53 protein-coding genes (1 of these 53 only partly in view) are annotated in these 56,556 nt (G+C 65.5%); 28 read left to right on the plus strand and 25 right to left on the minus strand.

The features are described from left to right. Positions 1 to 422: 422 nt before the first annotated feature. A complete protein-coding gene (locus tag B447_RS08780; protein WP_037982605.1) occupies positions 423 to 1,832 on the minus strand; it encodes a hypothetical protein in 1,410 nt (469 codons plus the stop codon). 283 nt (positions 1,833 to 2,115) lie between these two features. On the opposite strand from B447_RS08780, the gene B447_RS08785 reads away from it, so the two are divergent. Beyond that, positions 2,116 to 2,910: a thymidylate synthase gene (locus tag B447_RS08785; protein WP_002938856.1), complete on the plus strand. Its 795-nt coding sequence runs from the start codon at positions 2,116 to 2,118 to the stop codon at positions 2,908 to 2,910. Beyond that, positions 2,907 to 3,407, plus strand: a complete 501-nt coding sequence (locus B447_RS08790) for a dihydrofolate reductase (protein WP_002931755.1) — start codon at positions 2,907 to 2,909, stop codon at positions 3,405 to 3,407. Before B447_RS08785 ends, B447_RS08790 begins: the two co-directional genes overlap by 4 nt. A 68-nt stretch (positions 3,408 to 3,475) precedes the next feature. On the opposite strand, the gene B447_RS08795 is transcribed toward B447_RS08790, so the two are convergent. The 3 genes from B447_RS08795 to apbC form a co-directional block, all read right to left on the minus strand. After that, positions 3,476 to 5,719: an arginine/lysine/ornithine decarboxylase gene (locus B447_RS08795; protein WP_002938858.1), complete on the minus strand. Its 2,244-nt coding sequence runs from the start codon at positions 5,717 to 5,719 to the stop codon at positions 3,476 to 3,478. A 149-nt stretch (positions 5,720 to 5,868) separates the two neighbouring features. Then, a complete protein-coding gene (gene dcd, locus B447_RS08800) occupies positions 5,869 to 6,435 on the minus strand; it encodes a dCTP deaminase (RefSeq protein WP_002931753.1) in 567 nt (188 codons plus the stop codon). Between the two features lie 130 nt (positions 6,436 to 6,565). Further along, positions 6,566 to 7,657 carry an iron-sulfur cluster carrier protein ApbC gene (gene apbC, locus B447_RS08805; protein ID WP_002938859.1) on the minus strand — a complete coding sequence of 364 codons (1,092 nt, stop codon included), beginning with the start codon at positions 7,655 to 7,657 and terminating at the stop codon, positions 6,566 to 6,568. Positions 7,658 to 7,804: 147 nt separating this feature from the next. Here apbC and B447_RS08810 point away from each other — a divergent pair, with 147 nt between their 5' ends. The 3 genes from B447_RS08810 (at position 7,805) to B447_RS08820 (ending at position 12,478) form a co-directional block, all read left to right on the plus strand. Further along, positions 7,805 to 8,392: an OmpA family protein gene (locus B447_RS08810; RefSeq protein ID WP_002938860.1), complete on the plus strand. Its 588-nt coding sequence runs from the start codon at positions 7,805 to 7,807 to the stop codon at positions 8,390 to 8,392. Between the two features lie 81 nt (positions 8,393 to 8,473). After that, on the plus strand, positions 8,474 to 10,651 hold the full coding sequence (gene metG, locus B447_RS08815) for a methionine--tRNA ligase (RefSeq protein ID WP_002938861.1): 2,178 nt from the start codon (positions 8,474 to 8,476) through the stop codon (positions 10,649 to 10,651). A gap of 135 nt (positions 10,652 to 10,786) precedes the next feature. Then, positions 10,787 to 12,478: a SulP family inorganic anion transporter gene (locus tag B447_RS08820; protein ID WP_002938863.1), complete on the plus strand. Its 1,692-nt coding sequence runs from the start codon at positions 10,787 to 10,789 to the stop codon at positions 12,476 to 12,478. 18 nt (positions 12,479 to 12,496) lie between these two features. Here the strand turns inward: B447_RS08820 and dnaE are convergent, their stop codons facing one another. The 4 genes from dnaE to B447_RS08840 all read right to left on the minus strand — a co-directional run bounded on the left by dnaE (position 12,497) and on the right by B447_RS08840 (position 20,673). Then, positions 12,497 to 16,024 (minus strand): DNA polymerase III subunit alpha, encoded by a 3,528-nt coding sequence (dnaE, locus tag B447_RS08825; protein WP_002938865.1) that lies wholly within the window; start codon positions 16,022 to 16,024, stop codon positions 12,497 to 12,499. Between the two features lie 37 nt (positions 16,025 to 16,061). Then, complete coding sequence (locus tag B447_RS08830) at positions 16,062 to 17,036, minus strand: quinone oxidoreductase family protein (protein WP_002931739.1); 975 nt, start codon at positions 17,034 to 17,036, stop codon at positions 16,062 to 16,064. A 56-nt stretch (positions 17,037 to 17,092) separates the two neighbouring features. Continuing rightward, positions 17,093 to 18,280: a phospholipase A gene (locus tag B447_RS08835; RefSeq protein WP_232431596.1), complete on the minus strand. Its 1,188-nt coding sequence runs from the start codon at positions 18,278 to 18,280 to the stop codon at positions 17,093 to 17,095. A 98-nt stretch (positions 18,281 to 18,378) separates the two neighbouring features. Next, positions 18,379 to 20,673 carry an NADP-dependent malic enzyme gene (locus B447_RS08840; protein ID WP_002931737.1) on the minus strand — a complete coding sequence of 765 codons (2,295 nt, stop codon included), beginning with the start codon at positions 20,671 to 20,673 and terminating at the stop codon, positions 18,379 to 18,381. A gap of 353 nt (positions 20,674 to 21,026) precedes the next feature. Between B447_RS08840 and B447_RS08845 the strand changes: the two genes are divergently transcribed. Further along, positions 21,027 to 21,806, plus strand: coding sequence for a ParA family protein (locus tag B447_RS08845; protein ID WP_002938869.1), 780 nt, complete (start codon positions 21,027 to 21,029; stop codon positions 21,804 to 21,806). Positions 21,807 to 21,858: 52 nt separating this feature from the next. On the opposite strand, the gene alaS is transcribed toward B447_RS08845, so the two are convergent. From alaS to B447_RS08860, 3 genes are all read right to left on the minus strand, one after another. Further along, positions 21,859 to 24,480, minus strand: coding sequence for an alanine--tRNA ligase (gene alaS / locus B447_RS08850; protein ID WP_002938873.1), 2,622 nt, complete (start codon positions 24,478 to 24,480; stop codon positions 21,859 to 21,861). Positions 24,481 to 24,543: 63 nt separating this feature from the next. Then, positions 24,544 to 24,957, minus strand: coding sequence for a type II toxin-antitoxin system VapC family toxin (locus B447_RS08855; protein ID WP_002938874.1), 414 nt, complete (start codon positions 24,955 to 24,957; stop codon positions 24,544 to 24,546). Continuing rightward, positions 24,947 to 25,198: a ribbon-helix-helix protein, CopG family gene (locus tag B447_RS08860; RefSeq protein WP_002931721.1), complete on the minus strand. Its 252-nt coding sequence runs from the start codon at positions 25,196 to 25,198 to the stop codon at positions 24,947 to 24,949. The genes B447_RS08855 and B447_RS08860 overlap by 11 nt, the downstream gene beginning before the upstream one ends. 151 nt (positions 25,199 to 25,349) lie before the next feature. On the opposite strand from B447_RS08860, the gene B447_RS08865 reads away from it, so the two are divergent. Next, positions 25,350 to 25,901 (plus strand): cob(I)yrinic acid a,c-diamide adenosyltransferase, encoded by a 552-nt coding sequence (locus B447_RS08865; protein ID WP_002938875.1) that lies wholly within the window; start codon positions 25,350 to 25,352, stop codon positions 25,899 to 25,901. Between the two features lie 3 nt (positions 25,902 to 25,904). Here B447_RS08865 and dinB read toward each other — a convergent pair whose 3' ends face one another. Further along, entirely contained in the window at positions 25,905 to 26,999 is a 1,095-nt protein-coding gene (gene dinB / locus B447_RS08870; RefSeq protein WP_002938876.1) for a DNA polymerase IV, read from the minus strand. 79 nt (positions 27,000 to 27,078) lie between these two features. Continuing rightward, positions 27,079 to 28,164, minus strand: coding sequence for a 3-deoxy-7-phosphoheptulonate synthase AroG (gene aroG, locus B447_RS08875; protein ID WP_002931714.1), 1,086 nt, complete (start codon positions 28,162 to 28,164; stop codon positions 27,079 to 27,081). Positions 28,165 to 28,327: 163 nt separating this feature from the next. Between aroG and msrP the strand changes: the two genes are divergently transcribed. Both msrP and B447_RS08885 read left to right on the plus strand, forming a co-directional pair. Continuing rightward, complete coding sequence (gene msrP / locus B447_RS08880; protein ID WP_002938877.1) at positions 28,328 to 29,281, plus strand: protein-methionine-sulfoxide reductase catalytic subunit MsrP; 954 nt, start codon at positions 28,328 to 28,330, stop codon at positions 29,279 to 29,281. Beyond that, complete coding sequence (locus B447_RS08885; protein WP_002938878.1) at positions 29,281 to 29,952, plus strand: sulfite oxidase heme-binding subunit YedZ; 672 nt, start codon at positions 29,281 to 29,283, stop codon at positions 29,950 to 29,952. The genes msrP and B447_RS08885 overlap by 1 nt, the downstream gene beginning before the upstream one ends. Here B447_RS08885 and B447_RS08890 read toward each other — a convergent pair. Genes B447_RS08890 through yjgA form a run of 3 tightly spaced genes read right to left on the minus strand, consistent with a single transcriptional unit; the run spans position 29,939 to position 32,376 of the window. Beyond that, positions 29,939 to 31,117, minus strand: a complete 1,179-nt coding sequence (locus B447_RS08890) for a methyltransferase (RefSeq protein ID WP_002938879.1) — start codon at positions 31,115 to 31,117, stop codon at positions 29,939 to 29,941. The genes B447_RS08885 and B447_RS08890 overlap by 14 nt on opposite strands. 13 nt (positions 31,118 to 31,130) lie before the next feature. Next, positions 31,131 to 31,721, minus strand: a complete 591-nt coding sequence (mog, locus tag B447_RS08895; protein ID WP_002938880.1) for a molybdopterin adenylyltransferase — start codon at positions 31,719 to 31,721, stop codon at positions 31,131 to 31,133. A gap of 31 nt (positions 31,722 to 31,752) precedes the next feature. Beyond that, complete coding sequence (gene yjgA, locus B447_RS08900) at positions 31,753 to 32,376, minus strand: ribosome biogenesis factor YjgA (protein WP_002938881.1); 624 nt, start codon at positions 32,374 to 32,376, stop codon at positions 31,753 to 31,755. 56 nt (positions 32,377 to 32,432) lie between these two features. Here yjgA and pmbA point away from each other — a divergent pair, with 56 nt between their 5' ends. The 8 genes from pmbA to ribD all read left to right on the plus strand — a co-directional run bounded on the left by pmbA (position 32,433) and on the right by ribD (position 41,020). Continuing rightward, entirely contained in the window at positions 32,433 to 33,779 is a 1,347-nt protein-coding gene (gene pmbA / locus B447_RS08905) for a metalloprotease PmbA (RefSeq protein ID WP_002938883.1), read from the plus strand. 124 nt (positions 33,780 to 33,903) lie between these two features. Continuing rightward, the gene (locus B447_RS08910) at positions 33,904 to 34,986 is read left to right on the plus strand and encodes a TRAP transporter substrate-binding protein (RefSeq protein ID WP_002938884.1); all 1,083 of its coding nucleotides are present in this window, start codon (positions 33,904 to 33,906) and stop codon (positions 34,984 to 34,986) included. A 131-nt stretch (positions 34,987 to 35,117) separates the two neighbouring features. After that, a complete protein-coding gene (locus B447_RS08915; RefSeq protein WP_002938886.1) occupies positions 35,118 to 35,705 on the plus strand; it encodes a TRAP transporter small permease subunit in 588 nt (195 codons plus the stop codon). Next, positions 35,702 to 37,375 (plus strand): TRAP transporter large permease, encoded by a 1,674-nt coding sequence (locus B447_RS08920; protein ID WP_002938888.1) that lies wholly within the window; start codon positions 35,702 to 35,704, stop codon positions 37,373 to 37,375. Before B447_RS08915 ends, B447_RS08920 begins: the two co-directional genes overlap by 4 nt. 4 nt (positions 37,376 to 37,379) lie before the next feature. Further along, positions 37,380 to 38,018, plus strand: a complete 639-nt coding sequence (locus tag B447_RS08925) for a histidine phosphatase family protein (RefSeq protein WP_002931691.1) — start codon at positions 37,380 to 37,382, stop codon at positions 38,016 to 38,018. 104 nt (positions 38,019 to 38,122) lie between these two features. After that, positions 38,123 to 39,373, plus strand: a complete 1,251-nt coding sequence (glyA, locus tag B447_RS08930; protein ID WP_002938893.1) for a serine hydroxymethyltransferase — start codon at positions 38,123 to 38,125, stop codon at positions 39,371 to 39,373. A gap of 59 nt (positions 39,374 to 39,432) precedes the next feature. Further along, complete coding sequence (gene nrdR / locus B447_RS08935) at positions 39,433 to 39,948, plus strand: transcriptional regulator NrdR (protein WP_002931684.1); 516 nt, start codon at positions 39,433 to 39,435, stop codon at positions 39,946 to 39,948. Beyond that, on the plus strand, positions 39,929 to 41,020 hold the full coding sequence (gene ribD, locus B447_RS08940; RefSeq protein ID WP_002938896.1) for a bifunctional diaminohydroxyphosphoribosylaminopyrimidine deaminase/5-amino-6-(5-phosphoribosylamino)uracil reductase RibD: 1,092 nt from the start codon (positions 39,929 to 39,931) through the stop codon (positions 41,018 to 41,020). Before nrdR ends, ribD begins: the two co-directional genes overlap by 20 nt. A 27-nt stretch (positions 41,021 to 41,047) precedes the next feature. On the opposite strand, the gene B447_RS08945 is transcribed toward ribD, so the two are convergent. From B447_RS08945 to B447_RS08960, 4 genes are read right to left on the minus strand one after another with little or no spacing between them, the layout of a single operon-like run. Beyond that, the gene (locus tag B447_RS08945) at positions 41,048 to 41,803 is read right to left on the minus strand and encodes a HesA/MoeB/ThiF family protein (protein WP_002938897.1); all 756 of its coding nucleotides are present in this window, start codon (positions 41,801 to 41,803) and stop codon (positions 41,048 to 41,050) included. Between the two features lie 8 nt (positions 41,804 to 41,811). Beyond that, positions 41,812 to 42,261: a hypothetical protein gene (locus B447_RS08950; protein ID WP_198291765.1), complete on the minus strand. Its 450-nt coding sequence runs from the start codon at positions 42,259 to 42,261 to the stop codon at positions 41,812 to 41,814. 23 nt (positions 42,262 to 42,284) lie between these two features. Further along, the gene (locus B447_RS08955; RefSeq protein WP_002938898.1) at positions 42,285 to 43,658 is read right to left on the minus strand and encodes a S41 family peptidase; all 1,374 of its coding nucleotides are present in this window, start codon (positions 43,656 to 43,658) and stop codon (positions 42,285 to 42,287) included. A gap of 49 nt (positions 43,659 to 43,707) precedes the next feature. Then, a complete protein-coding gene (locus tag B447_RS08960) occupies positions 43,708 to 45,048 on the minus strand; it encodes a murein hydrolase activator EnvC family protein (protein WP_037982611.1) in 1,341 nt (446 codons plus the stop codon). Positions 45,049 to 45,220: 172 nt separating this feature from the next. On the opposite strand from B447_RS08960, the gene B447_RS08965 reads away from it, so the two are divergent. From B447_RS08965 to B447_RS08990, 6 genes are read left to right on the plus strand one after another with little or no spacing between them, the layout of a single operon-like run. Next, complete coding sequence (locus tag B447_RS08965; RefSeq protein WP_002929327.1) at positions 45,221 to 45,550, plus strand: ArsR/SmtB family transcription factor; 330 nt, start codon at positions 45,221 to 45,223, stop codon at positions 45,548 to 45,550. A gap of 36 nt (positions 45,551 to 45,586) precedes the next feature. Then, on the plus strand, positions 45,587 to 46,003 hold the full coding sequence (locus B447_RS08970) for a rhodanese-like domain-containing protein (RefSeq protein WP_002938900.1): 417 nt from the start codon (positions 45,587 to 45,589) through the stop codon (positions 46,001 to 46,003). Next, positions 46,000 to 46,275, plus strand: a complete 276-nt coding sequence (grxC, locus tag B447_RS08975; protein WP_232431598.1) for a glutaredoxin 3 — start codon at positions 46,000 to 46,002, stop codon at positions 46,273 to 46,275. The genes B447_RS08970 and grxC overlap by 4 nt, the downstream gene beginning before the upstream one ends. 56 nt (positions 46,276 to 46,331) lie before the next feature. Next, positions 46,332 to 46,796, plus strand: coding sequence for a protein-export chaperone SecB (gene secB / locus B447_RS08980; RefSeq protein WP_002929331.1), 465 nt, complete (start codon positions 46,332 to 46,334; stop codon positions 46,794 to 46,796). A 10-nt stretch (positions 46,797 to 46,806) separates the two neighbouring features. Next, positions 46,807 to 47,286 (plus strand): SH3 domain-containing protein, encoded by a 480-nt coding sequence (locus B447_RS08985; protein ID WP_002938908.1) that lies wholly within the window; start codon positions 46,807 to 46,809, stop codon positions 47,284 to 47,286. After that, positions 47,283 to 48,275, plus strand: coding sequence for an NAD(P)H-dependent glycerol-3-phosphate dehydrogenase (locus B447_RS08990; RefSeq protein WP_002938912.1), 993 nt, complete (start codon positions 47,283 to 47,285; stop codon positions 48,273 to 48,275). Before B447_RS08985 ends, B447_RS08990 begins: the two co-directional genes overlap by 4 nt. A gap of 79 nt (positions 48,276 to 48,354) precedes the next feature. On the opposite strand, the gene B447_RS08995 is transcribed toward B447_RS08990, so the two are convergent. Beyond that, positions 48,355 to 48,825 carry a tRNA (cytidine(34)-2'-O)-methyltransferase gene (locus tag B447_RS08995; protein WP_002938915.1) on the minus strand — a complete coding sequence of 157 codons (471 nt, stop codon included), beginning with the start codon at positions 48,823 to 48,825 and terminating at the stop codon, positions 48,355 to 48,357. A gap of 60 nt (positions 48,826 to 48,885) precedes the next feature. Then, positions 48,886 to 49,605 carry a ComF family protein gene (locus B447_RS09000; protein ID WP_051018794.1) on the minus strand — a complete coding sequence of 240 codons (720 nt, stop codon included), beginning with the start codon at positions 49,603 to 49,605 and terminating at the stop codon, positions 48,886 to 48,888. A gap of 98 nt (positions 49,606 to 49,703) precedes the next feature. On the opposite strand from B447_RS09000, the gene B447_RS09005 reads away from it, so the two are divergent. Both B447_RS09005 and B447_RS09010 read left to right on the plus strand, forming a co-directional pair. After that, a complete protein-coding gene (locus B447_RS09005; protein WP_002938918.1) occupies positions 49,704 to 50,624 on the plus strand; it encodes a methyltransferase domain-containing protein in 921 nt (306 codons plus the stop codon). A 23-nt stretch (positions 50,625 to 50,647) separates the two neighbouring features. Beyond that, entirely contained in the window at positions 50,648 to 51,295 is a 648-nt protein-coding gene (locus B447_RS09010; RefSeq protein WP_002938919.1) for a pyrimidine 5'-nucleotidase, read from the plus strand. A gap of 5 nt (positions 51,296 to 51,300) precedes the next feature. Here B447_RS09010 and B447_RS09015 read toward each other — a convergent pair whose 3' ends face one another. From B447_RS09015 to yihA, 3 genes are all read right to left on the minus strand, one after another. Further along, positions 51,301 to 51,807, minus strand: a complete 507-nt coding sequence (locus B447_RS09015) for a GNAT family N-acetyltransferase (RefSeq protein ID WP_002938920.1) — start codon at positions 51,805 to 51,807, stop codon at positions 51,301 to 51,303. 8 nt (positions 51,808 to 51,815) lie between these two features. Then, positions 51,816 to 52,832 (minus strand): porphobilinogen synthase, encoded by a 1,017-nt coding sequence (gene hemB / locus B447_RS09020; protein ID WP_002929357.1) that lies wholly within the window; start codon positions 52,830 to 52,832, stop codon positions 51,816 to 51,818. Between the two features lie 177 nt (positions 52,833 to 53,009). Further along, positions 53,010 to 53,660, minus strand: a complete 651-nt coding sequence (gene yihA, locus B447_RS09025; RefSeq protein ID WP_002929358.1) for a ribosome biogenesis GTP-binding protein YihA/YsxC — start codon at positions 53,658 to 53,660, stop codon at positions 53,010 to 53,012. 122 nt (positions 53,661 to 53,782) lie between these two features. Between yihA and B447_RS09030 the strand changes: the two genes are divergently transcribed. The 3 genes from B447_RS09030 to rpiA form a co-directional block, all read left to right on the plus strand. Continuing rightward, entirely contained in the window at positions 53,783 to 54,412 is a 630-nt protein-coding gene (locus B447_RS09030) for a c-type cytochrome (RefSeq protein ID WP_002929361.1), read from the plus strand. 363 nt (positions 54,413 to 54,775) lie between these two features. Next, positions 54,776 to 56,026, plus strand: a complete 1,251-nt coding sequence (gene moeA / locus B447_RS09035) for a molybdopterin molybdotransferase MoeA (protein ID WP_002938921.1) — start codon at positions 54,776 to 54,778, stop codon at positions 56,024 to 56,026. A 26-nt stretch (positions 56,027 to 56,052) separates the two neighbouring features. Then, on the plus strand, positions 56,053 to 56,556 hold the 5' portion of the coding sequence (gene rpiA / locus B447_RS09040; protein ID WP_002929366.1) for a ribose-5-phosphate isomerase RpiA. 156 nt of this gene lie beyond the right edge of the window; only the first 504 of its 660 coding nucleotides appear in the window; it begins with the start codon at positions 56,053 to 56,055; its stop codon lies off the right edge, out of view.

Raw genomic sequence — 56,556 nt, forward strand, 5'->3', positions numbered from 1 at the left:
ACCAAAACGACCGAAGCCGCTTTCGACCACAACCACCAAGCACCCACACTTATCGGTTGTTCAATTTTTTAAAGAGCGCTGCATTCGCTGCAGCAGAGAAATGAGATTATGATCAGCTTCAAACTCACTGTCAAGCATTTCGTGAATCTTTTTTTACCGCCGCCCGGCTGCGCCGAACAAAGATCCACCAAACACCCACCTCACCTCCCAACTCCACCGCCGCCTGCACTTCCGAAGAAACTGCTGCAGCGCTGAAGAGGTGCGCATTATAGACACCCAATCCAGACCGTCAAGAAAAATAACGATCAAGGTTTTAAATGGATGCATGAACCCGAACTTCAGCAAGGTAGCGAGCCTGGGCATCCAATCACGACCGGCGCCGCTCAGTCGATGCCTGCTCGAACACCAAGGGCGGATGACTATCAGCCAACCTGAAACACTTGCAGCCGGTAACCTCGAGCGTCACCAAACGGCGAGGGCTGCTCCCCAAGCAAGCGTAGTTTGAGCACCCCCCCACCGTGCTTCATGAACACGGTCTCCGTGCCCACTACTTCTTCCGGGCCCAGCAGCAGGCGCACAGCCTCCCCGCGCGCAGGTTGATCGCACAGCAGCGCCTCAATTGAGAGCCGACCATCATCCAGTACAACCAGCACTGGATGACGTGACACCAGCTCAAGTCCGAGGCGGGCATGATCGGGCCACATCTGAAGGCGCCTGACGACGGCGAGTTGCCAGCCCTCGCCATCGGTGAAGCGGACTCCAAGCAACTCACCGACGTCGGGCCAAGCACCAGAGGGGTCGCTTGCGGCCCTTATCTGCAGGCCGCTGCGACTGAGGTCGCAGACCCGCCAGACTCTCGCGAGCTGCCGCACCTCACCAGCAAGCACCTGACGCAACTCCATCAGTCCGCGTGTGATCTCTACCGTAGCATCCTGCGCATAACGCTTGCGCAAGCGAACCGGGGGCGTCCTGGACCACTGATTGCGCAGCCTCCTTACGGTCTCCAGCATCAGCTCACGGGGAAGCTTGCCAAAAACGAGCGGCACGTTACCTTCAGCGAGCTGCCGCTCGAAACCGACCAGCAGCTCGTCGGCCCCCCAGGGAGCAAAACACAGCTGACTGACAGCGCCAGTCGAATACCGCCGCTGCGGTGCGCCCCCGGCACCGAGGTCTATCACGTACTGGGGCGCCCCCGATACGGCAGAGCCAAGAGACAGGAAAGGTACGCAGGTATCGACGAGATGGACCATGGCGAGCGCTCGATCCAGCTCCAGCTGATCAAGACCAACGCTGTGGTAGGCAACAGCACGCAGAAACTCTCGCGCCACCCCGGGCACGTCGCCCACGATCAGGCCTGCGTCCGCGCTGACGGTTTCAACGAGCAAGCCTGACAGGCGCTGCCAGAGCACCTCGTCCGGACTGAAGCGATCGCAGGCCGACCACTTGATGGCCTCTACGAGACTGCCGGCAAGACGCAGACGAACGGTTCCGTTCCCCGCCGCTGCCAACGCCTCCGGTGATATGCACCAGTAGGCATCGCAGACAGCCATTGATGCGTCACGAACACCGGCAAGCCACCGCCCCCACCAATTTGCACCGCGACTCGGGTCGCGCTCGACACCACGCGCCACCGAGAGCGGCGCTGCGCGCTCGATAGCCGTACGCAACGCATCGTCAAAGGCGGATGCCACCGAGAAGCCGGCGGCCTCGGCTCGCGGACTACCAGGCTTGTAGAGGGCACGCAGGGTGGCTGTGGCTGCCTCCAGCCCAGCGACAGGATTACCTCCACCCGCCAACACCCCGGCAGGCGTGAAATCGAGCGTCGCTGCCATATTATCCACCCCTGCCCCCCAGATCGCGGCGGCTCGTACGCGGACAGCCTCCGGCTTCGCGCAAGTCGGACCTGCGCATATTTCATATCGTCGAGCTTAGCACAATGTTCGCCCTGCACGCCGCTCGGCGCCTGGACTTGCGCCCCGTCGCCAGGGCATCCGCACGCCGCGCGCGGGAGGCCCTATCATCACTCCGCCGCAGGCCCACCGGGACACACCGACACGGATCGCTGGCGACGTTTTCATTGCGGGCTAAAATCACGCTTTTACACGAGATGAAGCGATGCAACAGTACCTGGATCTGATGCGGCATGTGCTCGAGCACGGTGATGCAAAAACTGACCGCACTGGGACAGGCACCCTGTCCGTGTTCGGTTGGCAGATGCGATTTGATCTGCGCGCCGGCTTTCCATTGGTCACGACCAAGAAGCTCCATACGCGCTCGATCATTCACGAACTGCTGTGGTTCCTGCAAGGCGATACCAACATTCGCTACCTGAAGGAGAATGGGGTGTCGATCTGGGACGAGTGGGCAGCGCCCGATGGTGAGCTTGGCCCGGTGTACGGCAAGCAATGGCGCCGGTGGGAGACAGCAGACGGTCGCAGCATCGACCAGATCGCCCGCCTGGTGGAGGGCATCCGGCGCAACCCCGACTCCCGCCGCCACATCGTGTCCGCGTGGAACCCAGGCGAGGTCGACAACATGGCACTGCCGCCCTGCCACGCCCTTTTTCAGTTCTACGTCGCGAACGGCAAACTGTCTTGCCAGTTGTATCAGCGCAGTGCGGACATCTTCCTCGGCGTGCCCTTCAATATTGCTTCCTACGCCTTGCTGACCCACATGGTTGCACAGGCGTGCGAACTCGAAGTCGCCGATTTTGTCTGGACGGGTGGAGATTGCCATCTCTACATGAATCACCTCGAACAGGCTCGCGAGCAGCTCAGCCGCACGCCGCGTGCCTTGCCGCGGCTCGTACTCAACCCGCAGGTGAAAGACATCCTGGCGTTCCGCTTCGAGGACTTCGCCCTCGATGGTTACGACCCCCACCCGCACATCAAGGCCCCTGTTGCCGTATGAATGACAATACCCCCGAGATCGTGATCGTCGCAGCAGTCGCCCGCAACGGGGTGATCGGGCGCGACAACGGACTGCCCTGGCGCCTCAAGGCTGACCTGCAGCATTTCCGCACCCTGACCATGGGACACCCCATCCTGATGGGCCGCAACACGTGGACGTCCCTGGGACGCCCGCTGCCCGGACGGCGCAACATGGTGGTCACCCGCGACCCCGCGTTTACCGCGGACGGCGCCGAAGTCTTCCATGACCCTCAAGCCGCCATTGCAGCCGCAGCCGGCGCCAGCACCTTGTTCGTGATTGGTGGCGCTCAGCTCTACAACACCCTGCTCAGGCAGGCCGACCGCATGGTGTTGACCGAGGTGTGGGCAGACGTTGACGGCGACGCGCACTTCCCGATGCTGGACCGCTCGCAGTTCATCGAATTGCGTCGCGACGCACGCACGGCCGATACCGACAACGAATACGACTTCGACTTCGTCGAATACCAGCGCTGCTGAGCCAGCGAAGAAAATGAAAAAAGGGCCGCTCAGCGGCCCTTTTTCACGTGTTGCGGCTACGAGCGCGCTCAGTCGGCAACGCAGTCGACGTGGTAGCGCCCATCTTCGCCCTTCACGAGACCATGGATATCAGTCTCAAAGCCAGGGAAGCGGGCATTGAAATCGCGCGCGAACTTGAGGTAGCGCACAATCGTGGCGTTGAAGCGCTCGCCCGGGATGAGCAGCGGAATACCCGGCGGATAAGGGGTTACCAGCATCGCGGTGACCCGACCCTCGAGCTCGTCCAGAGCCACGCGCTCGATCTCACGGTGAGCCATCTTCGCAAAGGCATTGGCAGGCTTCATTGCCGGCACCATGTCCGACAAGTACATCTCCGTGGTCAGGCGCGCGACATCATGCGCCTTGTAGAAGCTGTGGATCTGGTCGCAGAGATCCTTCAGGCCCACGCGCTCGTAGCGCGGGTGCTTGGCGATGAACTCGGGCATCACCCGCCATAGCGGCTGGTTGCGGTCGTAGTCGTCCTTGAACTGCTGCAACTCCGTCACCATGGTGTTCCAGCGACCCTTGGTGATACCGATGGTGAACATGATGAAGAAGGAATAGAGCCCGGTCTTCTCGACAATGATGCCGTGCTCGGCGAGATACTTGGTGACGATCGCCGCCGGAATGCCCGTATGCTCGGCGAAGTCTCCGTCCATGTTGAGGCCCGGCGTGATGATCGTGGCCTTGATCGGGTCAAGGATGTTGAAGCCATCGGCCAGGTCTCCGAAACCATGCCAGCGCTCGCCCGCCTTAAGGGTCCAGTCTTCACGCGTACCGATACCCTCTTCGGCCAGGAACTCCGGCCCCCACACCTTGAACCACCAGTCGTCATCGCCGAACTCGGCGTCGACCTTGCGCATTGCGCGGCGGAACTCGACAGCCTCCGACAGCGACTCATTGACCAGCGCCGGCCCGCCAGGCGCCTCCATCATCGCCGCAGCGACGTCGCAGGACGCGATGATCGCGTACTGTGGCGAGGTCGAGGTATGCATCAGGTAGGCCTCGTTGAAGATGTCGCGATCGAGCTTGCGCGTCTGCGAGTCCTGCACCAGGATCTGCGAGGCCTGGCTCAGGCCGGCCAGCAGCTTGTGCGTGGATTGGGTCGAGAACACCATCGACTCGCGGCAGCGCGGACGATCGGCGCCGATGGCGTGGTAATCGCCGTAGAAATCGTGGAACGCCGCATGGGGCAGCCAGGCTTCGTCGAAGTGCAGCGTATCGATCTCGCCGTCGAGCATGTCCTTGATCGTCTCGACGTTGTACACCACGCCGTCATAGGTCGACTGGGTGATGGTGAGGATACGCGGCTTCTTGCTCTTGGCTTCACGTGCGAAAGGGTTCGCCTCGATCTTCTTCTGGATATTCTCGACCGAGAACTCCTCGAGCGGAATCGGTCCGATGATGCCGTAATGGTTGCGCGTCGGCGTCAGGAACACCGGTACCGCGCCGGTCATGATGATCGAGTGGAGGATGGACTTGTGGCAGTTGCGGTCCACCACGACGATGTCGCCGGGCGCGACCGTGGTGTGCCACACCATCTTGTTCGAGGTCGATGTGCCGTTGGTGACGAAGTACAGGTGATCGCAGTTGAAGATGCGCGCCGCGTTGCGCTCCGAGGCCGCCACCGGGCCGGTGTGGTCGAGCAGTTGGCCGAGTTCGTCGACCGCATTGCACACGTCCGCGCGCAGCATGTTCTCGCCGAAGAACTGGTGGAACATCTGCCCCACCGGGCTCTTGAGGAAGGCGACGCCGCCCGAGTGCCCCGGGCAGTGCCATGAATACGAGCTGTCGGCCGCGTAGTGCGTGAGCGCGCGGAAGAACGGCGGCGCCAGCGAATCGAGGTAGTTCTTCGCCTCGCGCACCACGTAGCGAGCGATGAACTCCGGCGTATCTTCGAACATGTGGATGAAGCCGTGCATCTCGCGCAGTACATCGTTGGGGATGTGCCGCGTGGTGCGCGTCTCGCCGTGCAGGAAGATCGGGATGTCCGCATTGCGGAAGCGAATCTCGACCACGAATGCGCGCAGATCGGCAATCGCCTTGGCCGAGGCCTCGGGCGAAGAGAACTCCTCGTCGTCGATCGACAGAATGAACGTCGATCCGCGGCTCTGCTGCTGGGCAAACGAAGTCAGGTCGCCGTAGCTGGTGACGCCCAGCACCTCCATGCCCTCTTCCTCGATCGCCTTGGCAAGCGCGCGGATCCCCAGTCCGGACGTATTCTCCGAGCGGAAATCCTCGTCGATGATGATGATGGGGAAATGGAATTTCATCCTGGTCCTCTCCTGCGGGGTCCTTGCGGGACGGACAAAACAGGCAATTTACTCGTCGAGCGTTGCCTGCACGTTACCGAAAGTGGTTCGAGAAAGCACAAGGGGCCGTCAGGCGGCCCCGTTCATGCAGTGGTGGCACACGCCAGCGCTCAGATCTTGGGCAGGGTCACGCCAGTCTGTCCGAGGTACTTGCCACCCCGGTCCTTGTAGGACGTTTCACACACGTCGTCCGACTCGAAGAAGAGCATCTGCGCAACGCCTTCGTTGGCGTAGATCTTGGCCGGCAGCGGCGTGGTATTGGAGAACTCGAGCGTCACATGGCCCTCCCACTCCGGCTCGAGCGGGGTGACGTTGACGATGATGCCGCAGCGCGCGTAGGTGCTCTTGCCCAGGCACACCGTCAGCACGCTGCGCGGAATGCGGAAGTACTCGACCGTACGCGCCAGCGCAAAGGAATTCGGCGGGATGATGCACACGTCGCCAGTGAAATCGACGAAGTTGCGCGCGTCGAAATCCTTCGGATCGACGATGGTCGAGTTGATGTTGGTGAAGATCTTGAATTCGTTGGCCACACGCACGTCGTAGCCATAGCTTGACGTGCCGTAGGAGACGATGCGGCCGCTGTCGTTGCTGCGCACCAACTCCGGCGCGAACGGCTCGATCATGCCGGCCTCGTCGGCCATGCGGCGGATCCACTTGTCGGACTTGATGGACATCGGCGCGTTTCCAGTGCGGCCCCGGGGGCCGGTTTCAAAGCGCGTGAGTGTAGGGCAAGCGCGCGCCGCAGGAAAGGGCATCGCGCGCGAGCTGCCCTCCTGCAGCATCCCGCACGCCCGGCCCGTGAACTCAGCTGTTCTTGACCACGATGTTAGGGAACTTGTGGGTCATGTCCTTGGCCTTCTCTGCAATACGCACCGCGACCTTGCGCGCGATCTGCTTGTAGAGCGCAGCAATGCGGCCGTCCGGATCGGCCACCACGGTGGGGGCACCGCTATCGGCCTCGGAGCGGATCTGGATGTCGAGCGGCAAGGCGCCAAGGAAAGGGGTGTCGAAATCGGCACACATCTTCTCGCCCCCGCCCTGCCCGAAGATGTGCTCCTCGTGGCCGCACTTCGAACAGATGTGGATGCTCATGTTCTCGACCACGCCGAGGATGGGCACCCCCACCTTCTCGAACATCTTCACCCCCTTGCGTGCGTCGAGCAAGGCGATGTCCTGCGGCGTGGTGACGATCACAGCCCCGGTTACGGGCACGCTCTGCGACAGCGTGAGCTGGATGTCTCCGGTACCCGGCGGCATGTCGATGACGAGATAGTCGAGGTCGTGCCAGGCGGTGTCCTTGAGCAACTGGTTGAGGGCCTGCGTTGCCATCGGGCCGCGCCACACCATCGGCGTATCCTGCTCGATCAGGAAGCCGATCGACATCGCCTGCAAGCCGTAGGCCTCGAGCGGGATCATGGTCTTGCCATCGTCCGACACCGGACGCTGGTCACCGATGCCCAGCATCTGGGGCTGCGATGGCCCATAGATGTCGGCATCGAGGATACCCACGCGCGCGCCCTCGGCCGCCAGCGCCAATGCCAGGTTGACCGCCGTCGTGCTCTTGCCGACACCGCCCTTGCCCGAAGCCACTGCGATGATGTTGCGCACGCCCGGCAGCAGCTTTACCCCCTGCTGCACTGCATGGGCCACCACCTTGCTGCTGACGCGCGCTTCTACGCTGGTCACGCCGGGCAACCTGGCCAGCGCATCCGCGAGCAAGGCCCGGATCGGCTCATGCTGACTCTTCGCCGGATACCCCAGTTCGACGTCGAAGCGAACGCTGCCGCCCTCGACCACCAGATTGCGGATGCTGCGCCCGGTAATGAAATCCTTGCCCGTGTTCGGGTCGATCAGCTGGCGGAGGGCTTCGGTTACGGTTTCCTGATCAAGACTCATCGCGTTTTCCTTGATAATCCGGGATCGCCGAACATTGGCGAAATCCGCCGCATCATACCGGAGCGCAACGTTTCGCTCATCCGCGACGGCAGCAGGGTTTCCCCCTGCTGCGAGCGCTCCCTTCAGACTCGACCACACACCCTAGCCATGATGAAAGCACGCCCCCCCAAACCGTCATGCCTCGCCCTGCTTCCCCTGGCTCTTCTGGCCGCCTGCGCAACCCCCGGCCTCGCACCCGGCGACGAGGCCGGCAGCGACCCTGTGCACAAGCATGCCTTGGTACGGCCGGCCACTGCAGCGCCGGACTGGCAGGCACTGCGCACCGAACTGGGCACGGTGGCCAGCACGCTGCCCGCCATTCAGATCGGCCCCATCGACGCTGCAGGCATCAACCTGCAGATCCCTGTCGCGGACGGCTTCACTTCGGGCAGCACCGAGATCCGCCCCTCGCTCGCACACGTGCTCGACACCCTCGCCCCCGTCCTCGCCGAGAACCTCAACGTGCTGGTGAAGGTCATCGGCCACACCGACAGCCAGGGCAGCGAGATGGTCAATCTGCGCTTGTCGATCGCGCGCGCGGAGGCCGTCGTCGAACACCTGCGCCAGCGCGGCATCGGGCTCGAGCGTCTGCAGGCCGACGGCCGCGGCGAGGCCGACCCGCTCACCAGCAACGCCACCGAAGAGGGACGCATGCGCAACCGCCGAGTCGAACTGCTGCTGCGCCAGTTGCCCTGATCTCCTGCGCGCCGCGCCGCGAACCATACGTCGGCGGCTGCGTTTGATAAACTCGGCGTCTTTAATCTGCGCACGCCCAACATGTCCCGCAAGCTCCTCGTCACCAACGCCCTGCCCTACGCCAACGGCGACATCCACCTCGGCCACCTGGTGGGTTACATCCAGGCCGACATCTGGGTGCGCTACCAGCGCATGCGCGGCCATGCGGTGCACTACGTCTGTGCGGACGACACCCATGGCACGCCGGTCATGCTGCGCGCCGAAAAGGAAGGCCTGACCCCCGAGCAGCTCATCGACCGCGTGCACGGCGAGCACCTGCGCGACTTCACCGCCTTTGGCGTCGCCTTCGACAACTACCACTCCACGCACAGCGCCGAGAACCGCTTCTACGCCGAGGACATCTACGGCAAGCTCAAGACCGGCGGCCTCATCGACACGCGCTCGATCGAGCAGTACTACGACCCGGTCAAGGAGATGTTCCTGCCCGACCGCTTCATCAAGGGCGAGTGCCCCAAATGCGGTGCCGCCGACCAGTACGGCGACAACTGCGAAGCCTGCGGCGCGGCCTACGCCCCCACCGAACTCAAGAACCCCTACTCCGCGGTATCCGGCGCCAAGCCGGTGCTGAAGACCTCGGAGCACTACTTCTTCCGCCTCTCGGACGAGCGCGCGGTCGCCTTCCTGCGCGAATGGACGCGCGGCACCAACACCGCCGGTGAGCGCCGCCTGCAGGCGGAGGCCGCCAACAAGATGAAGGAGTGGCTCGGCGAAGCTGGCGAAAACAAGCTTTCCGACTGGGACATCTCGCGCGACGCGCCCTACTTCGGCTTCGAGATCCCGGGCGCGCCGGGCAAGTACTTCTACGTCTGGCTGGACGCGCCGATCGGCTACCTCGCCAGCTTCCGCAACCTCGCCGAGAAGCGCGCCGCCACGGGCGAGACGATTGCGGTCGAGGATTACACCGACGCCTCCCGCGCCGCCGTGGCCGGCACCGAGATGGTGCACTTCATCGGCAAGGACATCCTCTATTTCCACGCCCTGTTCTGGCCGGCAATGCTGAAGTTCGCCGGCTATGCCACCCCCAGCCAGTTGTGCGTCAACGGCTTTCTCACCGTCGACGGCGCCAAGATGAGCAAGAGCCGCGGCACCTTCATCACCGCGCACTCCTACATCGCTCAGAAGCTCAACCCCGAGTGGCTGCGCTACTACTTCGCCGGCAAGTCCAACGGCACCATGGAAGACGTCGACCTCAACCTCGACGACATGATCGCCAAGGTCAATTCCGACCTCGTCGGCAAGTTCGTGAATATCGCCAGCCGCTGCGCCGGCTTCATCGGCAAGCGCTTCGGTGGCAAGCTGGGCGAAGTCGATGCCGCCGCCTGTGCCGAGTTCGCAGCGGCCTGGACCGAGGGTCGCATCGCCGCCGCCTATGACGAGCGCGACTACAGCCGCGCGCTGCGCGAGATCATGCGCCTGGCCGATGTCGCCAATCAGTACGTCAACGACCACAAGCCGTGGGAGCTCGCCAAGCAGGAAGGCCAGGAGGCCCGCCTGCACGCCGTGTGCAGCACCGCGCTGACCATGTTCCGCGACCTCACCCGCTACCTCAAGCCGGTGCTGCCGGCGCTGGCCGCGCAGGTCGAGGCCTTCCTCGCCATCCCGGCGATGGACTGGCGGGGCGACTGGGCGGCGCTGCCCGCCGGCCACGCCATCCAGGCCTATAGCCACCTGATGACCCGCGTCGAGCGCAAGCAGATCGATGCCCTGCTCGAGGCCAACCGCGAGTCGCTCGCACCTGCCGCGGCGCCGGCCAAGGACGCTGCGGTAGCCAAGGCTGCGTCCTCACAACAGCGCCACGCCGAGAAGCAGCAACACGCTGCGCAGTCAGCCGAGACACCCTCGGCCCACATCTCGATCGATGACTTCACCAAGGTCGACCTGCGCATCGCAAAGATCGTCAACGCAGAGCATGTCGAGGGTGCGGACAAGCTGATCCGCCTCTCGCTCGACATCGGCGAGACGGATGAGGCCGGCAACCCCAAGCCGCGCCAGGTCTTCGCTGGCATCAAGTCGGCCTACGATCCCGCCTCGCTGGTCGGGCGCATGACGGTGATGGTCGCCAACCTGGCACCGCGCAAGATGAAGTTCGGCATGAGCGAGGGCATGGTGCTGGCGGCCTCGGACACCGACGGCAGCACCCCAGGGCTCTTCATCCTGTCGCCTGACGCCGGCGCCCTGCCTGGCATGAAGGTCAAGTAAGGCGCCGACTTCATGCCGCTCACGCCCTCGAAACGCTGGATGGTCCTGCATCACGCAGGTCGAGGGCGGCTGTCTCCCTAGCGCCGCCCGTCGGGCGGTGCTGCAAGCTTCGTCCAGACCTGCACCGGAGACAGCATGAAGATCCAGTTCCGCCCCAAACTCCTCGACACCCTGCCCGGCTATGGCCGCAGCGGCCTCGCCGGGGATATCTCCGCCGGCATCACCGTCGGCGTGCTCGCCCTGCCGCTGGCGATGGCCTTCGCCATTGCCTCGGGCATGTCGCCCACGGCCGGCATCTGGACGGCGATCGTCGCCGGCCTGCTCATCTCCTTGCTGGGTGGCTCGAAGGTTCAGATCGGCGGCCCCACCGGCGCCTTCATCCCCATCATCTACGCCATCGTCGTCGACCACGGCGTGCAGAACCTGCTCATCGCCACCATGATGTCGGGCGTGCTGCTGTTCGCCATGGGTGCGCTGCGCCTGGGCAACATGATCCGCTTCATCCCGCTGTCGGTCGTCATCGGCTTCACCAACGGCATCGCGGTGGTCATCTTCATCTCGCAGATCAAGGACTTCCTCGGCCTGCAGGTCGGCAATCTGCCGGGGGAGTTCTTCGCCAAGATGGCGGCGCTGTGGCGCGCGCTGCCGAGCATCGACCCTGCCACTGTAGCCGTCGCCACCGCCTCGCTCGTCATTCTGGTGGGCTGGAACCGGCAGGCTGCACGCACTGCCTGGATGCGCCGCCTGCCCGGCCCACTGGCAGTGCTGATCGTCATGACGGCAGTCAATGCCCTGTTCGCCCTGCCGGTCGACACCATCGGCAGCCGCTTCGGCGGCATTCCGCAGGAGATCCCCAGCTTCGGCCTGCCCGAACTCAGCCTGGGCACGCTGGGCAAGCTGATCACACCGGCACTCACCATTGCGCTACTCGGCGCCATCGAGTCGCTGCTGTCGGCCCGCGTTGCCGACAGCCAGATCGACGACCGCCACGACCCCAATCAGGAGTTGATGGCACAAGGCATCGCCAACGTCGCCGCGCCGCTGTTCGGCGGCTTCGCCGCCACCGGCGCCATCGCGCGCACCGCCACCAATATCCGCAGCGGCGGCCGCACCCCGATCGCAGGCGTGATCCATGCCGGCGTGCTGCTGGCGATCGTGCTCGCACTCGCCCCCCTGGCCAGCCACATCCCGCTCGCCACGTTGTCGGCCATCGTAGTGGTGGTCGCCATCAACATGGGCGAATGGCACGCCTTCGCACCTGGCGAACTGACACGCTACTCGCTGCAGTACCGCACCATCCTGCTCGGCACCTTCTTCATCACCGTGCTGTTCGACCTCACGCTGGCAGTCGAGATCGGGATGGTGCTGGCGAGCCTGTTCTTCATCTACCGGATGTCGGATCTCACCCGTATCGAGCGCGTGGCACTCGAGGACTACTACGGTGCAGGTGCAGTCGAACGTAAAGACGGTACGCCACGCATTCTCGCCTACAAGATGTTCGGCAGCCTGTTCTTCGGCGCCGCCAACAAGCTCGAGAACCTGCTGCTGATGCAGGATGGACATCCCGACGTGGTCATTCTGGACATGGACAAGGTCATCAGCATCGACACCACCGGCCTGGACATCCTGCAGACCCTGCATCGCAACCTCGGCAAACGCGGCGCCTACCTGGTGCTCTGCGGCCTGAACGCGCAGCCGGGCTCGCTGGTTTTCCGCTCGGGCTTCCTGGACCAGCTTGGCGACGGAAACGTCACCGACAACCTCACCGCAGCGCTGATCCGTGCCCAGCAACTCAGCGGCAAGGAACCGGAGCTGGCCTATGCCTGAACGACGCGGTGGCAATGCTCACGCCGGGTAAACCACCTCGACGGCCTCGGGTGGCAGCCACTCGCGCAGACTCTCGAGCAAGGCGTCCTCGAGCCTGACGCGCCACGCCTCGCCCAAGGGCAGTTCGGCCTCGGCCGCAGCATTGCGGTAACGCACGCGAATCGGACAGCCGCCGTCACGGAAGGGCTCGAGCAGGGTCTGCAGTTTGCCCGCCGCAGCGAGGGGGCCTCCGCTCGCTGCGGCCTCGCCGTTGATGCGCAAAGCCAGCGCGCGCGCGAAGCGGCTGCGCGCCTCGCCAAGCGTGAGCAGGCGGTCGGCGTTGATGCGCAGCCCGCCGGAGAAGTCGTCGTTGCTCACCTTGGCCTCGACCACCAGCACCTCGTCGGTGACGATCTTGCCGCGGCTGGCCTCCAGAACCTCGGAGTACACCGTGACCTCGCGCGGCTGGGTGCCATCATCGAGCAGAATGAAGGCCATCTTGCCGCGGTTGCCAACCTTGGTGCGCTGCTCCATCACAACGCCGGCGAGCATGGTGAGGTCGCGCGAGGGCTCGAGCTGGGCCAGCGTGCGGCGGACGAAGCGACGCACCTCGGACTTGAAGGCATTGAATGGGTGGCCGGAGAGGAAGAAGCCGATCGCAAGCTTCTCCTCCTTGAGCCGCTCGCGCTCGGTCCAGGGGCGGATCCTGGCGAACTCGGGCGCCGCACCCGCAGCCTCCGGCATCAGGTCGAAAAGGCCTCCCTGCATGGCGTTGGCCGCCGCCTGCTCGGCAGCTTCCATCGCCAGTGCCACGGTGGCCATCAGCTGGGCGCGGTCCAGGCCCTGGTGGCCTGACAACGTGTCCATTGCGCCAGCGCGGATGAGCGCCTCGATGACGCGGCGGTTCACCATGCGGCGGTCGACGCGCTCGCAGAAATCGAACAGGTCGCGAAAAACACCCGCTTTCTCGCGCGCCGCGAGGATCGCCCGCACCGCTGGCTCACCCACGCCCTTCACCGCACCCAGGCCGTAGCGGATGGTCTTGCGGTCCACCGGCACGAAGCGGTAGTCGGATTCGTTCACGTCCGGCGGCAACACCGCGATGCCGTTGGCGACCGTATCCTCGTAGAAGATCTTGACGGTGTCGGTATTGTCCAGGTCGGACGACATCGTCGCCGCCATGAAGGCGGCGCAGTGGTGCGCCTTGAGCCAGGCAGTGTGGTAGGTGACGACCGCGTAGGCGGCGGTGTGCGACTTGTTGAAGCCGTACTCCGCAAACTTGGTCATGAGGTCGAAGAGCTGCTCGGCGAGCGCCGGGTCGTAGCCCTTGTGCTTGGCGCCCTCGGCAATGGTGGCGCGATGCTTGGCCATCTCATCGGCCTTCTTCTTGCCCATCGCGCGACGCAGCATGTCGGCGCCGCCCAGGGTGTAGCCGCCGATGATCTGCGAGATCTGCATCACCTGTTCCTGGTACACGATGACGCCGTAGGTCGGTTCCAGGCAGGCTTTCAGGTCGGGGTGGAAGTAGTCGATCTCCTGCTGGCCCTTCTTGCGCAGGATGAAGTCATCCACCATGCCCGAGCCGAGCGGACCGGGGCGATAGAGCGCGAGCACCGCGATGATGTCCTCGAAGCGGTCGGGCGCGAGCTTCTTGAGCAGCTTCTTCATGCCGTCCGATTCGACCTGGAAGATCGCCGTGGTGTTGGCGTCCTTCAGGATCTGGTAGGCGGCAGGGTCCTCGAAGCCCAGGCTCATGAGGTCGGGGCGGCTGCCGGTCATGCGCGCGATGTATTCCAGCGCGAGCTCGATGATGGTGAGGTTTCGCAGGCCGAGGAAGTCGAACTTGACCAGGCCGACGGCTTCGACGTCGTCCTTGTCGAACTGGGAAACCGGCGTGGCGTCATCGCCGTCGGCGATGTAGAGCGGGCAGAAGTCGGTGAGCTTGCCGGGCGCGATCAGCACCCCGCCGGCGTGCATGCCGACGTTGCGACTCAAACCCTCAAGCGGCTGCGCCAGCCCCCACAGGGTCTGGATGGCCTCGCCGTCGTTGCCGTCCTTCATCATCTCGCCGATCTGCGGCTCCATCTCGTAGGCTTTGTTCAGCGAGACGGGCTTGGCGCCCTCGATCGGGATCAGCTTGGACAGGCGGTCGCACAGGCCGTAGGGCAGGTCGAGCACGCGGCCGACGTCACGCACCACCGCCTTTGAGGCCATGGTGCCGAAGGTGGCGATCTGGCTGACTGCGTCCTTGCCGTAGCGCTCGCGCACGTACTCGATGACGCGGTAGCGGTTGTCCTGGCAGAAGTCGATGTCGAAGTCGGGCATCGACACCCGCTCCGGGTTCAGGAAGCGCTCGAACAGCAGCGCGTACTCGAGCGGGTCGAGGTCGGTGATGTCGAGCGAATAGGCCACCAGCGAACCCGCGCCCGAGCCGCGGCCCGGGCCCACCGGCACGCCGTTCTTCTTGCCCCAGCGAATGAAGTCGGCAACGATCAGGAAGTAGCCCGGAAAACCCATCTGGATGATGGTGTCGGTCTCGAACTTGAGCCGCTCCTCATAGCGCGGGCGCTGCTTCTCGCGCTCTTCGGGATGGGGGTAGAGCTGGGCGAGGCGCCGCTCGAGGCCGGCCTTGGCCTCGTGGACGAGAAAGTCGTCCAGCGTCATGCCCTCGGGAGTCGGGAACAGCGGCAGGAAGTTCTTGCCCAGCTGTACCGTGAGCGAGCAGCGGCGTGCGATCTCGACCGCGTTCTCGAGCGCCTCGGGGAGGTCGGCGAAGAGCTCGCACATTTCGGCCTGGCTCTTGAGGTACTGCTCCTCGGTGAAGTCGCGCGGCCTGCGCTTGTCGGCGAGCACATAGCCCTGGGCAATGCACACGCGCGCCTCGTGGGCGCGGAAGTCCTCGCGCTTGAGGAACTGCACCGGGTGGGTCGCCACCACCGGCAGGCCGAGCCGCCCGGCGATGTCCACCGCATGGCGTATGTAGGCTTCGGTGCCGGGATGGCCGGCGCGCTGGACCTCGATGTAGAACGCCCCCGGGAAGAGGCGGGCCCAGTCGGCCGCGAGTTGCTCGGCAAGGTCGCGGTTGCCGGCAGCGATGGCGGCGCCGATGTCGCCGCTCATCGCACCTGACAGGCACAACAGTTCGCTCGCCGCACCGCCCTCGAACCACGCACGACGCATCTCGGCACGGCCGCGGTGCTTGTTCTCCAGATAGGCGCGCGTCAGCAGCTCGCACAGCTGACCGTAGCCTGCACGGCTCTTGCAGATGAGCAGCACGCGCTGCGGCTTGTCGCGCTCGGCTTCGTTCTGGATCCAGGCATCTACGCCGATGATCGGCTTGATGCCCTTGCCACGCGCACCCTTGTAGAACTTGACCATGCCGAACAGGTTGGCAAGATCGGACATGCCGAGCGCCGGCATGCCATCGGCCGCGGCGACGGCGATCGCCTGGTCGAGCTGGACGATACCGTCGGTGATCGAGTATTCGGAGTGCAGGCGGAGGTGGACGAAGCGCGGAGCGCTGGGGGCGAGGCTCGACTCGCCCGGGGAACTGGCTGCGGAATTCATGGCGCCAATTCTACCCGACCCGCCCCCTCGCCCGTACTCAGGGCAGCAGCACCGTGGAACCGGTCGTTCTGCGCCCTTCGAGCTCACGATGCGCCTGTGCGGCATCCTTGAGCGCAAAGCGCTGCATGATCTCGATCCGGACCTTGCCGCCGCGCACCACCTCGAACAGCGCTGCTGCACGCTCGAGCAGCTCCTCGCGCGTGGCGATGTAGTCGGGCAGACCGGGGCGGGTCACGAACACCGAGCCCGACTTGTGCAACAGCGCGCAGTCGAACGGCGCAACCGGCCCGGTGGCATTGCCATAACTCACCATGGTACCCCGCCGCTGCAGGCAGGACACCGAGTCGAGGAAGGTGTCGCGTCCGACCGAGTCATAGACCACGGCCACGCCCCTACCTGCGGTCAGTTCGCGCACGCGCTCGGGAAAGCGCTCGCGCGCATAGACGATGACGTGGTCGCAACCAAGTGCCAGCGCGCGCGCCGCCTTGTCGTCATTGCCCACCGTGCCGATCACGGTGGCGCCGAGCAGCTTGGCCCACTGTACGAGGATCGAGCCCACGCCGCCCGCGGCCGCATGTACCAGGATCGTCTCGCCGGCCTTCACCGGGTAGGTCGAATGCAGCAGATAGTGTGCGGTGATCCCCTGCAGCATCATCGCCGCGCCCTGCTCGAAGGAGATGTCATCGGGCAGTGGTACCAGGAAGCGCGCCGGGATGTTGCGCTGCTCGGAATAGGCATCGAGCGGGCCGTTGGTGTAGGCCACGCGGTCGCCTGCCTTCACCTCGGTAACGCCCTCGCCCACCGCCTCGACCACGCCCGCCGCCTCCATGCCCAGACCGGAGGGCAGCGCAAGCGGATAGAGCCCGCTGCGATGATAGGTATCGATGAAGTTGAGTCCAACCGCGTGGTGGCGCAGCCGCACCTCGCCCGCCGCCGGAGGCGGCAACACCACCGCCTCCCACTGCAGGACTTCGGGGCCGCCGGTGCGGTGAAAACGAATCGCGTGGCTCATGCGTGATCTCCTCTTTTTCGTTGCCCGCCCAGATGGGCGGCTCCTCATGGTGGCGCTCAGCGTACCAGCGAAATCCCCAGTCGGTACTGTGGGTCCTTCTTCTCGTCGTACTCGAGCAGGGTCTCGCCGTACCCTCTGTAGGCCTGCAGGTGCACGAATGCGCCCACACCGGAAAACACGCTGCGCCGGATGGGGTAGGACAGGTCGTACTGCGTACCGATCTTGCCGGCAGTCCCGCGCCGGACCAGGGCGGAAAACAGCAAGCCGTCATCGCGCCCGAGACGCAGCGCGAGCTCGCCATGGCCACGGTAGCGAGCGATATCCGGGTTGTCGTCACGATCGAGATAAGTCCACAGCTTTGGCGCCACACCAAGATAGGTGCGTCCGTCGGCAAACAGGTAGCGCCCCTCGGCGCGCAGGAACAGGAGGTCGATACTGCGCGACGGCGTATCCTCCTTGCCGTTCGACTCATGTTCGTAGCCGCCGGACAAGGTCAGCGCGAGGCGATCCTCGGCGTCTGTCGCTGCGACGCTGTAGAACAGCGTTGGCCGGAAGCTCGAGTCGCGAAAGGGCTTGGATTCGGACTGCAGATCCCACAAGGAGGTCTGGGTGAAGCCGAAGTACAGCCCTGTCGCCACCGGGATATTCTCGCCGACGATGCCCTGCTCGGCGAAGATGCGGTACTTGAAGCTGAACTGAAAACGCGCCGACACGGGGTCCCTGCCACCGACCAGGAAGTACATCGGCTCATGGAAGGCGAGGCCCGACGGCTCGACCGGCGGCGTGCCGGCAGCCATCCTGGCAACGGGCGCCATCTGCTCGAGTGCGCCCGCTGGCGAAAGCTCCGCTGCATCGGTGGCGGTCGTTGCGGCGGCGGCCAGCAGCAAACGCGCCTGCGGCTGGTCAGCCAGGGCCAGCGTGACCACGCCATTGACCTCCATCGGCCAGCGCGCAAAGTAGCGCCGCTGGCCCGCAGCCCCTGGAGCCGCGGCCATGGCCACGAGTTCGATCGCGACCTGGGGCGAGCCGCCGGGCAGCTCGATACGCGCCGGCAGCCGATCCGGCCACTGTGCCGAGCTACCCGCCGCGACGACGACGACCTCGAAGCGTTGGCCGGGAACGACTCGTGTGTCGGTCGCCGCGAGCAACCAATCGCCAGCCTGCACGGGTGCCGAGAAGGCAAGCAACAGCGCCGCTCCGACCACACAGAGCGGACGCGACAGAAGATCAGGCAATGCAATCAAGACCGCATGCTCCCTTGAAACGATGTGGGGCAGCCGCTCGCGCGGCCACCCCATGTCATGGGCGACGCCTGCGCCCACATCAAAAGCACCCGCCCGAATCAAGCTCTGGCGTTGCGCGACTCCTTGGCATCCACTACGGCGAGCGCTGTCATGTTCACCAGCCGGCGCACGGTCGCCGACGGCGTCACGATGTGCACCGACTTCGCCGCCCCGAGCAGGATCGGCCCAACCGACACGCCATCGCCATTGGCCATCTTCATCAGGTTGAAGGAGATGTTGGCGGCGTCGAGGTTGGGCATCACCAGCAGGTTGGCTTCGCCCTTCAGGTCGGAGTCCGGATGCAGCTTGTCGCGAATCTCTTCGGAGAGCGCGGCATCGCCGTGCATCTCGCCGTCGACATTCAGGCCAGGCACGGTCGCACGCAGGATCTCGCAGGCTTCGCGCATCTTGCGTGCCGAGGCCGAGCCCGAGCTGCCAAAGTTGGAGTGCGACAGCAGCGCCACGCTCGGCTCGATGCCAAAACGGCTCAGCTCTTCAGCAGCCATGCGGGCAATCTCGGCCACCTCTGCGGCGCTCGGATTCTCATTGACGTAGGTATCGGTGATCGCCAGCATGCGCTTGGACAGCAGCAGCAGGTTCATCGCTGCGAACTGCTTGGCGCCAGGCGCGAGGCCAATGACGTCCTCCACCTGCTTGAGATGGTAATCGTAGGTACCGAAGGTGCCGCACACCATCGCGTCGGCGTCCCCGCGGCGCAGCAGCATGGCGCCGATCAGGGTGGTATCGCGGCGGATCTTGGCCTTGGCGAGGTCGGGCGTCACGCCGTCGCGCTTCATCAACCGGTAGTACTCGTTCCACAGTTCGCGGTAGCGCGGATCGGATTCCGGATTGACGATCTCGAAGTCACGCTCGGGCCGGAGGTTGAGGCCGATCTTCTTGATGCGCATCTCGATGACCTCGGGACGGCCGATCAGGATCGGGCGCGCCAGGCCTTCGTCGAGCACCACGCGCACCGCGTGCAACACGCGCTCGTCCTCACCCTCGCAGTAGATCACCCGCTTTTGCTCGGGCGGCACGGCCTTGGCCGCCGAAAAGACGGGCTTCATGACGATGCCGGACTGATAGACGAAGGCGTTGAGGCTGGTGACGTAGGCGTCGAAATCCTCGATCGGCTTGGTCGCCACGCCCGAGTCCATCGCCGCCCTCGCCACCGCGGGGGCGATCTTGACGATCAGGCGCGGATCGAAGGGCTTGGGGATGATGTACTCGGGGCCGAAGCTCAGCTCCTGGCCACCGTAGGCGCTGGCGACGATGTCGCTGGCCTCGGCTTCGGCCAGTTCGGCGATCGCCTTCACGCAGGCGAGCTTCATCTCCTCGTTGATCGTGGTCGCACCCACATCCAGCGCACCACGGAAGATGAAGGGGAAGCACAGCACGTTATTGACCTGGTTCGGGAAGTCCGAACGGCCGGTAGCGACGATGCAGTCCGGACGCACGGCCTTGGCGTCGGCCGGCAGGATCTCGGGGTTCGGGTTGGCGAGCGCGAAGATCAGCGGCTGGTCGGCCATCTTAGCGACCATCTCGGGCTTGAGCACACCGGCGGTGGACAGGCCAAGGAAGACGTCGGCGCCGACGATCGCATCGCCCAGCGTGCGTGCATCGGTCGTCTGGGCGTAGCGCGCCTTGGTCGGCTCCATGTTGGCCTCGCGGCCCACGAAGATCACCCCCTTGGAGTCGCAGACGAAGATGTTCTCGCGCTTCAGACCGAGGCTGACCATCAGATCGAGGCAGGCGATCGCCGCCGCGCCGGCACCCGAGCACACCAGCTTGACCTTGTCGATGTCCTTGCCGATGACCTTGAGGCCATTGAGCAGGCCCGCGGCAGAGATGATGGCGGTGCCGTGCTGGTCGTCATGGAAGACCGGGATCTTCATGCGCTCGCGCAGCTTCTGCTCGATGTAGAAGCACTCGGGTGCCTTGATGTCCTCGAGATTGATGCCGCCCAGGGTGGGCTCGAGCGCGGCGATGATCTCGATCAGCTTGTCGGGATCGTTCTCTGCCAGTTCGATATCGAAGACGTCGATGTTGGCGAATTTCTTGAACAGGCAGCCCTTGCCCTCCATGACCGGCTTCGAGGCCAGCGGCCCGATGTTGCCCAGGCCGAGCACCGCTGTACCGTTGGTGACCACCGCAACCAGATTGCCACGGCTGGTGAGTTCGAAGGCCTCCGCAGGATCGGCAACGATGGCGTCGCAGGCTGCCGCCACGCCGGGCGAATAGGCAAGCGCGAGGTCACGCTGGTTGGTGAGCCCCTTGGTGGGCACGACTGAAATCTTGCCGCGTGTCGGCGAGCGGTGATAGTCGAGTGCGGCGGCGATGAAATCCTGGTCCATGTTCTCCCCTCTGCGAGTCTTGAGGTATGTCGTGTCTGAAACGCGGGCGAGCACTTCGCCCGCGGGGCGACAGCGGACCGGGACGGTCGCGCTGCGTGGGCATCGTTCGGGATGTTCTCGGAAAAGCGGAATTGTTTTTGTGGCTGCGCGTCGAGCGGCGCAGGAACGACCTCGATTGACGTCGCGGAAGTTTAGCGCAGCCGCCCCCATTTGGCATCGCGCCGGACTGATCTGGCGCATCACGACGGCGATGGACACCGCCACACACCCCGCCAGCGGCCGTTTTTGGCAGAATGCGGGCTCCGGACGCGCCGCAGGCAGGGCGTGGCGCATACGAACAGGGGGAGAAAGGCATGCGGCGAGTGGTGTTCAATCAGAAGGGCGGAGTCGGCAAATCCACCATCACCTGCAACCTGGCGGCGATCAGCGCGCAACAGGGCAAGCGCACCCTCGTCGTGGACCTCGACCCGCAAGGCAACTCGACCCAATACCTCCTCGGCGCGAATGGCGAGGACCTCGAAGCCACACTGGCGGATTTCTTCGACCAGACACTCAACTTCAAGCTCAACCCGCGCGGCACCGAGGACTTCATCGTCGCCACCCCTTTCGAGGGCCTGCACGTGATGCCCTCGCATCCGCAACTCGAGGAGCTGCAGTCCAAACTCGAGTCGCGCTACAAGATCTACAAGCTGCGCGATGCGCTCGAAGAGCTGGCAAAGGACTTCGACTGCGTCTACATCGACACGCCGCCCGCGCTCAACTTCTTCACCCGTTCGGCGCTGATCGCGGCCGACGCCTGCCTGATCCCCTTCGACTGCGACGAGTTTTCGCGCAAGGCCCTGTACTCGCTGCTCGAGAACGTGCAGGAGATCAAGTCCGACCACAACCGCAACCTGCAGGTCGAGGGCATCGTGGTCAACCAGTTCCAGCCGCGCGCCACCCTGCCGCAAAAGGTGGTGCAGGAACTCATCGATGAAGGTCTGCCCGTGTTGCAGCCCTACCTGTCGGCTTCGGTGAAGATCAAGGAATCGCACGAGCAGGCCAAACCGATGATCCACCTCGATCCCAAGCACAAGCTGTCGCAAGAGTTCGTCGCCCTGCACGACACGCTGGCACGCAAGTACGGCGCATGATGTGCGGCACGGGCGGCGATGACGCTGCCCGTGCCTTACCGTGCGAAGCCGCTCAGAGCTTCGCCGCCACCCAGTCCTTCACCGCCGCCAGCGCCGCCGGCAGGTTCTCCGGCTGGGTGCCGCCGGCCTGGGCCATGTCGGGACGGCCGCCGCCCTTGCCGCCGACCTGCTGGGCGACAAAGTTGACCAGCTCGCCGGCCTTGACCTTGGCGGTGTGGTCGGCAGTGACACCGGCAATCAGGCTGACCTTGCCCTCGCCCACGCTCGCCAGCACGATCGCGGCCGACTTGAGCTTGTCCTTGAGCTTGTCCATGGTGTCGCGCAAGGTCGGCACGTCAGCGCCTTCGAGCATCGCGGCGAGCACCTTGAGGCCGCCAATCTCCACCGCCTGGCTCACCAGCTCGTCACCCTGGCTGGCGGCAAGCTTGCCCTTGAGGCGGGCGAGTTCCTTCTCCAGCGCGCGTACGTTGTCGAGAATGCCGGCAACGCGCTCGGCGACCTCGTCGGGCTGGACCTTGAGCAGTGCGGACATGCCCTGCACACGACGCTCCTGCTCTTGTGTGTAGCGCAGCGCGTTCTCACCGGTGATCGCCTCCACACGGCGGATGCCGGCGGCGACACCGCCCTCGCCGACGATCTTGAACAGGCCGATGTCGCCAGTACGCTCGACATGGGTCCCGCCACACAACTCCTTGGAGCTGCCGATCGACAGCACGCGCACCTCGTCGGCGTACTTCTCGCCGAACAGCATCATCGCGCCGGACTTCTGCGCTGCTTCCAGCGCCATCACCTCGGCGCGGGTGTCGGTGTTGGCGAGAACCTCACGGTTCACCAACTCCTCGACCTCACGGATCTCCTCGGCCGTCATCGGCGCAGTGTGGGCGAAGTCGAAGCGGGTCTTGTCGGGGTCCACCAGCGAGCCCTTCTGCTGCACGTGGGCGCCGAGCACCTCGCGCAAGGCCTTGTGCATGATGTGGGTGACCGAATGGTTGCGCGCGGTGGCGGCTCGTGCGGCCACGTCCACCCGGGCGCTCACGCCCTGGCCCACCGACAGCCTGCCGGTGCGCACCACGCCGTGGTGGCCGAACACCGCGGCCTGGATCTTCTGCGTATCTTCCACACCGAAGATGCCTGCGCCGCCGCGTAGCTCGCCGCGGTCGCCGACCTGGCCGCCGGATTCGGCGTAGAACGGCGTGTGGTCGAGCACCACCACCCCCATCTCGCCCTCGAGCAGCTCATTGACCGGCGCGCCATCCTTGTACAGCGCGAGGATGTTGCCCTTCTCCTCCAGCAGCGTGTAGCCGTGGAAGGCGGTCTCGGGGCCGTCGTAGTCCAGGTTGGCCGCCATCTTGAACTTGCCTGCGGCACGCGCCTGCTCCTTCTGGCGTGCCATCGCGGCGTCGAAGGCGACGGCGTCGACGGTCACATCACGCTCTCGGCAGATGTCCGCGGTGAGGTCGAGCGGGAAGCCGTAGGTGTCGTGCAGCTTGAAAGCGGTGTTGCCGTCGAAGACCTTCTTGCCCGCGGCCTCCATCGCCGCGAGCTCGGCCTCGACGATCGCCATGCCGTTCTCGATGGTGGCGAAGAAGCGCTCTTCTTCCTGGCGCAGCACGTCCACGATGCGGCGCTCGCCGTCCTTGAGCTCGGGATAGGCGCTGCCCATCTCGCCGACCAGGTCGGGCACCATCTTGTGGAAGAAGGCAGCGCGCGCGCCAAGCTTGTAACCGTGGCGGATCGCACGGCGGATAATGCGACGCAGCACGTAGCCGCGACCTTCGTTGCCCGGGATCACGCCATCGGCGATCAGGAAGGAACAGGCACGGATGTGGTCGGCCAGCACCTTCAGCGACGGCGAGTCCATGTCGGCGGCCGACGTTTCGCGGGCCGCGGCCTTGATCAACGCCTGGAACAGGTCGATCTCGTAGTTGGCGTGCACGCCCTGCAGCACCGCCGAGATGCGCTCCAGACCCATGCCGGTGTCCACCGAGGGCTTGGGCAGCGGATGCATCACGCCCTGCTCATCGCGGTTGAACTGCATGAATACGTTGTTCCAGATCTCGATGTAGCGGTCGCCGTCTTCCTCGGGCGATCCCGGGGGGCCGCCCCAGATGTGCTCGCCGTGGTCGTAGAAGATCTCGGTGCACGGACCGCAAGGCCCCGTATCACCCATCATCCAGAAGTTGTCCGAGGCGTAGCGCGCGCCCTTGTTGTCGCCGATGCGGATCACGCGCTCGGCGGGCACGCCGACTTCCTTGGTCCAGATGTCGTAGGCCTCATCGTCCTCGGCATACACGGTGACCCAGAGCTTGTCCTTGGGCAGCTTGAAGACCTCGGTGAGCAACTCCCAGGCGTACGAAATCGCATCGCGCTTGAAGTAGTCGCCGAAGCTGAAGTTGCCCAGCATCTCGAAAAAGGTGTGGTGGCGCGCGGTGTAGCCGACGTTCTCGAGGTCGTTGTGCTTGCCGCCGGCGCGCACGCACTTCTGCGAGGTGGTGGCGCGCGTGTAGGCACGCTTGTCGAAGCCGAGGAACACGTCCTTGAACTGGTTCATCCCGGCGTTGGTAAACAGCAGCGTCGGGTCTTCGTGCGGTACGAGCGAACTCGAGGCCACGATCTGGTGGCCCTTGGATTCGAAGAATTTGAGGAAGGCGTCGCGGATTTCAGCGGATTTCATGAAGGGTCCAGATATGAGAGAAGTTCAAGCCGTGTTCTTCGGTTGCGCGCGCGGGGGCGCAATTCAATGCGTATTGTCGCGCAGCGGGTTGTTGAGCCAGGCGCCATCCGGCAGCCGGTAAACGTCGAAGTCGCTGTCGATCGACAGCACCTCGCGACAGCCACTCTGTGTGGAAAGCTGCACGACAGAGGCGTCTGCGAGATCCATCGGACGGTCACGGTACTTGTCCATCAGGGCGGCGATGGCGCCGACGCAACCTTGCTCCAGTTCGACGATCGCCAGCCCGCCGCGATCGATCCAGCTCAGCAGGCGCAACTGCGCGTCCACACTGTAGCGCAGCAGGTGCATGACCTCGGTCAGCACGGGCCAGGTCGTCACCAGCGAAACCTCGTTGCCGCGCAGGAAGGACACGCAGGCCTGATGATGACGGTCGGCCGGGTTGAACAATGCCAGCAGCGGACCCGCGTCAACGATCATGCTTCGCACGCAGCGACTCCGAAAGATAGTCCTTGCGGCGTTCGGCGAGGTCGCCCGGTCCTGCGTCGGGGCCTCCGAAAAGATCCTTGCCGAGTTCATACGGTGTCTTGCGCGGCGCGACACGGGCGAGATACTCCCGCAAGCTGGCCTTCACCAGTTCGCTCTTGCTGCGCCCGGTCTGCGCCGCAGCGCGCGCGAGTTCGGACTCGAGTTCGGGGTCGAGACGGATCGACAGGGTCATCGTGTCGGCTCCTTGCCATTTTTGTAATACACAACGTATTGCATGCTACGTCCTCGCCCGGCAGCAAGTCAATTTCAGCGCATGGCATGTAGGCGCAAGCGGCGCCTATAATTGACGTTCACGTCAACCAACCACGGGACACGAGCACACCATGGGTAACCGCCTCTCCAAGATCTACACCCGTACCGGCGACGCCGGCACCACCGGCCTGGGCGACGGCAAGCGCGTCTCCAAGAACAGCCTGCGCATCCATGCTCTGGGCGAGGTGGACGAGACCAACGCCATCATCGGCCTCCTACTGTGCGAGGAGCTTCCCGAGGAGGTGCGCGCCCTGCTCACCAACGTGCAGCACGACCTCTTCGATCTCGGTGGCGAGGTCTGCATCCCGGGCATGAGCATGATCACCGACAAGCAGGTGACCCACCTCGAAGAGGAACTCGACCGCTTCAACGAGGACCTCGAGCCGCTCAAGGACTTCATCCTGCCCGGTGGCACCCGCGCTGCGGCCTACGCCCACCACGCCCGCACCGTGTGCCGTCGCGCCGAACGCGCGCTGGTGGCGCTGGCACTGGAAGAGGCAGTCAATGACGCCCCGCGCCAGTACCTCAACCGCCTGTCTGATCTGCTGTTCGTGCTCGGCCGCGTGCTCAACCGCGCCGGCGGCCGCGGCGACGTACTGTGGCAGAAGCGCAAGAACGCCTGACGTTCATCCGCCCGGCGCGGGGTCGAAAAGCGGGATCTGTGCCGGGCCCGAGTCCGCGGCCTCGGCCGCAAAACGCACGCCGACCCCAAGCAGGCGCACCGCCAGCGGGCTGCGGGCGTGAGCTTCGTCCAGCAGCCGCAGCCAAACGCCCTCATCGGGCGCACTGCTGACGCACTCCGCCGTGGTGCGGCTGAAGTCGGCGAACCTCACCTTGACGAAGGCCTTGTGGACCGGAGGCCGGTCCTGTGCCCGCTCGAAGCGGCGGCGAAAGTCCTCCAGCAGCGCCAGCAACGCGCTCCGGCAGGAGGCCAGATCGCGCAGGTCCGGCGTGTAAGTGGTCTCCACCGACAGCGACTTGCGCACCCGGTCGGGCTGCACCGGGCGCTCGTCGATGCCCCGGCACAGCCGGTAGAGGCTGGCGCCAAAGCTGCCGAACTCACGGGTCAGCTCGGCCGCGCTCCAGGCCCGCAGTTCGCCACAGGTATTCACGCCAAGCCGGTTGAGTTTCTCCGCGGTGACCTTGCCAACGCCGAAGATCTTCTTCACCGGCAGCGCGGCAACGAACGCATCCACCTCTTCGGGCCGCACCACGAACTGCCCGTCGGGCTTGTTCCAGTCACTCGCCACCTTGGCGATGAACTTGTTGGGCGCGATGCCCGCTGAGGCGGTGATGCCGACCTCGGCATGGATGCGCGCCCGGATCTCCTGCGCCATCAGAGTGGCAGAGCCCCGGCAGCGCTCGACGCCACTCACATCCAGGTAGGCTTCGTCCAGCGACAGGGGCTCGACCAGCGGAGTGTAGTCGCGATAGATGGCGAGGATCTGGCGCGAGGCTGCGCGATAGCGCTCGAAATCCGGCGCCAGCAGGATGAGCTGAGGACAGCGTTGCAGCGCGCGCGCCGTCGGCATTGCCGAATGCACACCGAAGGCGCGCGCCTCGTAGTTGCAGGTGGCGATCACACCGCGCGTCTCGGCGCGCCCGCCAACGGCGACCGGCCGGCCGACGAGCGCGGGGTCGTCACGCATCTCGATCGCGGCATAGAAGCAGTCGCAATCGCAATGGATGATCTTGCGCAGCCGCGGCTCAAGCAAGGCCATGGCCCCGACTCCGCCCGCTCACTGAAAACGTGCGCGGCCCGCTGACGGCAGGACGCGTCGTGCCGTCAGGAACCGAGGCTCACTCGAACTCGGCTGCGCGCTTGACGCGGCGCTGGCGCACGGCCTCGGCGAGGATATCGAGCACCTCGACGCTGTCCTCCCAGCCGATGCAGGCATCGGTGATGCTCTTGCCGTACTCGAGCGCCTTGCCCGGCACCAGGTCCTGGCGGCCTTCGTTGAGATGGGACTCGACCATCACGCCCATGATGCGATCGTCACCGGCCGCCATCTGCCCGGCCACGTCACGCGCAACCTCGATCTGCAGGCGGTGCTGCTTGCGGCTGTTGGCGTGGGAGAAATCGACCATCAGCTTGGAGCACACGCCGGCGCCGGCAAGCTCGCGCGAGGCAGCCTCGACACTGGCCGCATCGAAGTTGGGTTCCTTGCCGCCGCGCAGGATGGCGTGGCAGTCCTCGTTGCCGCGGGTCGACACGATGGCCGAGTGACCGGCCTTGGTCACCGACAGGAAGTGGTGCGGCGCCTGCGCGGCCTTGATCGCATCGACGGCGATGCGCAGGTTGCCATCGGTACCGTTCTTGAAGCCAACCGGACAGGACAGGCCGGAGGCAAGCTCGCGGTGCACCTGGCTCTCGGTCGTGCGCGCACCGATCGCGCCCCAGGAGATGAGGTCGCCGATGTACTGCGGCGTGATCATGTCAAGGAACTCGGTACCGGCGGGCAGGCCGAGCTCGTTGACCTCCCACAGCAGCTTGCGCGCCAGGCGCACGCCGTCGTTGATACGGAAGCTGTTGTCCAGCCCGGGATCGTTGATCAGGCCCTTCCAGCCCACCGTGGTGCGCGGCTTCTCGAAATACACGCGCATCACCACCAGCAGGTCGTCCTTGAGGCGCTCGGCCTCAGTCTTGAGCCGGGTGGCGTACTCGATCGCGGCATCGGGATCGTGGATGGAGCACGGCCCGATCACCACCAGCAGGCGGTCATCCGCGCCGTAGAGAATGCGGTGGATGGCCTGGCGCGCCTCGTAAGCGACCTCTGCCGACTTCGGAGTGGCCGGAAACTCGCGCAGCACGTGCGCGGGCGGCACAAGCTCCTTGATCTCCTGAATGCGGACGTCGTCGATGTGGATCTTCATGGAGGCGGACATTCGGCTACTCGGCGTCTTGACTGAAGGAAGCGCCCGATTCTAGCCGAAACCACCCCGAGCCGACATGCGGCCACCGCTATGCCAACGATGCACTGAACCGATCGTCGTTCAGCGCGTCTGTTCGTACACTTCACAAACGTTTTTTCGTGCAGCCTCCACTCTCATGCTCATCAAGCGCCCCTCAGACATTCTCAATTCCGAAATCACCGACCGTCGGCTGTTCGAAAACCGGCGCGCCTTCATCACCCGCTCGGGTGTCGGCCTTGCCGCCGGCGCCGCGCTCTGGCACGGACTGACATCCCCGGCACGGGCCGCGCGAAGCAGTACCAATACGGCCCTCGCCGGCCTACCGTCGGCACTCAGCACCGACGAGGCGAAGACTGATTACCAGTCGGTCACAACCTACAACAACTTCTACGAATTCGGCACCGGCAAGGACGACCCGGCGCGTAACGCGGGTCGCATGGCTGTGCGTCCATGGACGGTGAGCGTCGAAGGCCTGGCTGGCAAACCGCGCACCTTCGACATCGACGACCTGATCAAGCTCGCGCCGCTCGAGGAGCGCATCTACCGCATGCGCTGCGTCGAAGGCTGGTCGATGGTGATCCCCTGGGTGGGCTTCCCGCTCGCAGCCCTGCTCAAGGAGGTCGATCCTCTCGGCAGCGCCAAGTACGTCGAGTTCCTGACCCATTACGACCGCGAAATCATGACCCGCCGCCCGGTGCTCGACTGGCCCTATGGCGAGGGCCTGCGCATGGATGAGGCACTGCATCCGCTCACCCTGCTCGCGGTCGGCCTGTATGGCGAGACCCTGCCCAACCAGAACGGAGCCCCGGTACGCCTGGTGGTGCCCTGGAAGTACGGCTTCAAGAGCGCAAAGTCCATCGTCACCATCCGCCTCACGGAGAAGCAACCGCCCACCGCCTGGAACCGCGCCGCACCGCAGGAGTACGGTTTCTACTCGAACGTCAACCCGGAGGTCTCGCATCCGCGCTGGAGCCAGGCTACCGAGCGCCGTATCGGCGAACTGCGCCGACGGCCGACCCTGATGTTCAACGGCTACGGCGAACAGGTCGCCAGCCTCTACCAGGGCATGGACCTGAGGAAGCACTACTGATGCTGCGCACCCCCTCGCCGCTCGCGCTGAACGCGATCAAGGCGCTCGTCTTCGTGCTCTGCCTGATCCCCGCAGGGCAGCTCGCTCTCGGCTGGCAGACCGACACCCTCGGCGCCAACCCGATCGAAACCCTCACCCACGCCACCGGCGACTGGGCGCTGCGGCTGCTGCTGCTCACGCTCGCGGTCACGCCCCTGCGCCGCCTCAGCGGCCTGCACTGGCTGCTGCGCCTGCGCCGCATGCTGGGCTTGTTCGCCTTCGCTTATGCGCTCGGCCATTTTGCAGTCTGGATCTGGCTCGACCTGTATCTCGACTGGCCCGCGATCGCACGCGACATCCTCGAGCGCCCCTTCGTCACCGTGGGCTTCGCGGCCCTGGTGCTGATGATTCCGCTCGCGGCAACCTCCAACACCTTCGCCATCCGCCGCATGGGCGGGCGTAGGTGGCAGGCCCTGCACCGCGCCACCTACGGCATCGCCATCCTCGGCGTACTGCACTTCTGGTGGCTGGTGAAGGCCGACGTGCTCGAACCGCTCGTGTATGCACTGGTGCTCGCCGTGCTGCTCGGCCTGCGCGCCTGGTGGCGCGAGCAGGAACGTCAGCGTCAGCTGTCGGTGCCACCGCCGGCCAAGCACCTGCAGCGGCCGGTGATCCGGATCATGCCGAAATAGCCAGCCGCCACAGCGAGGTGATCTCCGCTGCACGCGCCGCGTGCAGCGCATCGCCACTGTCAGCCGCCTTGGCGTGGCGCGGGCGGATGTCCTCTCGACCGAGCACACGCAGGCCTGCGCCCTCGATCCAGCCCAGCAGCTGCGCGCGCGTGCGCAGGCCGAGGTGCTCGGCGAGGTCGGACAGGATCAGCCAGCCCTCACCGTCCGCCGTCAGGTGCTCGGCGAGGCCCTCGAGGAAGCCGCGCAGCATGCGGCTGTCGGGGTCGTAGACCGCGCGCTCGATTGCCGCCGTCGGCTTGGCCGGCACCCAGGGCGGATTGCACACCACCAGCGGCGCACGACCGGGCGGGAACAGATCGGCCTCGACCACCTCGACCCGCTCGCCGACGCCGAGCCGGGCAAGGTTGTCGCGGGCGCAGCCGAGCGCGCGCGGATCCTGGTCGGTCGCCACCACGCGCGCCACCCCGCGGCGGGCGAGTACGGCCGCGATCACGCCTGTGCCGGTGCCGATATCGAAGGCGAGCGTGCTCGCCGGCAAGGGCGCGCGCGCGACGAGGTCGAGGTATTCACCGCGGATCGGCGAGAAGACGCCATACCACGGGTGGATATGTGCGCCGAGCGCCGGCACGGCGACGCCCTTGCGCCGCCACTCGTGCGCCCCGATGAGGCCGAGCAGCTCGCGCAGCGAGAGCACGAAGGGCGCATCAAGAAGATCGGCGTCGCAGGTGTGCGCAAGCGCCTCGGCCAGCACCTCGGTGACATCCGGCGCGCGTCGCAGCGCGATGCGCCCGCCCGCCTCGACCGGAATCAGCAGCATGCCGAGCGTACGCGCGCGCTGCGCCTGGGCCATGCGGTGGAGATGAAAGACCTCCGCCGTCGTAGCCGGCGCCTGCGTGCGCTTGCGCGGACGCGAATCGGCGCGGCGCCCCATGGCCTGCAACAACTGGCGGGCGTTGTGGTAATCGCCGCGCCAGAGCACTGCCGTACCCTCGCAGGCCAGACGCCAGGCGGTGTCCGCCTTCATCGTGTCGTCGGCAACGACCACCCGGCGCGGCGGCGGCAGTCCATTCTCCGAGCGCCAGCGTGCGCGGTGAGCGATCGGCGTGCAGCCCGCCGACGCCCCGGGCGCGACGGAGGGCTCCTCCCAGCACAGCTCGGCCACCATCTCCACGTCGACCTCAGCCCTGCCGGGGACGGATCGCATGCTTGGGCCGGAAGGCCTTGATCACGGCTTCGTCGGTCTCGATGTAGGGCCCACCGATGAGATCGATGCAGTACGGAACCGCGGCGAAGATGCCGACATGGCGCACCGCGCCTTCCACGTCGCGCACCCCCTCGAGCGTCTCGCGGATCGACTTGGGCTGGCCGGGCAGGTTGATGATGAGGCTCTTGCCGCGGATCACCGCGACCTGACGCGACAGGATCGCGGTGGGCACGAAGTTGAGGCTGATGCGGCGCATCTCCTCGCCGAAGCCCGGCATCTCCTTGTCGCCGATGGCCAGCGTGGCCTCCGGTGTGACGTCGCGCGGCGCCGGCCCGGTACCCCCGGTGGTGAGGATCAGGTTACAGCCGGCCACATCGACCAAGTCGACGAGGGTACGTTCGATGGTGGCGCGATCATCCGGAATCAGGCGAGCCTCGGCGGTCCATGGCGAACTCAGCGCCTTGCCCAGCCAATCCTTCAGGGCCGGAATACCCTGGTCTTCATAGGTGCCTTCGGAGGCGCGGTCGCTGATCGACACCAGGCCGATACGGATGTGTTCGCTCATGCAGGAGTTCTCGGTATGGGTTTATCTGGGGTCAGGATTGAGCGTGACTACCGCTCTCGGCACCATCGTCCGCGTCGGCATCATCCTGTCCGGCACCCTCTGCTTCAGTTTCAGCCTCGGCCTGGAGCTGCAACTGGCGCAGCACCTGGAAAATCTCGCGGAAGGCCTTGGGCGGCTTGCCGGCCTCGCGCTCCTTGAGCGCGTTGCGGCGCAGGGTGCGCAGGTATTGAAGATCGGCGCCCGGCCAGGTCTCGGCGATGACGCCGATCACTTTGTCGTCCTCGAGGAGGTCTGCACGCAGGCGTTCGAGGCGGTGCATCTTCGCCACCTCGGCAGCGGAATTGCCGGCGAAGACTTCGAGCTGGGCCTGGATGGGCTCGGGGTCGATCTTGCGCATCAGCTTGCCGATGTACTGAAGCTGGCGACGGCGCGCTTCCATCTTGAAGCCCTGGGCGGCGCGGATGGCGTCGAACAGCGATTCGGGCAGGGGCACCTTCTTCAACTGGTCTACCGACAGCGCGACGAGCTGCTCGCCGAGATCCTGCAAGGCAAGCATCTCGCGCTTGCGGCTACTCTTGCTCGGCGGTTCGGCATAGGCCTCGTCGTCGGACTCGGGATGGGGGGACTGGCGCGAATCTGGACGCATTGCGGACATGGGGGCTGGCTTGATCGGGTTAAGATTATAGCCTTTGCACGCACCCGGCCCGCTCCATGTCCGCTCAAGGCTTCTCCTTCTCCCAGGCGCACCTCGCCGATATCGCCACCGACATTCTCAAGTACGCCCGAAAGCGCGGTGCCTCGGCGTGCGAAACAGACGTCTCGGAAGGCTTCGGCCAGTCGATCGCTGTACGCAAGAGCGAAGTCGACACCATCGAATACAACCGCGACAAGGGCGTCGGCGTCACGGTGTACGTGGGCCAGCAGCGCGGTTACGCCAGCACCTCGGACTTCTCCAGGAAGGCGCTCAAGGCCACCGTCGACGCGGCGCTGTCGATCGCGCGCTTCACCGCGCCCGACCCTTGCGCAGGCCTGGCCGATGCGGCACTGATGGCGCGCGCGAAGGACATGCCCGAGCTTGACCTGTTCCACCCCTGGGCGATCGACGTCAATGAGGCGATCGTGCTTGCTCGACGCTGCGAGGACGCAGCCTTCGCGGTAAGCCCGCAGATCAGCAACTCTGAGGGGGCGAACACCTCGATCCAGCAGTCGCACTTCGTATCGGCCAACAGCCACGGCTTCATCGGCGGCTATGCCACCACCCGCCACGGCCTGTCGTGCTCGGTGATCGCCGGCGAGGGCGACGCGATGCAGCGCGAGTACTGGTACGACTCGCGCCGCGACCCGGCCGAGCTGATGTCGCCGGAGGAGATCGGCCGCCGCGCCGGCGAACGCGCCATTGCTCGCCTGGGGGCGCGGAAGATCCGCACCTGCGAGGTGCCGGTGCTGTTCGAGGCCCCGCTGGCGGTGGCGCTGATCGGCAACTTCGTGCAGGCGGTGAGCGGTGGTTCGCTTTACCGCAAGTCGAGCTTCCTGCTCGACAGCCTTGGCCAGCAGGTCTTCTCGCCGCTGGTCAGCATCTCCGAGCGCCCCCACCTCAAACGCGCCTTCGGCTCCAGCCCCTTCGACAGCGATGGCGTCGCCACCCGCGACCGCGAAGTCGTCACCGATGGCGTACTCAACGGCTACTTCCTTTCCGCCTACTCGGCACGCAAGCTCGGCATGCAGACGACCGCCAACGCCGGCGGCTCGCACAACCTGATCGTCAAGGCCGGCGACAAGGACCTCGCAGGCCTGATCAAGCACATGGACAAGGGCCTGCTGGTCACCGAGCTGCTCGGCCACGGCGTCAACTATGTGACCGGAGACTACTCGCGCGGCGCGGCGGGCTTCTGGGTGGAAAAGGGCCGGATCAAGCACGCGGTGGAGGAGGTCACCATCGCCGGCAACCTGCGCGAAATGTTCCGCAACATCGTCGCCGTCGGCAACGATGCACTGCCGCGCGGCGCCAAACTGTGCGGCTCGGTGCTGATCGAACGCATGAAGGTTGCAGGCCGCTGAAGGCGACGCCCTGCCCGGCCGCAGGGGCGATTAGGGTTTTCCGTGCTTTCGACGCCCGAGGCGCTACATATAATCGTCGTCAGCCGAGAACCATCAGAACACAGGCTTTTCCACAGGAGGAACCATGGAGCGTCGCAAATTCATCAAGAGCGCCGGCATTGCCGGCATCCTCGCCTCGGGCACCGCACCGGCCATCGTCAACGCGCAGGAACAAGTCCGCTGGCGTCTGACCTCGAGCTTCCCCAAGGCACTCGACACCATCCACGGCGCGGCCGACGTGTTCGCCAAGCTGGTATCGGACGCCACCGGCGGCAAGTTCCAGGTCTCGGTTCATGCACCGGGCGAACTGGTGCCGGCCTTCGGCGTCGTCGATGCCGTACAGCAGGGCACGGTCGAGTGCGGCCATACCTGCGGCTACTACTTCTTTGGCAAGGACGAGACCTTTGCCATCGACACCGCCATCCCCTTCGGCATGAACTCGCGCTCGCTCACGGCGTGGTTCTACGACGGCAACGGCCTCAAGCTCATGCGTGAGTTCTTCGCTGGCTACAACATCGTGAACTTCCCGATGGGCAACAGCGGCGCGCAGATGGGTGGCTGGTACCGCAAGGAAATCAAGACGCCGGCCGACCTCAACGGCCTCAAGATGCGCATCGGCGGCTTCGCCGGCCGCGTCGTCAGCAAGCTCGGCGGCGTACCGCAGAACATTCCTGGCGGCGAGATCTATCAGGCGCTCGAGCGCGGCACCATCGACGCCACCGAGTGGGTCGGCCCCTACGATGACCTCAAGCTCGGCTTCCACAAGGTCGCTCCGTTCTACTACTACCCCGGCTGGTGGGAAGGCGGTGCGCAGATCTCGCTGTACGTCAATGACAAGGCCTACAACGCCCTGTCGCCCGAGTACAAGACGATCGTGCAGATTGCGGCATCCCACGCCCACGTCAACATGCAGGCCATGTACGACGCGCGCAACCCGACCGCGCTCAAGCAACTCATCGCCGAAGGCGCCAAGCTGCAGCGCTTCCCGCGCGAAGTCATGGACGCCGCGCTCAAGGCACGCAACGAGGTCTACAAGGAACTGAACGACACCAACGCCAACTGGCGCAAGGTGTTCGCTGACTACGAGCGCTTCATGCGCGACCAGTATCAGTGGATTCCGCTGGCGGATGGCAGCTACGACCAGTACATGGCGGCACAGAAGCTCTGATCGACCTCTGAGGCAATGACCCGCTCCGGCAGGGCGTTGCCTGATGATCACCGCCCTCGTGCGCCGCGTGGACACGAGGGCGGAATCGTGTCCGCGCGGCACGCATTCACCTTAGGAAAGCCTGCCCTGCCATGGGACCGCTACTCAAGATATCCAGACTGATCGATGCGATCAGCAACCTCGTCGGCCGCACACTGATCTGGCTCGTGCTTGCAGCTACCCTCATCAGCGCCGGCAATGCCATCGTACGTAAGACGCTCAACATTGGCTCGAACGCGATGCTCGAGATCCAGTGGTACCTCTATGCGGCGGTCTTCATGCTGGGCGGCGGCTACGCCCTGCTCAAGAACACGCATGTCCGCATCGACGTGCTGTCGAACAAGTTTTCAGCGCGTACACGCGCCTGGGTTGATATCGGCGGAATCGTCATCTTCCTGCTGCCGATGTGCTACCTGCTGTCTGTCTTTGCCTGGCCGATCGTGATGTCCGCAATCAAGACCGGCGAGGTATCGTCGAACGCTGGCGGCCTCATCCGCTGGCCCCTGTATGCCCTCGTCCCCGCCGGCTTCGGCCTGCTCGCCCTGCAAGGGCTGTCGGAGCTGATCAAGCGCATCGCCTTCCTGCGCGGCGCTGGCCCCGACCCGATGGCTTTGCCCCATGACCCGCACGCCGACTCCGGCGCTGCACCCGACGCACCTGCAGCCAAGGCCGGACAATGATCGAGTTCATTTCTGCCAACCTCGCGCCGATCATGTTCGGCGCCGTCGTGTTCTTCCTGATTTCGGGCTTTCCGGTCGCGTTCGCGCTGGCGGCTTGCGGCTTGCTGTTCGGCTTCATCGGCATGGAGCTTGGCCTGCTGCCAGGCACCTTGTTCCAGGCCCTGCCGCTGCGGGTGTTCGGCATCATGCAGAACGACATCCTGCTCGCCATCCCCTTCTTCACCCTGATGGGGCTCGTGCTCGAACGTAGCGGCATGGCCGAGGACCTGCTCGACACCGCCGGTCAGGTCTTCGGCCCAGTGCGCGGCGGCCTCGCGCTGGCGGTGATCTTCGTCGGCGCACTGCTCGCCGCCACCACTGGCGTCGTCTCAGCCTCGGTCATCTCGATGGGCCTGATTTCGCTGCCGATCATGCTGCGCTACGGCTACAGCCGGCCGATCGCATGCGGCGCGATCACGGCCTCCGGCACGTTGGCCCAAGCGATCCCACCCTCGCTGGTGTTGATCGTGATGGCAGACCAACTCGGTCGCAGCGTCGGAGACATGTACAAGGGCGCCTTCCTGCCCGCCTTCATTCTGGTGTCGATGTACGCCCTGTTCATCATCGGCGTGGCAATCTTCCGGCCCAAGCTGGTGCCTGCCCTGCCGCCCGAGGCGCTCAAGTTCCGCCAGCCCGATGGCAGCTCGGGCCTTCGCTCACTGGTCGTGTTCGGCGTCCTGATCGCGCTGGCCACCATCGGCTTCGCCGGGATCTACCCGCAACTCAGCGCCAGCGCGGTTCCACCGGGGCGCGAGGAAGTTGCGGTCGTGGCGCTCACCTTCGGCACCGCGCTGGCACTCGTTCTGGCCGGCATCAACAAGCTGCTCGGCCTTGGCCTGCTGTCACGCATCAGCGAACGCGTCACCTTCGTACTCGTGCCGCCGCTGGCGCTGATCTTCCTGGTGCTCGGCACGATCTTCCTCGGCATCGCGACGCCGACCGAAGGTGGTGCGATGGGCGCACTCGGCGCATTGCTGATGGCCCTCGCCCGTCGCCGTCTGAGCTTCGGCAAGCTGGTGGAGGCGCTCGAAGCCACGACAAAGCTGTCGGTGTTCGTGATGTTCATCCTCATCGGCGCCACGGTGTTCAGCTTCACGTTCACTGCAGTCGATGGCAAGCAGTGGGTCGAGCATCTGTTCGACCAGCTTCCGGGCGGGCAGATCGGCTTTCTGCTGTTCGTGAATGCGATGATCTTCTTCCTCGGCTTCTTCCTCGACTTCTTCGAGATCGCCTTCATCCTGATCCCGCTGCTCGCGCCGGTCGCCGACAAGCTCGGCATCGACCTGATCTGGTTCGGGGTCCTGATCGCGATGAACCTGCAGACCTCCTTCCTCACGCCGCCCTTCGGCTTCGCGCTGTTCTACCTGCGCAGCGTGGCCCCCGTATCCTCCTTCGTCGACCGCGTCACGGGGCAGCGCGTGCCGGGCGTGCGCACCCAGGAGATCTATGCGGGCTCGGTCGCATTCGTGATCATCCAGATCATCATGATCGCCCTGCTGATTGCCTTCCCGCAGCTGGTCACGGGCAATCTCGATGCCAAGGTGGAGGTCGACCTCGACACCATCCGCATCGAGGCCCCGAGCGGCGGCGGAGGCTGGGGTGAGGAAGGCGGCGAGAAGGACGGTTGGTAAGAACGTGCTGACCCGCTTCTGTCTCGTACGCCATGGCGAAACCCCCTGGAACGCAGAACTGCGCCTCCAGGGGCATATCGACGTGCCGCTCAATGACACCGGTCGCCGCCAGGCGGCCGCCACCGCCCGCGTATTGTCCGCGCACCGCTTCGACGCGCTGTACAGCAGCGACCTCGCCCGCGCACTGCAGACAGCAGCTGCAGCCGCCAGCGCCTGCGGGCTGCAGCCGCTACCTCACAGCGGGCTGCGCGAGCGCCACTACGGAGTGCTCCAGGGGCGGACCTACGATGAGGCCGAGGCCCAGCATCCTGAAGTCTGGCGGCACTTCAAAGGACGCAACCCGGCCTACTCATTCCCCGGCGGCGGCGAGAGCCTGGCCGAGTTCGATGCCCGCGTGCGTCAAGCAATGGACGCGATCCTGCGCGCCCACACAGGGCAGACAGTGCTGGTCGTCACCCATGGCGGCGTGCTCGACATCATCCACCGGCTGGCGTCCGGAAAGCCGCTCGAGGCCGCACGCGACTTCGCGATTCCGAACGCGGCGCTCAACTGGATCGCGCACGACGCGCAGGGGTGGCGGCTGGAGTGCTGGGCAGACCAGACCCATCTTGGCAGCAGCATGGACGAACTGCCTCACCCCTGAGGCGGACGCACCGGGGCACACCAGCGAACACCGGACCCACTCGCTTGCGGCGGCGCACCACATGGTAGAATTCCTTTTTAATCAACCGCTGAAGACTTCGCCCCATGTTCTCCGCGCAAGACACCCTCGCCAAGGTCGACCCTGAACTCTGGGCTGCCGTGCAGGCAGAAAACCGCCGTCAGGAAGATCACATCGAGCTGATCGCCTCCGAAAACTACGTCTCCACCGCGGTCATGGAGGCTCAAGGCTCCCAGCTCACCAACAAGTACGCCGAGGGTTACCCCGGCAAGCGTTACTACGGCGGCTGCGAGCATGTCGATGTGGCCGAGCAGCTCGCCATCGACCGCCTCAAGGCACTGTTCGGCGCCGAGGCCGCGAACGTGCAGCCGAACTCCGGCTCCCAGGCCAACCAGGCAGTGCTGATGGCCTTCGCCAAACCGGGCGACACCATCATGGGCATGAGCCTGGCCGAAGGCGGCCACCTCACCCACGGCATGCCGCTGAACATGTCCGGCAAGTGGTTCAACGTCGTCGCCTACGGTCTCAACGACAAGGAAGAGATCGACTACGACAAGATGGAAGCACTCGCGCGCGAACACAAGCCGCGCATCATCATCGCAGGTGCCTCCGCCTATTCGTTGCGCATCGACTTCGAGCGCTTTGCGAAGATCGCCAAGGAGATCGGCGCCATTTTCTGGGTCGACATGGCGCACTATGCCGGCCTCATCGCTGCGGGCTTCTACCCCAACCCGGTGCCGCACGCCGACGTCGTCACCTCGACCACCCACAAGACGCTGCGCGGCCCGCGCGGCGGCATCATCCTGATGAAGGCCGAGCACGAGAAGGCGATCAACTCTGCGATCTTCCCCGGTCTGCAGGGTGGCCCGCTGATGCACGTGATCGCAGCCAAGGCGGTAGCCTTCAAGGAAGCAGGAACACCCGAGTTCCGCAACTACCAGGAACAGGTCATCGCCAACGCGCGCGTGATGGCGCGTGTCCTGGGAGAGGAGCGCGGCCTGCGCATCATCTCCGGTCGCACCGAATCGCACGTCTTCCTGGTTGATCTGCGCAACAAGAAGATCACCGGCAAGGCTGCCGAAGCCGTGCTGGGTAGCGCCCATATCACGGTCAACAAGAACTCGATTCCCAACGACCCGGAGAAGCCGTTCACCACCTCGGGCATCCGTATCGGCTCGCCGGCGATGACCACGCGCGGCTTTACCGAGATCGAGTCCGAGCGTATTGCACACCTCATCGCCGACGTGCTCGACGCCCCGGAAGACCAGGCAGTCATCGAGCGCGTGCGCGGCCAGGTGGCCGAGCTGTGCGCCAGGTTCCCGGTCTACGGCAAGTAAGCTGCGGGGCGGGGCGCGTGCCGACTTGAGGCCCGCTCCGCCCACGAGCCCCCCCGGCCATGAAATGCCCCTTCTGCGGCGATCCCAACACCCAGGTCACCGACACCCGCGAGAATGAGGACGGTGACGTCGTCCGCCGCCGCCGCCGCTGCGTGAGCTGTGACAAGCGCTTCACCACCTACGAGCGCATCGACCTGAAGATGCCGCATATCGTCAAGCGCAACGGCAACCGCAGCGAGTTCGACCACGCCAAGCTCGCCGGCAGCATGAAGCTGGCGCTGCGCAAGCGACCTGTCACCATCGAGGCCATTGATGCTGCGGTCGACCGCATCGAAGCGCGCCTGCTCTCCATGGGCGAACCGGAAGTCCCGAGCGAGAAGATTGGCGAACTGGTCATGAAGGAGCTCAAGAAGCTCGACAAGGTGGCATACATCCGATTTGCATCCGTGTATCGCAACTTCGCCGATGTCGACGAGTTCTCGGAAGTGATCCGTGAGGTACAGAGTCGCCCCAAGCGGGGACGCGGTGCAGCAAACCCGCCTGCCACATCCGAAGATGACCTTTTCGGCAACTGACCATGCCGCGATGGCGCGCGCGCTCGCGCTCGCCCGGCGCGGACTGGAAAGCACTTCTCCCAACCCTCGCGTCGGCTGCGTGCTGCTGCGCGACGGCAGGACGGTGGGCGAAGGCTGGCATCAACGTGCTGGCGAACCGCACGCCGAGATCCACGCCTTGCAGCAGGCTGGCGCCGACGCACGCGGAGCCACCGCCTATGTCACGCTCGAGCCATGCTCGCACTTCGGTCGCACGCCGCCGTGTGCCGACGCCCTCATCGAGGCAGGCGTCAGCCGCGTCGTCGCGGCAATGGAAGACCCCAACCCGCTGGTGGCCGGCCGCGGCATGGCACGCCTGCGCGCGGCAGGAATCGTCACCGAACACGGCCTGCTCGACACCGAAGCACGCGAACTCAACATCGGCTTCGTGTCGCGCATGACCCGCGGCCGGCCCTGGCTGCGCCTCAAGGCCGCTGCCACCCTCGACGGCAAGACTGCGCTTAACAACGGCGTCAGCCAGTGGATCACGGGCGCGGAGGCGCGACGGGACGGTCACCGCTGGCGCGCACGTGCCTGCGCCATCCTCACCGGGATTGGCACCGTACGCGAAGACGATCCACAGCTGACCGTACGCGACATAGTCTGTGAACGTCAGCCGCAGCGCATCCTCGTCGATGCGCGACTGGAGGTTCCCGCAGCGGCTCGTATTCTGCAGGGTGCTCCGATCCTGATCGCCACCGCGTGCGAGGAGCACGCGCGCATGGCGCCGTTGCTCGAGAGCGGACACCAGATCATCGTGCTGCCAGACACAAACGGGAAAGTAGCCCTACCTGCGCTGATGCGAGAGCTCGGCCGCCTCGGTTTCAACGAGATACACGCCGAAGCGGGACTGAAGCTCAACGGCTCCTTGCTGCGCGAGGGCTGCGTCGATGAATTGCTGCTCTACTTCGCACCCATGCTGGCCGGCGACACCGCCCAGGGGCTGTTCAACCTGCCCGCCCTGACCCGGCTGGACGACGCGACCCAACTCGATGTGACCGACATGCGCACGATCGGTCGTGACCTGCGCGTCATCGCACGCCCCAGACGCTGAACGCACGCTGCGTAACCAGCCCCTCAGTCAGGCGGCCGCACGCGCGCACACTGCACAGCCTGGATCCTTGCCGAGGCTGATGCTGCGCCACTCCATGCCTAGGCCGTCAAGCAGCAGCAAGCGGCCGTCCAGCGAGTTACCGCAGCCAATCACGAGCTTGAGCGCCTCGGCCGCCTGAGTGGTGCCAACAATGCCGACAATCGGAGCGAACACCCCCATGACGGCACAGCGGACCTCTTCAAGATCCTCGCCCTCCGGAAACAGGCAGTGGTAACAGGCGCTGTCGGCTCGGCGCAGATCGAACACCGACACCTGCCCATCAAAGCGAATCGCCGCCCCCGAGACCAGCGGCTTGCGATGCTGCAGACAGGCGCGGTTGATGGCATGCCGGGTGGCGAAATTGTCGGAGCAGTCGAGCACCACGTCCGCACGCGCAACTTCGGCAGCAAGGGACTCGCCCTCCAGCCGCAACTTGAGCGGCTCGACGCGCGTGAGCGGATTGAGCCGGTTCAGCGTCAGGCGCGCTGATTCGACCTTGGGCGCCCCCACCATGTCGGCCGTATGCAGGATCTGTCGCTGCAGATTGGTGAGATCGACCTCATCATCGTCAGCGATCGCAATGGTACCGACGCCCGCGGCTGCAAGATACATGGCAGCAGGCGACCCCAGCCCCCCGGCGCCGATGATGAGCATGCGCGCGTCCAGCAAAGCCTGCTGACCCTCGACGCCGATCTCGGGCAGGAGAATGTGCCGACTGTAACGCAGCAGTTGCTCGTCATCCATTGCAGAACTCACTTGTACTCGCGCAACTCGGGCGGAGTGTCATCGTGGTCACCATGGGCATGGTGGTTCCATGCCTGGATATAGACCTCGTTCGACTGCTTGATCAGGCGCTCGGGCGAGAGCAGGTTGTGACGCTGGGTCTCCTCGCTGAAATACACGATTGCCCGCACCAGCCTCACATAAAGCGAGTTCTCGAGTGCAAAGCCGGCCTCGCGCAGCGCGTCCTCGAGCGTCTCGAGCGAATAGTCGAGCACCGAGTAGCGCACCACGACACACAGCGGGTCGGCCGTGCGCTCGATGTGAAGATCCTTGAGCAGGCGCAGCGCCCGCCAGGCCTTCTCCATCTGCCCCGGCGGCAAAGGCTTGAAGCGGATCTCACGCTGCTTGTGGATGTCCGCGCCCGGCACGGGACGATCATGATGCCTGCCTGCAAGCTTATAGGCGGTCTCCCTGCGCATCATGCCCCTCCCTTTATCATGGATTATTCCTGATTCTGGACGATCTGCTCACCCTTGAGAAGGCGGATAGCCTGCTGGAGCTGATGATCGTTCTCGCCGGCGAGCTCGAATCGGACCGGCTCGGCCTCCTCGGCACCGGCATCGGCGCCACGACCAGCCTCCGGTTTCGCGGCCTCACCCTCGCCGCCCTTGCCGTTGCCAAGGTGGCCGACGAGGTCGGCCTCCCGCACACGGCGGCTCGACCCATTGGCGCTTTCCTCGACGACGACATCGGGCTCGATCCCCTTGGCCTGGATGGAGCGCCCACTGGGCGTGTAGTAAAGCGCCGTCGTCAACTTGATGGCGGTGTTGTTGTTCAGCGGCAGGATGGTCTGCACCGAGCCCTTGCCGAAGGTCTGCGTCCCCATGACGGTGGCGCGCTTGTGGTCCTGCAGCGCACCGGCGACGATCTCTGACGCGGATGCGGAGCCGGCGTTGACCAGCACCACCATCGGCACATCCTTCGCTGCGGGCGGCAACCGGCGCAGGAAGTCGTCCCGCGTGCCGCGCAGGTAGTCCGCGGGGGTGGCGCGGTATTCGCGCCGGGCATCATCGGTACGCCCATCGGTGGACACGACCAGCGTGTTGGCAGGCAGGAACGCCGCCGAAACGCCCACCGCGCCATGCAACAGACCACCCGGATCGTTGCGCAGGTCCAGCACCAGTCCCTGCAGCGGAGCGTCCGCAGCGAGCTTGTTGAAATGCTCGACCACCGAGGCCGCGGTGTTCTCCTGGAACTGCGCAATGCGCAGGTAGCCGAAGCCAGGCTCGATCACCTTGGAACGCACGCTCTGCACCTTGATGACCTCACGCGTGAGGGTGAGCACGATCGGACGCGACTCGCCCTTGCGCATGATGGTGAGCGTGATGTCGGTACGCGGCTTGCCGCGCATGCGCTTGACCGCGTCGTTCAGGCTCATGCCCTTGACCGGCGTTTCGTCGAGCTTGACGATCAGGTCGCCGGCTTGCACACCTGCCCGGAACGCAGGCGTATCCTCGATCGGCGAAATCACCTTGACGAAGCCGTCCTCCATGCCAACCTCGATACCCAGGCCGCCGAACTCGCCCTGGGTGCCGACCTGAAGGTCCTTGAAGGCCTCGGCATCGAGATAGGCCGAATGCGGGTCGAGACCCGACAGCATGCCGCTGATCGAGTCGGTGATGAGTTTCTTGTCCTCGACCGGCTCGACATAGCCCTGCTTGATCGCATTGAATACGTCGGCGTAGGCACGCAACTCATCGACCGGCAGCGGCATCGGCGCGCTACGGTCGGCGTTTGCGGAAAAATTTAGGCTGATCATCACGCCGGCGACCACGCCGGTCATCACCAGACCGAACTGCTTCAGCTTGCTGCCCATGAAAACTCCGTTGTTTCGCCCACCCGGGCGCTCGTCCCGTGGCCGTAAGCTAGTTGAGCCGCACCCATTGCATCGGGTCCAGCGGCTGTCCTTGGTGGCGGATCTCGAAGTATAAACCCGAATCCTCGCCCCCCCCGCTGCTGCCCACGCTGGCAACCGTATCGCCACCGGCCACGCGATCTCCGACCTCTTTCAGCAAGGCATCGTTGTTGCCGTAGATCGAGAGATAGTCGCCACCATGATCGATGATGAGGAGGTTGCCGTAACCCCGCAGCCAGTCGGAGAACACCACCTCCCCGCCAGCAACGGCCTTGACTTCGGCACCCGCGCCGGTACGGATGAATACACCCTTCCAGGTTGTGCCGCTACCGGCTCTTTGAGCACCAAAACGGCCAACGAGTTCGCCCCGCACCGGGAAGCGCAACTGTCCGCGCAGTTGTGCGAAACGCACGCCGGTCGGCGTCGGCGTCGGCGTCGCACGCACCTCGCCAACCGCAGGCTCGGCACGGCGCGTGGGCCGCGATGCGGCACCCTCTGCAGGCTGGCGCTGCGCCTGTGCAGCCAGAGCGGCCTGCGCAGCGCGACGCTCGGCTTCGCGCTGCTCGGCGAGCCGACGCGCAGCCTCGCGCGCTGCGGCCTCGCGCGCCCTGCGCACCAGGGTATCGATGACCTTGGCCAGGCGCTGCTCGTCCTGCTGCAGCGTGCTGACCTGCTTCTTCTGGTCCTGCAACTGGCGCGAAACCTCCGCCAGCGCCTGTTTGCGCCGCGCCTGCACGGCTTCGAGCTCGGCCTGCCGACTGCGCTGCGTAGCCTCGAGCGCCACCAGGCCGTCACGGCGCGACTGGATCTCGGCGGCACGCGCCGCCGTCTCGCGCAGGTCTGTGCGCAGGCCATCGATCAGCCCCAGGCGCGCGCGCCCCAGGTGTTCGAGATAGTGCGCGTCACGCGCAAGCTGGTTCGGATCCCGCGCGGACAGCAGCGGCGCCACGCCATCGGCACCGCCATGCACGTAGTGACGCCTCAACCACTCCGCGAGTTCGCCACGCCGAGCCTCGATACGCTGCTCCGTGGCACGCTGTTCCGCCTCGAGCAGGCGGAGCATCTTCTCCACCTCACGGCGCTCGCCCTCGATGCGGGCAAGCTCCCGACGGACGCGCGACACGCCGCGTTCGGCCTCGACCACCGCCTCGGCAGCGCCGGAGCGCACCTGCTCGGTACGGGCGATGTCCTGCTGAAGATCCTGGATACGCTTCTTGAGGTCTTCGAGATCGGAGCGGCGCTCCACGATCTCGCCCCCCGACTGAGCCTGTGCTGCCGCGGGCGACGAGAGCACGGCGCCGATACAGGCTAGCGCCAGTCCCGCCAGCATTGCCCTGGAGCGATCACGCATGTTCGCTTCGACGCCCGGCACGAGAGTTCGGTTTCCCCGGATACGGGAAGCAATGCACGTACATCAGAATGCGCCTTCGTCCACCTGCAATAATCGTCGCCAACAGCGGCCACCCCTGCATCAGGGCAACACGTTATTTTATACTAGCGCTTTCCAATGAGCCGACTTCATCGTGAACAATGACGACATATTCGCCCTCATCGACAAGCACGAGCACATCGAAACCGCTGCTCGCGCCCTGAAGGCGATCGCCCATCCGCTGCGCCTCAAGATCCTGTGCGTGCTCGGCGAAGGCGAGGAGTGCGTCCAGGACATCGTCGATGCGGTCGGCACCTCGCAGAGCAACATCTCCCAGCATCTTGCCATCCTCCGCGACAAGGGCGTGCTGCAGACGCGCAAGGACGCCAACCGGGTCTACTACCGGGTAGGCGACCAACGCACCCTGCAGTTGATCGTCCTGATGCGCGAGGTCTTCTGCGGCGTAGAACCCGGCAAGAGCTGACCCCAACCGAACCCAACAGACGGAGCACCCCCTTTCGTGGATTTTCTGCAGCAGAACTGGTACTGGGCCGCCCTCGCAGCCCTCTCGGGCACCTGGCTCATGGTCGACATGATCCGCAACCGCGGCGACAAGAGCCAACTCTCGCCGATCGAGGCGACGCTCCTTGTGAACCGTGAAGACGCGGTGATCATCGATGTGCGCGAACAAGGCGAATATGCCCAGGGCCATATTCCCAACGCGCGCCACATCCCGCTCGGCGAGCTCGAGCGCCGCAGCAAGGAGATGGACAAGTACAAGAGCCATCCTGTGATCCTGTGCTGCGCCACCGGCAGCCGCTCCAACACAGCGATCAAGCAACTGCGCCAGGCGGGCTTCGAAAAGCTCTACAACCTGCGCGGCGGCATGATGGAATGGCAGAAGGCCGGCCAGCCGGTCAGCAAGAAGCGCAAATGAGCACTCAGCCCCGCGTCCGCATGTATGCGACCGCCACCTGCCCCTACTGCATCCGGGCAGAGCAGCTTCTTCTGCACAAGGGCGTCGGCGAGTTCGACAAGATCCGCGTGGACCTCGACCCTGCACGCCGCGAAGAAATGATGAAGGCAAGCGGGCGGCGAACGGTTCCACAGATCTTCATTGGCGACTACCATGTCGGTGGCTGCGACGACCTCCACGCACTCGACCGCGCAGGCAAGCTCGATGCATTGCTGCGTGGCGAGCCTGCCTGAAGCACGGACCAGCGCAACCGCCCTTTACTGAACGAACCCTGAACGGACTCTCATCCATGTCGGAAAATACCCAACCCGTCTTCTCCATCGAAAAGCTGTACGTAAAGGACCTCTCGCTCGAGGTTCCCGGCGCACCGCAGATCTTCCTCGAACGCGAGAGCCCGCAGATCAACGTTCAGCTGCGCACTTCCGGGCAGGCGGTCGACGAGGGCGTCTATGAGGTTGCGCTGACCGTCACCGTAAGCGCGAAGATCGGCGAGGACCGCACCCTGTTCCTCGTCGAAGTGGCCCAGTGCGGCATCTTCCAGATCCGCAATCTGCCCGAAGCCGATCTCGAGCCGGTGATGATGATCGGCTGCCCGAACATTCTCTTCCCGTATGCCCGCGAAGCGGTTTCCGACGCCGTCACCCGCGCCGGCTTCCAGCCCGTGCTGCTGTCGCCGGTCAACTTCGAGGCGCTCTATCAGGCGCAGCGCCAGCAGGCCAGCCAGGGCGCGCCTGCCGAAGTCCCCATTCAGTGAGACCACGCTCATGAACGCCGGGCATCGCAGGACCGCACACTGGCAGACCGGGCTACGGTTCCTGTCGGTGCTTGCCGCGAGCGCGGCCCCGGCCATGGCGAGCGCCCAGGCGATCGAGTTCCGCTCGCTCGGCGAGGAGGCAGTCGTCCGCGACGCACCCTCGCCACAAGGGCGACAGCTGTTCGTGCTGCGTGCAGGCACACCACTCGAGATCATCGTCACTCAGGACGGCTGGGTACGGGTGCGCGACCCTGAAGGCAGCCTGAGCTGGATTGAAGGCCATGTGCTCGTGCCGCGACGCACCGTGATGGTGTCCGTGGAACGCGCAAGCATCCGCCGGGAAGCTCGCGAGGATGCAGCCGTGAGCTTCGAAGCCACACGAAACGTCGTGCTCGATCTCGTCGAGCCGGCAGCGGTGGGCTGGGCGCGCGTGCGCCATCGCGACGGCGTCGAGGGCTACGTGCGCGTGAGTGAGGTGTGGGGCCTGTGAAGCGCTGCCGCATTGCCGTCTTCGGCGCGGGCGCCTGGGGCACCGCGCTCGCCCAGGCTTTCAGCGCGAGCCACGACGTCTGCCTGTGGGGCCGCGACCGCGTACATCTCGGCGAGATGGCGGATCGCCGCGAAAACCTGCGATACCTGGCGGGCGTTCGGCTCCACGACGCCTTGGCCATCGAACCCGATTTTGAAACTGCGGCACACCGCGCCGACCTTCATCTCGTCGTGACCCCGCTGTCCGGGCTGCGTGACACCGCACGCCAGCTCCACCGCCTGCAGCCGGCGACCCCGCTGCTATGGGCCTGCAAAGGCTTCGAGGCGGGTACCGGCCTGCTCCCGCACGAGATCGTGGCCGAAGAGCTCGGCAAGGATGCGCCGTGCGGGGTTCTGACTGGCCCGAGCTTCGCCGCAGAGGTCGCACGCGGACTGCCTGCCGCCATCACCCTGGCTGCCCACGACCCCGCTTTTGCCCGCCACTGGATCGGAGCGCTGCATCAACCGCGCCTGCGCCTGTACGCCAACACCGACCTCGTCGGCTGCGAAATCGGCGGCGCGGTCAAGAATGTGATGGCAATTGCTGCGGGGGTCTCCGACGGCATGGGCTTCGGCCTCAATGCCCGTGCCGCGCTCATCACGCGCGGACTGGCCGAAATCGCCCGCCTCGCCCAGGCGCTGGGCGGTCGCGCGGAAACGCTGATGGGCCTTGCCGGCATGGGCGACCTGATCCTGACCTGCACCGGCGACCTTTCACGCAACCGGCGTGTCGGCCTCGCCCTGGCTGCCGGAAAGACGCTGGACGACATCCTGCGCGAACTTGGTCATGTTGCCGAAGGGGTATCGACGGCGCGCGAAGTGGTGGGGCTCGCCCATCGCCACGCTATCGAGATGCCGATCTGCGAGGCGATCGACGCCCTGCTCCACCACGGCCTCAATGCTCGCAAGGCGGTTGAGCTGCTGCTCGCCCGCGACCCCCGCGACGAGTAACCCGCATGGACCGCGCAGTGCTACGGGCCGCATCGGCTCGGCGCCGTAGCATGCGACGTCGATCTGCAGCCATCGGGCGCTAAACCGCAAGCGCCCCGGCAAAATCGTGCTGGCGCCAGGCCTCATAGGTCACGATCGCGACCGAGTTCGAGAGATTCACGCTGCGATTGGTCGGGCGCATCGGGATGCGAATGCGCCGCTCCGGCGCGAACGTATCCAGAACGGCGTCGGGCAAGCCCCTGCTTTCGGGACCGAAGACGAGAACATCGCCGGGCAGCCAAGCCACCTTGTCATGACGTACCGTTCCGCGCGTAGTGAGGGCGAACATCCGGCGGCCAGCAAGTACCTCCAGGCAATGCGCCCAGTCCGAGTGCACGCTCACGCAGGTGAGGTCGTGGTAATCGAGCCCGGCCCTGGCCAACTGCTTGTCCGTCAGGTCGAAACCGAGCGGCTCGACCAGATGCAGGCGGCAGCCGCTGTTGGCCGCGAGGCGGATCACATTGCCGGTATTGGGCGGAATCTCGGGCTGGTAGAGGACGATCTCGAACATCGGGGCCCATGCGGAAACGGAAGGGGTATCGGGCGCGCACTGTACCGCAGCACGGCCTGTTCAGTAAGGGGCGGGGGTCCGCGCGACCACCAGGTTGCCCACCCACGCCGCACCGCGCAACTTGAGACAGCGTGCAAGTTCGTCGAGGGTGGCGCCCGTAGTCATCACGTCATCCACCACGATGACCCGCTTGCCATGGAGTGCGGTGTCGCAGCCGAAAGCGCCGCGCGGATTGCGCAAGCGTGCCGCGCGGTCCAGGCCGGCCTGCGGCTCGGCGTTGCGCACCTTGGCGACAAGGGCGAGCGCGAGCGGCAAGCCCCTTGCTCTCGCATAGGGGCGTGCGATCTCGACTGCCTGGTTGAACCCACGCTCGGCCAGGCGCAGCGGATGCAATGGCATCGGCAATACCAGGTCCGCATCGCCGCCGAAGTCGCGCGCAAGCGCGATGAGCGCATCGGCAAAGAATGATGCCAGCGCGAGTTGATGCCGATACTTGAGCGCATGCACCATCGCATCGACAGGGAATGCGAAATCGTACAGGGCGCGTGTCGCATCGAACGCGGGAGGCGTACGCTGACAGGCTGCGCACTCGGCCCCCGCCAGCCCCGGCAAGGCGCAACGCGGGCACGCCGTTGCGGGACGCCGCGGCAACTCTGCAACGCAGTGCTCGCACACAGCCTGGCCACCCGCATTCGCTCCGCAGACGAAGCAATCCTGCGGCGCAAGGACGTCGGCGACGCGTTGCCACAGGGCGAGCAGATCAAGCGCGGAGTTTGACAAGTTTTCTTCCGATGAAAGAACATGCGCACCTCGCAATTACAGCCCGGAATGCCGCTCATGACAACGGTGTCGAAGCCGCAAGACCGCAACCCGCAGCGATGAGCACCGATACCGCCCCGGTCTTCGCGCTCGACCGCGCACTACTGCGCCGCCGCTGCGAGCGTGCAGCGGGCACGGTCGACGGCGCCGACGTCCTTGCCCGCGAAGTCGCACGGCGAATGGATGAGCGTCTCGACTACATACGCATCGCGCCGCGGCGCATCCTCGACCTCGGCTGCGGCACCGGCGCAGACCTCGCCCGCCTCAGCGCACGCTTCCCCGAGGCAAGTGTACTCGCCGCCGACTTTTCCCCCGCAATGCTGGCCCGGGCCGGCGCGCGCACGCGCGCGAGCACGGGTGGTCGCGGCCTGCTCGACCGCCTCTTCGGCAGGCATCACGCAACCCCACTGCCGCACCTGGTGGCCGACGCTGCAGCGCTGCCGCTGGCGCGAGCGAGCCTGAGCCTGATCTGGTCCAACCTCATGCTGCCCGCGCTGACCGACCCTTTGCCGGTATTCAAGGAGGCTCACCGCAGCCTCGAGGTGGGCGGACTGCTGATGTTCTCCACCCTCGGCCCCGACACGCTGCGCGAACTGCGTGCGACCCTGCCGACCACCCACGGCGAACGCGTGCACCGCTTCATCGACATGCACGACCTCGGCGACGCCCTTGTGCAAGCCGGTTTCTCCGACCCGGTGATGGACATGGAAGTGCTGACCCTCACCTACACCGATCTCGACACCCTGTTCGCCGACCTGCGTGCCTGCGGCGCACGCAACGCAGCGACGAACCGCCCGCGCGGCCTGTCCGGGCGCAGCGGCTGGCAAGCCGCGCGCGCCGCATACGAGCGCCTGCGCAAGGACGGCCGACTGCCCGCAACCTTCGAGATCATCCAGGGCCATGCCTGGAAAACGGCAGCGAAGACCACCGACGATGGCCGCAGCATCGTGCGGTTCCAGCCTCGCCACGGCGGACGCTGACCCCGACACGGAAGCCGAACAAGATGCCCCGCACCCCGATCTGGCTATTCGACCTCGACAACACCCTGCACAACGCCAGCCCGCACATCTTCCCGCACATCAACCGCAGCATGACGGACTATCTCGAGCAGCACCTCGGGCTGGCCCGCGGCGAGGCCAACGCCTTGCGCACACACTACTGGCACCGCTACGGCGCCACGCTGCTCGGCCTGATGCGCCACCACGGCACCGATCCACGCCATTTCCTGCACGAAACTCACCGCTTCGACCGCCTGCACGAAATGATGGTATTCGATCGCGCCCTGCGCGGCATGCTGCGCAAACTGCCCGGTCGGCGCTTCGTGTTCTCCAACGCACCCCGCCATTATGCCAACGCCGTCCTCGACATCATGGGCGTGTCCGATCTGTTCGAGACAGTGATCGGCATCGAGGACCTGGACTTCCACCCCAAACCCGGCATTCGCGCCTATCGCAGCCTGCTGAGTTCGCACCGTCTCAACCCGGCGCACTGCATCATGCTCGAAGACTCGGCGGTGAATCTGCGCACGGCCAAGCGCCTGGGCATGCGCACGGTGCTGGTTGGCCGAGGTCTGCGCACGCCGGGATATGTGGATCTGAAGCTGGCCTCGATCCTAGACCTGCGCCGACGCCTCGGCGCCCTGCTTGCCTGAGGCGATCAGACCGCGGAGCGACGCATGTAGAGCGCCCCTGCACCGTACCCACACGGCAACTCAGCGCCATCGGCAGCAAAACCAAGCCCGCGCCAGAAATCGATCGCATCGGCGAGCGCGACCAAGCCGAGAGCCTGCAGATTGCTCGCCCGAGACCAGGCCTGCACCTTGCCGAACAAGGCCCGTCCAAGGCCCAGCCCGCGCGCTGCGGGCGACACCGCGAGATCGTGCAGGAAGCCCTGCTCGAGGACGTCCGGCAGGCGCTCGATCGGCGAATGCAGGCGAGGAACACCCGACGACCAGGGGTGAGCAAAGACATAGCCGAGTGCCTTATCCCCATGCTCGGCAAACCAGCACGCAGCGGGCGCGAGTGCGAGCTTGCGGGCGAACACCTCGGCGTCCTCCTGGTAATCGTCGCCGTAGGCGAGGCGCTGAATTGCCAGCACCGCGCCAAGGTCAGCCTGCCGCATCGGTCGCAGCGTCACGCCGTTTGCGACCTCCTCCACCTCCATCCACCCACTCACGCGCCGGCTTTCATCCAGCGCGCGGCGTCGAGCGCGTAGTAAGTGAGGATGCCATCCGCGCCCGCGCGCTTGAAGGCAAGCAGCGCCTCGAGTGCGCACGCCTTCTCGTCGAGCCAGCCATTGGCCGCAGCCGCCTTGAGCATCGCATACTCGCCGCTGACCTGATAAACGTAGGTCGGCACCTCGAGCTCCTGCTTGACCCGCCGCACGATATCGAGATAGGGCATGCCCGGCTTCACCATGAACATGTCCGCCCCCTCTGCGATGTCGAGCGCAACCTCACGGATCGCCTCGTCGCTGTTGGCCGGATCCATCTGGTAGGTGTACTTGTTGCCCTTGCCCAGGTTGCCCGCGGAACCGACGGCATCACGGAAAGGGCCGTAGAAGCTCGAGGCATACTTGGCCGAGTAGGCGAGGATGCGCGTGTGGATGTGCCCGCCCGCATCGAGCTCGGCACGGATGCGCCCGACCCGCCCATCCATCATGTCGGAGGGTGCCACCACGTCCGCGCCCGCCTGTGCATGGCACAGCGCCTGCTTCGCCAGCGCCTCAAGCGTCTCGTCGTTCATGACATAGCCGCGCGGGTCTGCAGGATCGATCAGACCATCCTGGCCGTGGCTGGTGTAGGGATCGAGCGCGACGTCGGTGATCACACCAAGCTCGGGAAAACGCGCCTTGAGGGCCTGGACGGTGCGCGGCACAAGACCATCGGGATTCCACGCCTCCTCAGCCCCCTCGGTCTTGCCTGCGGCATCGATGACTGGAAACAGCGCCAACGCCGGCACACCCAGCGCCACCGCCTCCTCGGCCACCTTCAGCAGGCGGTCGATCGACACTCGCTCCACGCCAGGCATGGACGGCACGGCCTCGCTGCGCGCGCTGCCATCGAGGACGAAAACCGGGTAGATGAGGTCGTCCGCAGTCAGCACATGCTCGCGCATCAATCGCCGCGAAAAATCGTCACGACGCATGCGGCGCATGCGGATCGAGGGGAATGCTCCAGTCGGTCGCATAGTGTGTTCTCGCTGTTCTCGCAAATTCTCAAAGGCTGCCCGGGCAGTGGCCGCGGAACTTCCGGCGGAAGTCATGCATCTTAGCAAGCAGATGGCGCCCGGCCGCTTGCCGGCCATCTCCCGCTTCACCTCCCTGAGCGGGTGCCTCACGCCCCGTGAGGCATTTTTGGCCCCCGACTAAGTCCCCTGGTCGGGGGCTTTTGTTTCCTCTCCAGCTTCATCGGGGGGCGCAGCGTCCCCGTTGAGCCAGCCACCGATCACCCTCTCCGCCTCCTCCACGCCGCTCTTCTTCAAGCTCGAAAAGAGTTGCACGGTAACGAGCGGACCGAGCGGACGCAGCTGCGCTCGCACATCCTGCAAGGTCGCCGCAGCCGCGCCACGCGACAGCTTGTCGCTCTTGGTCAGCAGGACATGCATCGGTCGCCCGGTGCCAGCGAACCAGTTGATCATCTGGCGATCGAGCGGCGTGAGCGGGTGGCGCGAGTCCATGATGAGCACCAGGCCGATGAGGCTCTCGCGCTTCTTGAGGTAGGTCTCGATCAGGCCTTGCCAGTCACGCCTGACCTTCTCCGGGACGGCCGCGTAACCGTAGCCCGGCAGGTCGACGAGCAGCGCGCCATTGTTCAGACGAAAGAAGTTGATGAGCTGGGTACGCCCAGGCGTCTTCGACACGTAAGCCAGGCGGACGTGTCCGGCGAGCGTATTGATCGCGCTCGACTTGCCGGCATTGGAACGCCCCGCGAAGGCAACCTCCGGCCCGGAGGGCGGAGGCAGGCCGGATGGCTTGGCGATCGAGATCTCGAATTGTGCGTTGCGGAAAATTGGCATGAAGAATCGGCCGGAAAAGCCGGTTGGCTGCGGGATAAACCCCACTTCGCATCGCGCAAGCGGGGTTTCGTGTTATAGAATACCGCGTTTGAAATAATCACTCACGGCTTTCCGAGGACATCATGATCAAGCGTTCCCTGCTGCTCTCGTCGTTGTTGCTGGTCGCCGGCAGCCTCCAGGCTCAGGACCAGGCTCCGGACCTCGCCAAGGCGAAACAGACCGCCGAGACGCTCTGCGCGGCCTGTCACGGCGCCGATGGCAACAGCCAGCTCTCGGCCAACCCGAAGATCGCCGGGCAGCATGAAGACTACCTCTTCAAGCAACTGCGCGAATTCAAGGGCTGGAACGGCAACACCCCGGCGCGTGAAAACGCAGTCATGTCGGCCATGGTCGCCGGCCTCGAGGAAGACGACATGCGGGCGCTGGCACGCTACTACGCCTCCTTCGAGCTGCAGCCCGAGCCGGCCAAGAACCTCGACACCATCGAGCGCGGCCGTGCCATCTGGCGTGCCGGTATCGCCGACAAGGGCGTGCCTGCGTGCGCAGCCTGTCACGGCCCAGCCGGCGCCGGCATGCCTGCACAGTACCCGCGCCTGTCCGGGCAGTTCGCCGAGTACACCGAAGCGCAGATGAAGTCCTTCCGCGACGGCGTTCGCCACAACGACCCGAACAGCATGATGCGCATGATTGCGCTCAAGATGACCGATGCGGAAATCAAGGCCGTTTCGGACTACGCTGCCGGCCTGCGCTAAGCAACTGCAGTCCGCGGCAACGGGGGCGGCCCACCCGCCCTGGTTGCCGCGGCGGGCCGCAGCCCTGCCCTCCTTGAGCGCCGCAGCCCTCCCTTCCGGCTGGTTTCCAGCCCCTCGGCGCCGATTCCTCGGTCCGCTCCAGCCGTCCCAGGCGAGCCCTGCGCTGCTGGCCCCGCGCGTGTGCTGCGCCGCTCCGGTGAGCCTCTGCGCCCGGATTGCGCCGCCTGAGATCGCCGTACCGCCCCGCTTTCAAGTCCGCATGCAGAGGCGACGGTGGCGCCCCGCCCACGATCACGCTGGCGACCTGCCGCACGCCAGACCCATGACGCCGAAGGCCGGCCCTCACTCAGGACCACGACAGCCATGAATTCCTCCAGCACAAGCGCCGATCCCGCACGCAGCTTTCTGTCGGTCGATACGGCACGCGCAGCCATACTGGACTCACTCTCTCCGCTGTGCGGCTGGGAAAAAGTGGCCGTGCGAGCGGCGCTTGGCCGCGTACTGCGTACCGACGTCATCGCCCCTTACAACGTCCCTTCGCATGACAACTCGGCGATGGACGGGTACGCGATCCGTGCTGCAGATCTCGATGCGGGCACCGACACCGCGCTCGCCGTGGTCGGCACGGCCTACGCCGGACGGCCGTTCTCGGGCATCGTCGGCGCGGGCCAGGCAGTACGCATCATGACGGGCGCTTCGATCCCGCAAGGCGCGGACACCATCGTCGTGCAGGAGGTCGTGCGCCGCAGCGACGACCGGGTCTTCGTGCCTGCAGGCCAGAAGAAGGGCCAGAACCTTCGCCGCGCAGGCGAGGATCTCGCCGAAGGCGGGGTCGCCCTTGCCGCGGGCCGGCGCTGCGGCCCGGCGGAACTCGGCCTGATCGCCTCCCTGGGCATTGCCGAAGTGGATGTATACCGGCCACTGCGCGTGGCATTTTTCTCCACCGGCGACGAGATCGCCTCGATCGGCCGGCCGCTCTGCCCTGGCGAGGTCTATGACAGCAACCGCTACACCCTCTTCGGCGCACTGTCCCGGCTGGGCTGCGACTTGATTGACATGGGGGTCATCCCCGACCGGCCCGATGCGCTGGAGGCGGCCTTTCGCGACGCGTCGGAAGCGGCCGACGTGATCATCACCAGCGGCGGCGTCTCGGTGGGAGAGGCGGACTTCATCCGCGAGATGATGGCGCGCATGGGCGAGGTCGCGTTCTGGAAGCTGGCGATCAAGCCTGGACGGCCGATGGCCTTCGGCCGCATCCGCAATGCAGTGCTGTTCGGACTCCCGGGCAACCCGGTCGCCGTCATGGTCACCTACTTTCAGTTCGTCCAGGACGCGTTGCTCAAGCTCATGGGCGTCACCCCACTGCCTCCCGCCCAGCGCTTTGCCGTCCAGGCGGCCTTCACCCTGCGCAAGCAGCCAGGACGTACCGAGTACCTGCGCGGACGCCTGCAGCGCGACGGCGCAGCATGCTCGGTCGCCCTCGCCGGCGCTCAGGGCTCGGGCGTGCTCAGCTCGATGTCGGAGGCCGACTGCTTCGTCGTCCTTCCCGAAGACTGCCTGTCGGTGCAACCGGGCGACACCGTTTACGTTCAACCCTTCCACGGCCTGCTCTGAGCAGCCATCCTCCCGGACTCCAAGCCATGACCCAGGACGAACTCAAGAAAGCCGCCGCCCATGCCGCGCTGGACTACATCACCGAGGGCACCATCGTCGGCGTCGGCACCGGCTCGACGGTCAACCACTTCATCGACGCCCTGGCCGGCATGCGTGAACGCATCCGCGGCGCCGTATCGAGCTCCGAGGCGAGTTCGGCCCGCCTGCGCGCGCACGGCATCGACGTGTTCGATCTGAACAGCATCGACACCCTCCCTGTATACGTCGATGGCGCCGACGAGATCGACGCAGGCTTCGCCATGATCAAGGGCGGCGGCGGCGCCCTGACGCGCGAGAAGATCGTCGCCGCGGTTGCCGAGCGCTTCGTGTGCATCTGCGACGCCAGCAAGCGCGTCGACGTGCTTGGCCGCTTCCCGCTACCGGTCGAGGTGATCCCGATGGCGAGCAGCCATGTCGCCCGTGCGCTGCGGCGCCTGGGCGGCGAACCCCGCATGCGCGAGGGCTTCGTGACCGATAACGGCAACCTGATC

It is taken from the genome of Thauera sp. 27 (genome assembly GCF_000310125.2).
In the GTDB taxonomy this organism is placed as follows: Bacteria; Pseudomonadota; Gammaproteobacteria; order Burkholderiales; family Rhodocyclaceae; genus Thauera; species Thauera mechernichensis.

What these genes read in the sequence shown, in the direction of transcription:
- B447_RS08995 (WP_002938915.1), bottom strand. Translation starts at nt 48,825, where the DNA reads ATGTTCGAGATCGTCCTCTACCAGCCCGAGATTCCGCCCAATACCGGC.
- glyA (WP_002938893.1), top strand. Translation starts at nt 38,123, where the DNA reads ATGTTCTCCGCGCAAGACACCCTCGCCAAGGTCGACCCTGAACTCTGG.
- B447_RS09005 (WP_002938918.1), top strand. Translation starts at nt 49,704, where the DNA reads ATGAGCACCGATACCGCCCCGGTCTTCGCGCTCGACCGCGCACTACTG.
- apbC (WP_002938859.1), bottom strand. Translation starts at nt 7,657, where the DNA reads ATGAGTCTTGATCAGGAAACCGTAACCGAAGCCCTCCGCCAGCTGATC.
- B447_RS08845 (WP_002938869.1), top strand. Translation starts at nt 21,027, where the DNA reads ATGCGGCGAGTGGTGTTCAATCAGAAGGGCGGAGTCGGCAAATCCACC.
- B447_RS08960 (WP_037982611.1), bottom strand. Translation starts at nt 45,048, where the DNA reads ATGCGTGATCGCTCCAGGGCAATGCTGGCGGGACTGGCGCTAGCCTGT.
- B447_RS08830 (WP_002931739.1), bottom strand. Translation starts at nt 17,036, where the DNA reads ATGAGCCACGCGATTCGTTTTCACCGCACCGGCGGCCCCGAAGTCCTG.
- alaS (WP_002938873.1), bottom strand. Translation starts at nt 24,480, where the DNA reads ATGAAATCCGCTGAAATCCGCGACGCCTTCCTCAAATTCTTCGAATCC.
- B447_RS08865 (WP_002938875.1), top strand. Translation starts at nt 25,350, where the DNA reads ATGGGTAACCGCCTCTCCAAGATCTACACCCGTACCGGCGACGCCGGC.
- dnaE (WP_002938865.1), bottom strand. Translation starts at nt 16,024, where the DNA reads ATGAATTCCGCAGCCAGTTCCCCGGGCGAGTCGAGCCTCGCCCCCAGC.
- B447_RS08885 (WP_002938878.1), top strand. Translation starts at nt 29,281, where the DNA reads ATGCTGCGCACCCCCTCGCCGCTCGCGCTGAACGCGATCAAGGCGCTC.
- B447_RS08920 (WP_002938888.1), top strand. Translation starts at nt 35,702, where the DNA reads ATGATCGAGTTCATTTCTGCCAACCTCGCGCCGATCATGTTCGGCGCC.
- B447_RS08810 (WP_002938860.1), top strand. Translation starts at nt 7,805, where the DNA reads ATGATGAAAGCACGCCCCCCCAAACCGTCATGCCTCGCCCTGCTTCCC.
- B447_RS08955 (WP_002938898.1), bottom strand. Translation starts at nt 43,658, where the DNA reads ATGGGCAGCAAGCTGAAGCAGTTCGGTCTGGTGATGACCGGCGTGGTC.
- B447_RS09030 (WP_002929361.1), top strand. Translation starts at nt 53,783, where the DNA reads ATGATCAAGCGTTCCCTGCTGCTCTCGTCGTTGTTGCTGGTCGCCGGC.
- B447_RS08985 (WP_002938908.1), top strand. Translation starts at nt 46,807, where the DNA reads ATGAACGCCGGGCATCGCAGGACCGCACACTGGCAGACCGGGCTACGG.
- ribD (WP_002938896.1), top strand. Translation starts at nt 39,929, where the DNA reads ATGACCTTTTCGGCAACTGACCATGCCGCGATGGCGCGCGCGCTCGCG.
- B447_RS08795 (WP_002938858.1), bottom strand. Translation starts at nt 5,719, where the DNA reads ATGAAATTCCATTTCCCCATCATCATCATCGACGAGGATTTCCGCTCG.
- B447_RS08890 (WP_002938879.1), bottom strand. Translation starts at nt 31,117, where the DNA reads ATGGTGGCCGAGCTGTGCTGGGAGGAGCCCTCCGTCGCGCCCGGGGCG.
- B447_RS08790 (WP_002931755.1), top strand. Translation starts at nt 2,907, where the DNA reads ATGAATGACAATACCCCCGAGATCGTGATCGTCGCAGCAGTCGCCCGC.
- B447_RS08915 (WP_002938886.1), top strand. Translation starts at nt 35,118, where the DNA reads ATGGGACCGCTACTCAAGATATCCAGACTGATCGATGCGATCAGCAAC.
- B447_RS08910 (WP_002938884.1), top strand. Translation starts at nt 33,904, where the DNA reads ATGGAGCGTCGCAAATTCATCAAGAGCGCCGGCATTGCCGGCATCCTC.
- grxC (WP_232431598.1), top strand. Translation starts at nt 46,000, where the DNA reads ATGAGCACTCAGCCCCGCGTCCGCATGTATGCGACCGCCACCTGCCCC.
- dcd (WP_002931753.1), bottom strand. Translation starts at nt 6,435, where the DNA reads ATGTCCATCAAGTCCGACAAGTGGATCCGCCGCATGGCCGACGAGGCC.
- B447_RS08820 (WP_002938863.1), top strand. Translation starts at nt 10,787, where the DNA reads ATGAAGATCCAGTTCCGCCCCAAACTCCTCGACACCCTGCCCGGCTAT.
- dinB (WP_002938876.1), bottom strand. Translation starts at nt 26,999, where the DNA reads ATGGCCTTGCTTGAGCCGCGGCTGCGCAAGATCATCCATTGCGATTGC.
- secB (WP_002929331.1), top strand. Translation starts at nt 46,332, where the DNA reads ATGTCGGAAAATACCCAACCCGTCTTCTCCATCGAAAAGCTGTACGTA.
- B447_RS08785 (WP_002938856.1), top strand. Translation starts at nt 2,116, where the DNA reads ATGCAACAGTACCTGGATCTGATGCGGCATGTGCTCGAGCACGGTGAT.
- hemB (WP_002929357.1), bottom strand. Translation starts at nt 52,832, where the DNA reads ATGCGACCGACTGGAGCATTCCCCTCGATCCGCATGCGCCGCATGCGT.
- B447_RS08780 (WP_037982605.1), bottom strand. Translation starts at nt 1,832, where the DNA reads ATGGCAGCGACGCTCGATTTCACGCCTGCCGGGGTGTTGGCGGGTGGA.
- yjgA (WP_002938881.1), bottom strand. Translation starts at nt 32,376, where the DNA reads ATGTCCGCAATGCGTCCAGATTCGCGCCAGTCCCCCCATCCCGAGTCC.
- moeA (WP_002938921.1), top strand. Translation starts at nt 54,776, where the DNA reads ATGAATTCCTCCAGCACAAGCGCCGATCCCGCACGCAGCTTTCTGTCG.
- mog (WP_002938880.1), bottom strand. Translation starts at nt 31,721, where the DNA reads ATGAGCGAACACATCCGTATCGGCCTGGTGTCGATCAGCGACCGCGCC.
- nrdR (WP_002931684.1), top strand. Translation starts at nt 39,433, where the DNA reads ATGAAATGCCCCTTCTGCGGCGATCCCAACACCCAGGTCACCGACACC.
- metG (WP_002938861.1), top strand. Translation starts at nt 8,474, where the DNA reads ATGTCCCGCAAGCTCCTCGTCACCAACGCCCTGCCCTACGCCAACGGC.
- B447_RS09015 (WP_002938920.1), bottom strand. Translation starts at nt 51,807, where the DNA reads ATGGAGGTGGAGGAGGTCGCAAACGGCGTGACGCTGCGACCGATGCGG.
- B447_RS08855 (WP_002938874.1), bottom strand. Translation starts at nt 24,957, where the DNA reads ATGATCGTTGACGCGGGTCCGCTGCTGGCATTGTTCAACCCGGCCGAC.
- yihA (WP_002929358.1), bottom strand. Translation starts at nt 53,660, where the DNA reads ATGCCAATTTTCCGCAACGCACAATTCGAGATCTCGATCGCCAAGCCA.
- aroG (WP_002931714.1), bottom strand. Translation starts at nt 28,164, where the DNA reads ATGTCCGCCTCCATGAAGATCCACATCGACGACGTCCGCATTCAGGAG.
- B447_RS08950 (WP_198291765.1), bottom strand. Translation starts at nt 42,261, where the DNA reads ATGCGCAGGGAGACCGCCTATAAGCTTGCAGGCAGGCATCATGATCGT.
- B447_RS09010 (WP_002938919.1), top strand. Translation starts at nt 50,648, where the DNA reads ATGCCCCGCACCCCGATCTGGCTATTCGACCTCGACAACACCCTGCAC.
- B447_RS08840 (WP_002931737.1), bottom strand. Translation starts at nt 20,673, where the DNA reads ATGGACCAGGATTTCATCGCCGCCGCACTCGACTATCACCGCTCGCCG.
- B447_RS08860 (WP_002931721.1), bottom strand. Translation starts at nt 25,198, where the DNA reads ATGACCCTGTCGATCCGTCTCGACCCCGAACTCGAGTCCGAACTCGCG.
- B447_RS08945 (WP_002938897.1), bottom strand. Translation starts at nt 41,803, where the DNA reads ATGGATGACGAGCAACTGCTGCGTTACAGTCGGCACATTCTCCTGCCC.
- pmbA (WP_002938883.1), top strand. Translation starts at nt 32,433, where the DNA reads ATGTCCGCTCAAGGCTTCTCCTTCTCCCAGGCGCACCTCGCCGATATC.
- msrP (WP_002938877.1), top strand. Translation starts at nt 28,328, where the DNA reads ATGCTCATCAAGCGCCCCTCAGACATTCTCAATTCCGAAATCACCGAC.